Below are 56249 nucleotides of genomic sequence, written 5' to 3' on the forward strand. Positions count from 1 at the left end.
CACACGCGTGCAGACGCCACGACGCTGAGGGGAACCCTCAAGTGCGGGCGTCTTGTTCTTCTCGACCTTGTCCTGCCGGCCCTTACGGACCAGCTGCTGGATCGTAGGCACTACTTCTCCGGTTTCTGTGTGCCGATGGGTACAGCTAACCTGGAACGTCGCCGACCCACGCGGTCGGGTGTGTCGAATCCCGCAGACTCTCGCCGCAAGGCGAAAAGGGCGCAATTACGGTGGCCGGTCGCGGCTCGCCATGCGGTCTGAAGGCACGCACGAGAGCCAGGGCACACCCCAGGCACAAGGTCTGAGCGTACCTACCTCATTCGCTGTGGTCAAAACAAATGGGACCCGCCCGCCCCGGGCTGCGAGGAATGTCAAGTCCCCGTACCCTAGGTGATCTTCGAATCCGCGTTCCCATCCACGGGACGCGGACCGGCGTGGCAGGTCAGCCGGGCGGGGTGGTCCCGGGTGCGGGCCGCTGGGGCCGTCGACAGACTGGGGTCATGTCCGCGCCGCAGGAGCCCCCGTCCCCTTCGCAGGTGCCGCCTCCGCCCTCGCAGAAGCTGACGCTCTTCGACAAGGCGGCATACATCGCGGCCCCTGGGACCGTCGTCGTGGGCCTGCTCTACTACATCGGCACCACCTACACCGAGAAGTACTACGCCGAGCTCGGGGTGCCCGCGGGCGATCTGCAGCTGTCCTACCAGGCCCTGGTCGCCAGGGCGCCGGGCCCGGTCTTCCTGCCCCTGTGGTGCCTGCTGGTCGGCGGGGCGCTCGTCCTGCTGGTGCTCGGCCGCCTCGGGCACTTCCTGGCCCTGCCCGAGCACGCGGTACGGCGGCACAGGGTGATCCGCTGGCTCCTCGCCGTCGGTCTGGTCATGACGATCGTGGGCTTCCCCGTCTTCCAGACCCATCTGCTGGCCCCCCTGCCGGGAGGACCGTGGCTCGACTTCCTGTCTCCCCTGATCATCGCTCTCGGCGCCACCCTGGCCTTCTTCGCCACACAGCTGCGCCTGGGCGAGCGCAGGAGCGAGCGCGTCCGGCAGGGCGGCACCGGCGACGCACTGTGGCTGACGGGCGGTGCCGTGCTGCTCGGGCTGCTGGCGATGGGTCTGTTCCTGCAGGTGGCGCAGTGCGCGACGGTGGAGGGTCGCAGCGACGCCCAGGAGGACGCCGATGGAGGCTATCGGCAGAGCCTGAAGGTGGTGGTCCACTCGCGCTTCCCCCTCACCCACAACGCCCAGGACATCGAGTTCTACGACTGGGGCAGCACGAAGGGGCCGTACCGATTCCAGTACAGCGGCTTTCGCCTGATCGCGAAGAGCCTGAACCGCTTCTATCTGGTCTCCTCCACCTCCCACTTCGTGGACCGGATGGTGGTGGTGCTGCCCGACGACGACAACGTCTGGGTGGAGTTCCGCGGCGTATGACGCAGAGGCACGGTGCTCAGGTCGTGCCGGCACTGGACGGGGCGGTCGACGTCGGGGGCGGTGTCGGGCTGCCGGTCCCGGTGTCCGTGGTGTCGGGCAGGGGCGTCGGCGACCGGGTGGTCACGGTGTCGGTGGGCCCCGGAGTCGTGGTCGTCGCGTCGGGAGCCGGAGTCGGCGTGGTCGTCGTCGGTGTGGTCGTCGTCGGGGAGACCGGGGTCGTGGTCACGGACCCGAGCGCCTCTCCCGCGAAGGTCGCGACGATCGTCTGACCCGTCGAGATGACGGCGGTCAGCTGTCCGTGGTACGCACCCGCCTGCGACCCGTTGTGCTGGAGTTCGACCTCGCAGTGGCCTCCGGACGGCACCTCGACGTGGGTGCAGCCGTCCTGGGCGATCGTTGCCGTGCCCTGGTCCGTGGTGGCGGAGACGCTGTTGACGGTGATGGGCCGGCTCGTGGTGTTGACCAGCTCCACCTTCCCGGCAGCCGTCTTGCCCACTCCCACCGACGGCATATGGATCTGCCGGGGCTTACCACTCGAATCGCTGCCGGGGAACAGGCGGGCCAGCGTTGCCATGGCCCCGGTCCTCGGCGTGGCCGGCGTGGCCCCGTTCGTGTCCTTGCAGCCCGTCATGCCCGCCAGGGCGGCGACTACCGCCGCCACGGCGAGGCCGCGGGTGCGAGTAGACATCATGACCTCGGCACCTCCGCTACGGTCCGGCCCGCCCTTCGCCCCTCAACTTCGCACGCCGGCGCCGTCAGCCTCCCGTCGGCGCCCGGCGACACCACACGATCACTCGAATGAACGCCCGCGCACGCCGAAGGGCGGCCACCCTCGCGGGTGACCGCCCTTCGGTTCAAGCTGCTCGCTTACTGGTTGTACGGACCGTAGTCGTAGTCCTCCAGCGGAACGGCCTGGCCGGAGCCGGTGCCGAACGGCGAGTAGTCGATGTCGTCGTAGCCGACGGCCGAGTACATCGCGGCCTTGGCCTCCTCGGTCGGCTCGACCCGGATGTTGCGGTAGCGGGACAGACCCGTACCGGCCGGGATGAGCTTACCGATGATGACGTTCTCCTTGAGGCCGATCAGGGAGTCGGACTTGGCGTTGATCGCCGCGTCCGTCAGGACCCTGGTCGTCTCCTGGAAGGACGCCGCCGACAGCCAGGACTCCGTGGCCAGCGAGGCCTTGGTGATACCCATGAGCTGCGGACGACCGGAGGCCGGGTGACCGCCCTCCTGGACCACACGACGGTTCTCGGTCTCGAACTTCGAGCGCTCGACCAGCTCGCCGGGCAGCAGCTCGGCGTCGCCGGACTCGATGATCGTCACACGGCGCAGCATCTGCCGGATGATGATCTCGATGTGCTTGTCGTGGATCGACACACCCTGCGAGTTGTACACCTTCTGGACCTCGCCGACCAGGTGGACCTGGACGGCACGCTGACCCAGGATGCGCAGCACGTCGTGCGGGTTGGTGGCACCCACGGTGAGCTGCTGGCCCACCTCGACGTGCTCGCCCTCGCTGACCAGGACCTTGGCACGCTTGGAGATCGGGAACGCCGTCTCGTCGCTGCCGTCGTCCGGGGTGACGACGAGCTTCTTCGTCTTCTCGGTCTCCTCGATGCGGACGCGGCCGCTCGCCTCGGAGATCGGGGCGACACCCTTCGGGGTACGGGCCTCGAAGAGCTCGACGACACGCGGCAGACCCTGGGTGATGTCGTCACCGGCCACACCACCGGTGTGGAAGGTACGCATCGTCAGCTGGGTACCGGGCTCACCGATGGACTGGGCGGCGATGATGCCGACCGCCTCACCGATGTCGACCAGCTTGCCGGTGGCGAGCGAACGGCCGTAGCACATCGCGCAGGTGCCGACGGCGGACTCGCAGGTCAGGACCGAGCGGGTCTTGACCTCCGCGACGCCGTTCCTGACCAGCTCGTCGATGAGCACGTCGCCGAGGTCGGTACCGGCCGGGGCCAGCACCTTGCCGTCGACCACGATGTCCTCGGCGAGGCAGCGCGCGTACACGGACGTCTCGACGTTCTCCGTCTTGCGCAGGACACCGTCCTCGCCCCGCTCGGCGATCGCCAGCTTGAGGCCGCGCTCGGTGCCGCAGTCCTCCTCGCGGATGATGACGTCCTGCGAGACGTCCACCAGACGACGGGTCAGGTAACCCGAGTCGGCGGTACGCAGAGCGGTGTCCGCGAGACCCTTACGGGCACCGTGCGTGGAGATGAAGTACTCCAGCACGGACAGGCCCTCACGGAAGGACGCCTTGATCGGACGCGGAATCGTCTCGTTCTTGGCGTTCGACACCAGACCACGCATACCGGCGATCTGCCGCATCTGCATCATGTTTCCTCGGGCACCCGAGTCAACCATCATGAAGATGGGGTTCGTCTTGGGGAAGTTCTCGTTCATCGCCTCGGCGACCTCGTTGGTCGCCTTGGTCCAGATCGCGATGAGCTCCTGAGTGCGCTCTTCCTTGGTGATCAGACCGCGCTCGTACTGCTTCTGGACCTTCTCGTCCTGCGCCTCGTAGCCGCGGACGATCTCCTTCTTCGCCTCGGGAACGACGACGTCGGAGATGGCGACGGTGACACCGGAACGGGTGGCCCAGTAGAAGCCGGCCGCCTTCAGGTTGTCGAGCGTCGCCGCCACGATGACCTTGGGGTAGCGCTCGGCGAGGTCGTTGACGATCTCGGAGAGCTGCTTCTTGCCCACCGAGTAGTCGACGAACGGGTAGTCCTCGGGCAGCAGCTCGTTGAAGAGCGCACGGCCCAGGGTGGTCCGCAGGCGGAAGGTGTCACCCTGCTGCCACTCGGGCTCGCCCTCCTCGCGCACCGGCGGGGTCCAGCCGCGCGGCGGGATGGTGCCCACCGGGAAGCGGATGTCGATCGCCGACTGCAGCGCCAGCTCGCCGGCGTCGAACGCCATGATCGCCTCGGCCGTGGAGCCGAACGACCGGCCCTCGCCCTTGGTGTCACGCAGCTCGCCGTCGGTGGTGAGGAAGAACAGACCGAGGACCATGTCCTGGGTCGGCATCGTCACCGGACGGCCGTCGGCCGGCTTGAGGATGTTGTTCGAGGACAGCATCAGGATGCGGGCCTCGGCCTGCGCCTCCGCGGACAGCGGCAGGTGCACGGCCATCTGGTCACCGTCGAAGTCCGCGTTGAACGCGGTGCAGACGAGCGGGTGGATCTGGATGGCCTTGCCCTCGACCAGCTGCGGCTCGAAGGCCTGGATGCCGAGGCGGTGCAGGGTGGGCGCACGGTTCAGCAGCACCGGGTGCTCGGCGATGACCTCTTCGAGGACGTCGTACACGACCGTGCGGCCACGCTCGACCATGCGCTTGGCCGACTTGATGTTCTGCGCGTGGTTCAGGTCGACCAGGCGCTTCATCACGAACGGCTTGAACAGCTCCAGCGCCATCGCCTTCGGCAGACCGCACTGGTGCAGCTTCAGCTGCGGACCGACGACGATCACGGAACGCGCGGAGTAGTCCACACGCTTACCGAGCAGGTTCTGACGGAATCGACCCTGCTTACCCTTCAGCATGTCGCTGAGGGACTTCAGCGGGCGGTTACCGGGGCCGGTCACCGGACGGCCGCGACGACCGTTGTCGAAGAGGGCGTCAACAGCCTCCTGAAGCATGCGCTTCTCGTTGTTGACGATGATCTCCGGGGCACCGAGGTCCAGGAGCCGCTTCAGACGGTTGTTGCGGTTGATGACACGGCGGTACAGGTCGTTCAGGTCGGAGGTCGCGAAGCGGCCACCGTCCAGCTGCACCATCGGACGCAGGTCCGGCGGGATGACCGGGACGCAGTCCAGGACCATGCCCTTGGGGCTGTTGGACGTCTGCAGGAACGCGGAGACGACCTTCAGGCGCTTGAGGGCACGGGTCTTCTTCTGGCCCTTGCCGGTGCGGATGATCTCGCGGAGCCGCTCGGCCTCCTCCTCAAGGTCGAAGGACTCCAGGCGCTTCTGCAGCGCCGCGGCACCCATCGAACCGTCGAAGTACGTACCGAAGCGGTCCCGCAGCTCGCGGTAGAGCAGCTCGTCGCCCTCCAGGTCCTGGACCTTGAGGTTCTTGAACCGGTTCCACACCTCGTCGAGGCGGTCGATCTCGCGCTGCGCGCGGTCGCGCAGCTGCTTCATCTCACGCTCGGCACCCTCGCGCACCTTGCGGCGCACGTCGGCCTTGGCGCCCTCGGCCTCCAGCTCGGCCAGGTCGGTCTCAAGCTTCTTGGCGCGGCCTTCGAGGTCGGCGTCGCGGCGGTTCTCGATCTGCTGGCGCTCGACCGAGACGTGCGCCTCCAGGGAGGGCAGGTCGCGGGTACGGCGCTCCTCGTCGACGTACGTGATCATGTACGCGGCGAAGTAGATGACCTTCTCAAGGTCCTTCGGGGCCAGGTCGAGCAGGTAGCCCAGACGGCTCGGGACACCCTTGAAGTACCAGATGTGCGTGACGGGCGCGGCCAGCTCGATGTGGCCCATCCGCTCACGGCGCACCTTGGCGCGGGTGACCTCGACGCCACAGCGCTCACAGATGATGCCCTTGAAGCGGACGCGCTTGTACTTGCCGCAGTAGCACTCCCAGTCCCGGGTCGGACCGAAGATCTTCTCGCAGAAGAGTCCGTCCTTTTCGGGCTTGAGGGTGCGGTAGTTGATGGTCTCGGGCTTCTTGACCTCGCCGTGGCTCCACTGACGGATGTCGTCAGCGGTGGCCAGGCCGATCCGGAGCTCGTCGAAGAAGTTGACGTCGAGCACTATGCGTCAATCCCTCTCAGGGTCGAAAGTCTTTGGTCTGAAACGGGGGCCTGGGGGTCGGCGGGGCCCTGTGGGTGAGGGCCCCGCCGGACTCCCGTCAGACCTCTTCGACGCTGCTCGGCTCGCGCCGGGACAGGTCGATACCGAGCTCCTCCGCAGCGCGGAAGACGTCCTCGTCGGTGTCACGCATCTCGATGGACATACCGTCGCTGGACAGCACCTCCACGTTCAGGCAGAGCGACTGCATCTCCTTGATGAGCACCTTGAAGGACTCGGGGATGCCGGGCTCGGGGATGTTCTCGCCCTTGACGATGGCCTCGTAGACCTTCACGCGGCCCGTGACGTCGTCGGACTTGATGGTCAGCAGCTCCTGGAGGGCGTACGCGGCGCCGTAGGCCTCAAGGGCCCACACCTCCATCTCACCGAAGCGCTGGCCACCGAACTGCGCCTTACCACCCAGCGGCTGCTGGGTGATCATGGAGTACGGGCCGGTCGAGCGGGCGTGGAGCTTGTCGTCGACCAGGTGGTGCAGCTTCAGGATGTACATGTAGCCGACCGAGATCGGGTCCGGGAACGGCTCACCGGAGCGGCCGTCGAACAGCCGCGCCTTGCCGGACGGAAGCACCATGCGCTCGCCGTCGCGGTTCGGGATGGTGTGCTGCAGCAGACCCGCCAGCTCGTCCTCGCGGGCACCGTCGAAGACCGGGGTCGCGACGTTGGTGCGCGGGGCGACCTGGTCGGCACCGATGACCTGCAGGCGCTGGGCCCACTCGTCCGCGAGGCCGGAGACGTCCCAGCCGCGGCTGGCGAGCCAGCCGAGGTGGATCTCCAGGACCTGTCCCGGGTTCATTCGGGACGGCACACCCAGCGGGTTCAGGATGATGTCGACCGGGGTGCCGTCCTCCAGGAACGGCATGTCCTCGATCGGCAGGATCTTGGAGATGACACCCTTGTTGCCGTGGCGGCCGGCGAGCTTGTCACCGTCGGTGATCTTGCGCTTCTGCGCGACGTAGACGCGGACCAGCTGGTTCACGCCCGGCGGCAGCTCGTCGCCCTCCTCGCGGTCGAAGACGCGCACACCGATGACCTTGCCGGTCTCGCCGTGCGGCACCTTCAGCGAGGTGTCACGGACCTCACGGGCCTTCTCACCGAAGATCGCGCGCAGCAGGCGCTCCTCGGGGGTCAGCTCGGTCTCACCCTTCGGGGTCACCTTGCCGACGAGGATGTCACCGGCGATGACCTCGGCACCGATACGGATGATGCCGCGCTCGTCGAGGTCGGCGAGGACCTCCTCGGAGACGTTCGGGATGTCCCGGGTGATCTCCTCGGGGCCGAGCTTGGTGTCACGGGCGTCGACCTCGTGCTCCTCGATGTGGATCGAGGAGAGGACGTCGTCCTGCACGAGGCGCTGCGACAGGATGATCGCGTCCTCGTAGTTGTGACCCTCCCACGGCATGAACGCCACGAGCAGGTTCTTGCCGAGGGCCATCTCGCCGTTCTGGGTGGCCGGACCGTCGGCCAGCACCTGGCCGGTGATGACGCGGTCGCCCTCGTTGACGATGACCTTCTGGTTGACCGAGGTGCCCTGGTTGGACCGGGAGAACTTGGCCAGGCGGTACGTGATGTACGTGCCGTCGTCGTTGGCGGTGGTGATGTAGTCCGCGGAGACCTCCTGGACCACACCGTCCTTCTCGGCCTTGACCACGTCGCCGGCGTCGACCGCGGAGCGGTACTCCATGCCGGTGCCGACGAGCGGCGCCTCGGACTTAATCAGCGGCACGGCCTGACGCATCATGTTCGCGCCCATGAGGGCACGGTTGGCGTCGTCGTGCTCGAGGAAGGGGATCATGGCGGTCGCGACCGACACCATCTGGCGCGGCGAGACGTCCATGTAGTCCACGTCCTCGGGGCCGACGTAGTCGACCTCACCGCCACGGCGGCGGACCAGCACGCGGGCCTCGGCGAACCGCATCTCGTCGTTCAGCGGCGCGTTGGCCTGCGCGATGACGAAGCGGTCCTCCTCGTCGGCGGTCAGGTAGTCGACCTCGTCGGTGACCTGGCCGTCGACGACCTTGCGGTACGGCGTCTCGATGAAACCGAACGCGTTGACCCGGCCGTAGGAGGCGAGCGAGCCGATCAGACCGATGTTCGGGCCTTCGGGCGTCTCGATCGGGCACATGCGGCCGTAGTGCGAGGGGTGCACGTCACGGACCTCGAAGCCGGCCCGCTCACGGGAGAGACCACCCGGGCCGAGGGCGTTCAGACGACGCTTGTGCGTCAGCCCCGACAGCGGGTTGTTCTGGTCCATGAACTGGGACAGCTGGCTGGTGCCGAAGAACTCCTTGATGGAGGCGACGACCGGCCGGATGTTGATCAGGGTCTGCGGCGTGATCGCCTCGACGTCCTGCGTGGTCATGCGCTCGCGCACGACACGCTCCATACGGGCGAGACCCGTACGGACCTGGTTCTGGATCAGCTCACCGACGCTGCGGATACGGCGGTTGCCGAAGTGGTCGATGTCGTCGGTCTCGACCATGATCGTGCGACCGGTCTCGGTCACCGTCTCGGTCTCACCGGCGTGCAGCTTCACCAGGTACTTGATGGTGGCGATGACGTCCTCGGTGGTGAGCACGCCGGCGTCCAGCGGCTCGTCCGCACCGAGCTTCTTGTTCACCTTGTAGCGGCCGACCTTGGCGAGGTCGTAGCGCTTGGGGTTGAAGTAGAGGTTCTCCAGCAGCGTCTGCGCGGCCTCACGCGTGGGGGGCTCGCCCGGGCGCAGCTTGCGGTAGATGTCGAGCAGCGCGTCGTCCTGGCCCTGGGTGTGGTCCTTCTCCAGGGTGGCGCGCATGGACTCGTACTCGCCGAACTCCTCAAGGATCTGCTCGGTCGTCCAGCCGAGCGCCTTCAGGAGGACGGTCACCGACTGCTTGCGCTTGCGGTCGATGCGGACACCGACCATGTCGCGCTTGTCGATCTCCATCTCCAGCCAGGCACCCCGGGAGGGGATGATCTTGGCGGAGAAGATGTCCTTGTCGGAGGTCTTGTCGATGGAGGAGTCGAAGTAGACACCGGGGGAACGGACCAGCTGGGACACCACGACACGCTCGGTGCCGTTGATGACGAAGGTGCCCTTGTTCGTCATGAGCGGGAAGTCGCCCATGAAGACCGTCTGGGACTTGATCTCACCGGTCTCGTTGTTGGTGAACTCGGCGGTGACGAAGAGCGGGGCGGCGTACGTGAAGTCGCGCTCCTTGCACTCGTCGATGGAGTTCTTCGGCGGCTCGAAGCGGTGGTCCCGGAACGTCAGGGACATCGACCCGGAGAAGTCCTCGATCGGGGAGATCTCCTCGAAGATCTCCTCCAGACCGGACTTGGTGGGGACGTCCTGACCGTTCTCCAGAGCCTCCTCGACCCGACTCTGCCAGGCGGTGTTGCCGAGCAGCCAGTCGAAGCTCTCGGTCTGCAGCGCGAGCAGGTTCGGAACCTCGAGAGGCTCCTTGATCTTTGCAAAGGAGATGCGCAGCGGGGCGGTGCTGGCGCCGTTGTTCGTATTCGCGGTCGAGGCATTGCGCGAGGCGGCCAAGAGGGGGTCCTTCCGAGGGCTCGGACTCACTACGCGCGTGCCGGCCCCTCCCCCGCACACAGAGACAGAAACCCCAGGTCAAGGGAGCTTTTGTCATCGGTGCTCGAGTGAGGGCAGACCCCTGGTGACGGGCAGGGGACAGCTAACAGGCAGCGCAAAGGGTCAGTGTAGCCACTTGGCACACTGATGTCCAGTGCGGGTTTGTCGAGACCCTCGCTGTGCTCACCGCTCTTGTCAACGCCCTCGGCATGCCTGCCCTCAACGCACGTTGATACTGCCCTCTTCGCCGTCGATCCATGCCTCGGATTCGGATCCTTGTGACGACGCGTCCTGAGAATTGCGCGCTGCGTGCGGTTCGTCAAGGCCCCTCAGTCCAAACGAGACTGGCCGGAGACACGACGAAGATCACCATACCCCTCGCCGTCGCGAGTGCAAGGCAACCGTGGTCGGTCCTCCGGATACGCCGAAGAGCGACCACCCGGATGGATGATCGCTCTTCGGTGCGTTCGCGTTACAGCCCTACGGGGCACTTTTCACGGTGCCCCGAGACCGGGCTCGGCGCGCGTTCGAGTCCGTGCGGACCCGGAAGGTCTTACTTGACCTCGACGGAGGCGCCGGCGCCCTTGAGGGACTCGGCGGCCTTCTCCGCGGCCTCCTTGTTGACCTTCTCGAGGACCGGCTTCGGGGTGCCGTCGACGAGGTCCTTGGCCTCCTTCAGACCCAGGGAGGTCAGCTCACGCACGACCTTGATGACCTGGATCTTCTTGTCGCCGGCGCCGGTGAGGATGACGTCGAACTCGTCCTTCTCCTCCTCGGCCTCGGCCGGGGCGGCCGGGCCGGCCGGGCCGGCGACGGCGACCGCAGCGGCGGCGGTGACGTCGAACTTCTCCTCGAAGGCCTTCACGAACTCGGAGAGCTCGATGAGGGTCATCTCCTCGAACTGGGCGAGCAGGTCTTCCTGGCTGAGCTTCGCCATGATGGCGGTCCTTCCACTCAAATCGGCAGGTGCCGGATGTACTGGGTAAGGCGGGCGTACGTCGGCCCGCTGCGACCCGCGCCGTTGGTGCGGGTCAGAAAGCGAGCCGAATTACTCGGCACCGCCCTGCTCGGCCTGCTTGGCGCGCAGCGCGTCCACGGTGCGGACGAGCTTCGACGGCAGCGCCTGGAAGAGCTGAGCAGCCTGGGACTGCTTGCCCTTGAAGGCACCGGCCAGCTTGCTGAGCAGAACCTCGCGGGACTCGAGGTCCGCAAGCTTCTTGATCTCGTCGGCGGAGAGGGCCTTGCCCTCGAGAACACCGCCCTTGATGACGAGATTGGGGTTGTCCTTGGCGAAGTCACGCAGACCCTTCGCCGACTCCACCGGGTCACCGGTGACGAAGGCGACGGCCGTCGGGCCAGCGAAGAGCTGGTCCTCCAGCGTGATCCCGGCCTCCTTGGCCGCAATCTTGGTCAGCGTGTTCTTCACCACGGCGTACTGGGCGTTCTCACCGAGCGACCGGCGCAGCGTCTTGAGCTGCGCCACGGTGAGACCGCGGTACTCGGTCAGCACGGCGGCGTTGGAGCTGCGGAACTTGTCCGTCAGCTCCGCAACCGCGGCAGCCTTGTCGGGCCTCGCCATAGAGCCTCGGCCTCCTTCCGGGTGATTCGGACCGCGCGGACCCGAAGGAGGACTGGGGAAAACGAAACGCCCCGGCGCAGGCGCACGGGGCGGACTCGACCGGCCGCACACGCGCTCGGCGCGCGCACTCCGGGAGTTCTTCCACAGTCACCTGCGCGGGTCGCCCACTTTTCAGCGGATCCTTCGGCCACCGCGCCCTCGTTCGAGCGCACGGCAACGACCAGCGGTCTTTGGCTTCTGCAAGAGAGTACGCGACCGGTACGCCACCGAGCAAATCGCCCCGCGACCGGTATGGCACGGCCGCGGAGGGCCCGGACGGTGCCCTGCGGCGCTCGGCGAGCCGGGAAGGCGGACGGGTGCCCTGCGGCGCTCGGCGAGCCGGGAAGGCCTGGCGGAGTGTTCTGGTGCCGGCCGGGCCGGGAGAGCCGGGTGGAGGCCCTCCGTGGCGGTTCTGGGGGTCAGCGCTCGGGCCGGTGTGCCGGCTTGCGGACGTCCACCGTGTCCGCGGTGGCGGGCGCCCGGACCCGTACCGGGGCGCCGACGTCGTGGAAGGTGACCGTGAGGTCGAACTCGCCGTGCCGGCCGAAGCCCCGCACGCGCTGCCGGCTGACCTGGTTGCGGCCGTCGAGCCACACGTCCAGGGTCAGCTCGTCCACGCCCTGCTCGGCGTACACGTCCAGGCTCCGCCGCCGGCCCGCCCGGCCGGGGCCGTCCTGGTCCCTCAGCCGGCGACGCAGCTCGGCCACGGTGACCGTGCCGGTGTAGTGCGTGGTGCGGGTCTGCTCGACGGTCTCGGTGCCGGTGCGGTGGATGTCCTTCGCGGCCGTGAGAAAGGCGGCCTCCCGGACCGGATTGTGCCCGGCCTCGTCGCGCATGGCGGTCATGTCCACCCGCAGGCCCCCGCCCGAGCGGAACTTCGCGGTGGGCCCGAAGTCGAGCCAGTGCCTGCCGTGGGACTCGCGCACCCCTGCGGCGGACATGCTGGAGTACAGGTGACGGCCGACCAGGCGCAGTTCGAGGGTGCCCGGCTCGGCGCCGCCGAGGGTGGTGATCCGCACCCGGCCCACCGCCGGCCGGGTGCCGACCCAGCCCTCGGCCCGGATCCGCCCCTGTTCGGGCGCCCGCCCGGTGATGCTGTAGCGCAGCGAGTCGGCGGCTTCGGTCTGCCGTACGGCCCGGGCCACGGCCGCCGCCGGTCCGCCCGGCGCCCGCGTGCCGCCGATGGCCGTCGAGCAGCCGGCCGCACCGGCGAGAGCGAGGCCGAGGCCGAGGAGAGCGACGCGCGGGACGCGCGGGGACAGCCTCGACGGCCTCGTGGGCTTCCCCTGGTTCCGGGACCCGGTGTTCAGGAGCGGGTGCCCGCGCCGCCGGCGACGGTCCCGCCGGACTTCAGCAGGTCCGCGAAGTCCTTGGTGTCGCTCGCCGGGGGTGCCTCCGCGGAGACCTTCACGCCGTAGTCGCTGTAGTAGGCGGTGCTGGTCATGGTGCCGTGCGCCGTGTCGGCCCGCTCGGACTTCTTCACCAGCAGGTTCTTATCGTTGACCCAGATGTCGATGGTGTCGGTGGTGACGCCCGCCTGGTCGAGCTGCTGCTTCAGCGCCGACAGCTGGTCCTTGCTGAGGTTGCCGCTCTTGCCCGCGAGGTCCGCGACGTTCACCGTGCCCGAGTAGTGGGTCGTGCGGACGCCGGAGACCGTCTCCTCGCCGGCCTTCTTCACGTCACCGGAGGCCAGCAGCATCTTCACGGACTGGTTCGGCGTGGAGTTCTGCAGCTGGTCCTTCATGTACGAACCGGAGGCGCCGCCGAGCTTGGCGAGGTCGTCGTACGCGTACCTGACCCAGTGCTTGCCACCCGCGTGCTGGGCGTACGCGTCGCTCATGTGGGCGTAGTAGGCACCCGGCAGGTAGCGGGCCTCCATCGACGCCGTGCCGGCCTTGCGCATCAGCTCGGCCATCTGGCCGCCGGTGTAGGTGATGGTGAGGTTGCCCTTGAGACCGTCACCCCAGGTGAGGGCGCCGTTCGCGGTCATCGACATCAGGTTGCCGATGGAGGTGGTGGAGCGGACCTTGGCCGAGTCCGCCTTGTCGGTGGACTGCTCGGCGTTGCGCAGCGCGGCGATGGGGCTGATGTGGATGGCGACACCGCCCGCCGCCTTGTCGCCCTTCCCGGAACCGCAGGCGGCCACCCCGGTCAGCGCGGCCACCACCGCCACGGACAGGGATATCCGGCGCGCCGTCGTGCTCTTCATCTTGTCCTACCCCCATGCGAGTCGAGTGCCTGCACCGTAGCCCAGGCCACTGACAGCCGTGCGAAAGCTCGTACAAAGAAAGGCTCGTACAAAGAAAGGACGGACCCCGCACCTGGAAGGTTGCAGGGCCCGCCCTTACTCACGCGTACCTGACGCGGCTACCGGGGGGAGCGCATGGCTCAGACGGCGGCCGGGTCCTCCTCGACGAGGAGGTTGCGGGTGCGGTTGGAGTCGACCGGAATGCCGGGGCCCATCGTGGTGCTGATGGCGGCCTTCTTGATGTAGCGACCCTTGGCGGCGGACGGCTTCAGACGGAGGATCTCCTCCAGCGCGGCGCCGTAGTTCTCCACCAGCTTGGTGTCGTCGAAGGACACCTTGCCGATGATGAAGTGCAGGTTCGAGTGCTTGTCGACGCGGAACTCGATCTTGCCGCCCTTGATCTCGGTCACGGCCTTGGCGGTGTCCGGGGTCACGGTGCCGGTCTTCGGGTTCGGCATCAGACCACGCGGGCCGAGGACGCGGCCGAGACGGCCGACCTTGCCCATGAGGTCCGGGGTGGCGACGACGGCGTCGAAGTCCAGACGGCCCTTCGCCACCTCGTCGATCAGCTCGTCGGCGCCGACGATGTCGGCGCCCGCGGCACGCGCGGCCTCGGCACGGTCACCGGTCGCGAAGACCAGGACCCGGGCGGTCTTACCGGTGCCGTGCGGAAGGTTCACGGTGCCACGGACCATCTGGTCGGCCTTGCGCGGGTCGACACCCAGACGGAAGGCGACCTCGACGGTGGAGTCGAACTTGGTCGTGGAGGTCTCCTTGGCGAGACGGACGGCCTCGAGCGGGGCGTACAGCTTCTCCCGGTCGACCTTGGCGTCCGCAGCGCGGAGAGCCTTGCTGCGCTTGCTCACAACTTGCTCCTGTGTGTTCTGAAAGGAGTCGTGGTCCCTGGGCCGAGCAGGCCCTGCCACGTGCGACCGGCTATGGCCGCATGACTACTGGGGTGGGGTTCAGCCCTCGACCGTGACGCCCATGGAGCGCGCGGTACCGGCGATGATCTTCGCCGCCGCGTCCAGGTCGTTCGCGTTCAGGTCGGGCATCTTGGTCTGGGCGATCTCGCGGACCTGCGCCTCGGTGATCTTGGCGACCTTGGTCTTGTGCGGCTCGCCGGAGCCCTTCTCGATGCCCGCGGCCTTGAGGATCATCTTCGCGGCCGGCGGCGTCTTGGTGATGAAGGTGAAGGAACGGTCCTCGTAGACCGTGATCTCCACCGGGATGACCCAACCGCGCTGCGACTCGGTCGCGGCGTTGTAGGCCTTGCAGAACTCCATGATGTTGACACCGTGCTGACCCAGCGCGGGGCCGACCGGCGGAGCCGGGTTGGCGGCACCGGCCTGGATCTGGAGCTTGATGAGCCCCGTGACCTTCTTCTTCTTGGGAGGCATAGCTCTCCGGGTCCTTTCATTCGGGTCCATGCCCGCGCAAGGATCGCGACCTGACGCAGGCATACCGCACAACGATAACGGGTATAGATGCGCGGCTAAAAACCGTGCAGGTCAGGCGGACCGTGACGGCCTGCCTGACCTGCGCGGAAGTACGAAGTCCAATAAAGGACTAGTTCTTCTGGATCTGGTCGAAGGAGAGCTCGACCGGCGTCTCGCGGCCGAAGATCTCCACCAGGCCCTTGACCTTCTTCGAGTCGGGGTTGATCTCGTTGATGGTCGCCTGCAGCGTGGCGAACGGACCGTCGGTGACGGTGACCGAGTCGCCGACCTCGAAGTCCAGCACCTGGACCTCGACCTTGCGCTGCGGAGCGGGCTTGCCCTCGGCCTCCGCGGCCTCGCGGGCGGCCTTCTCCTCGGCCTCCGGGGCGAGCATCTTGACGATCTCGTCCAGGGTCAGCGGGTACGGGTCGTAGGCGTTGCCGACGAAGCCGGTGACACCCGGGGTGTTGCGGACGACGCCCCAGGACTCGTTGGTCAGGTCCATGCGGACCAGGACGTAACCCGGCAGCTTGTTCTGCTTGATCGTCTTGCGGTCGCCGTTCTTGATCTGGACGACCTCTTCCTGCGGCACCTCGGCCTGGAAGATGTAGTCCTCGACGTTCAGCGAGACGGCGCGCTGCTCCAGGTTGGTCTTCACGCGGTTCTCGTAGCCGGCGTAGGTGTGGATGACGTACCACTCGCCGGGCAGGGTGCGCAGTTCCTCGCGCAGGGCCTGGACGGGGTCGACGGGCTCGGCCGGCTCCTCCTCGGCAGCCTCGGCGGCGGCCTCCTCGCCGGCGTCCTCGGCGTCCTCGTCCTCTTCGTCCTCGACGTGCAGGGCCGCCTCTTCGGCCGGCTCCCCCGCCTCGGCCTCGGCAGCCTCGAACTCGTCCTGCTCGTCCGCGCCCTCGACGATGTCGAGCTCGTCGTCCACCATCTCGGCAGCGGTCCCGCGAGGCTCGATGGCTTCGTCGTTCAGGTTCGGGTCAGACACGATGGCTGCTTCTTCCTGGATACATAGGGGTGGAACATGCGAAAACGGGCGCCGGTGCCACGGCGCCCTTCGCTCTTGGCTCAGCCGAAGACGTACTTGGCCGCGTGGTTGAGCCCATAGTCAATCACGGTCACCAGCGCAATCATGATGGCGACGAAGAAGATCACCACAGTGGTGTACGACGTCAGCTGGTTACGGCTCGGCCAGACGACCTTGCGGAGCTCCGCGATGATCTGGCGGTAGAAGGTGGCCAGGCGCTTCAGCGGGCCCTTCTTGGCGCGCTTACCGCCCTTGCGGGCCTTCTTCTTGGACTCCGGCAGCTCGTCCTGGGCGTCAGGCGTGTCGATGGAGCCCACGGCGTCCGTCATTCGTCCTCACCTGGTCCCGGGTCGTGGCCGTGCCGCGCCCGGTTTCTGAGCCGCACGGCGGTGCATTGCTGTACGTACATGCGCACACATCCTGGCGGTGTGTGTAGCAGGGCCGGAGGGACTTGAACCCCCAACCGCCGGTTTTGGAGACCGGTGCTCTACCAATTGAGCTACGACCCTTTGTGTGTCCCCCAACGTACCGCATCCAACCGGGTGCGCGGTGTGCACCGGGTGCGGTGGCGGCTGCTGAAGGCCAACGAGGTGAGAGTGTACGTGGTCCGCGGCCCGGCGTCGAACAGAAAGGGCCCGTCCAGGGCCACATGACCAAAGATCGTCCTGGCCGGCGCCCGGATTCGGACCCGTGTTCACGCCTCGACCCGATGCTGTTCAGTCCGTGAAACCCGCATGCCGCCGACATTTCCGGTCTGGAACGATGGGCCTCATGAGCGCTGCAACCCCACCCACCGAGCGCCGGGTCTCCGCCCGAGTCGGCGCGATCTCCGAGTCCGCCACCCTCGCCGTGGACGCCAAGGCCAAGGCCCTGAAGGCCGCCGGGCGTCCGGTGATCGGCTTCGGCGCCGGTGAACCCGACTTCCCGACGCCGGACTACATCGTCGAGGCGGCCGTCGAGGCCTGCAAGAACCCCAAGTACCACCGCTACACCCCGGCCGGCGGCCTGCCCGAGCTGAAGGCCGCGATCGCCGCGAAGACGCTGCGCGACTCCGGCTGGGAGCCCGACGTCTCCCAGATCCTCATCACCAACGGCGGCAAGCAGGCCATCTACGAGGCGTTCGCCGCGATCCTCGACCCGGGCGACGAGGTCATCGTCCCGGCGCCGTACTGGACGACGTACCCGGAGTCGATCCGCCTCGCGGGCGGCGTCCCGGTGGAGGTCGTGGCCGACGAGACCACCGGCTACCGCGTCAGCGTGGAGCAGCTGGAGGCGGCGCGCACGGAGAAGACGAAGGTCGTCCTCTTCGTCTCCCCGTCCAACCCGACGGGCGCCGTGTACTCCGAGGCCGAGTCCGAGGCGATCGGCCGCTGGGCCGTCGAGCACGGCCTGTGGGTGCTCACCGACGAGATCTACGAGCACCTGGTCTACGGCGACGCCGCCGCCGTCTCCCTGCCGGCGCTGCTGCCCGAGCTGCGCGACAAGTGCATCGTGGTCAACGGCGTGGCGAAGACGTACGCCATGACCGGCTGGCGCGTGGGCTGGGTCATCGGCCCGAAGGACGTCGTCAAGGCCGCGACGAACCTGCAGTCGCACGCCACCTCGAACGTCTCCAACGTCGCCCAGGTGGCCGCCCTGGCCGCCGTCTCGGGTGACCTCGACGCCGTGGCGAAGATGCGCGAGGCCTTCGACCGGCGCCGCAGGACCATCGTGCGGATGCTCAACGAGATCGACGGCGTGCTCTGCCCGGAGCCCGAGGGCGCCTTCTACGCCTACCCCTCGGTCAAGGCGCTGCTCGGCAAGGAGATCCGCGGCAAGCGCCCGCAGGACACGGTCGAGCTGGCCGCGCTGATCCTGGAAGAGGCCGAGGTCGCGGTCGTCCCGGGTGAGGCCTTCGGCACGCCGGGCTATCTGCGGCTTTCGTACGCGCTGGGCGACGAGGACCTCGTCGAGGGCGTGAGCCGCATCCAGAAGCTGCTGGCGGAGGCGCGGGACTGAGCGCTCCCGTTCCGGACAGGAGCACCTGGGGACGTCCCCGGGTGCTCCTGTTCGTTTGTGCGGGCAAGAGCCCGTACGGGGAAACGGCTACCGGTACGCAGGTGACGTACGGCAGGATCTGGGGATGGAGCGTGTACGTGAACTCTCTGAGCTGCCGAAAGCCCATCTGCACCTGCACTTCACCGGTTCGATGCGGCCGGGCACCGTCCTGGAACTGGCCGACAAACACGGCGTACGCCTGCCCGACACCCTGACCGAAGCGCTGACCAGTGGGGAACCGCCGAAGCTGCGGGCCACGGACGAGCGCGGCTGGTTCCGTTTCCAGCGGCTGTACGACGCGGCGCGCTCCTGCCTGCGCGAACCGGAGGACATCCAGCGCCTGGTCCGGGAGGCGGCCGAGGAGGACCTGAAGGACGGCTCGGGCTGGCTGGAGATCCAGGTGGACCCGACGTCGTACGCGCCCCGGCTGGGCGGTCTGATCCCGGCGCTGGAGATCATCCTGGACGCGGTGGAGACGACGTCCCGCGAGACCGGGCTCGGCATGCGGGTCCTGGTGGCCGCCAACCGCATGAAGCACCCGCTGGACGCCCGCACGCTGGCCCGCCTCGCGGTGCGCTACGCGGACCGGGGCGTGGTCGGTTTCGGGCTCTCCAACGACGAGCGGCGCGGCATGGCCCGGGACTTCGACCGGGCCTTCCACATCGCGCGCGAGGGCGGCCTGCTGTCGGCCCCGCACGGCGGCGAGCTGACCGGCCCCGCCTCGGTGCGCGACTGCCTGGACGACCTGCACGCCACCCGCATCGGGCACGGCGTGCGCGCGGCGGAGGACCCCCGGCTGCTGAAACGGCTGGCGGACCGGGGCGTGACCTGCGAGGTGTGCCCGGCGTCGAACGTGGCGCTCGGCGTGTACGAGAAGCCCGAGGACGTGCCGCTGCGGACGTTCTTCGAAACCGGCGTCCCGATGGCGCTCGGCGCCGACGACCCGCTGCTGTTCGGCTCCCGGCTCGCCGCCCAGTACGAGATCGCCCGCGAGGCCCACGGCTTCTCGGACGCCGAACTCGCCGAGCTGGCACGCCAGTCGGTGCGGGGCTCGGCCGCCCCCGAGGACGTCAAGACGCGGCTGCTGGCCGGCGTGGACGACTGGTTGCGCCCGGCGTGAGGTTCATGCGGGGGCGGGCGCGACGGAGACCGCGCCCAGCAGCGTCCTGACGAGCCGCGCGGCGAAGTCGTCGACCGGTGGCCGCTGCCCCGGCTCGGCCGCGTCGTAGGCGAACGCGCGCTGCGCGCAGGCGCCCAGCAGCAGGGAGGCGGCGGCGAAGGTGTCGGCGTCGGCGCGGACGCGGCCGGCGGCCTGTTCGGCGCGGAGGTAGGCGTCCAGGTCCTGGATGGGCTGGTGCGGCCCGGAGCCGAGCTTGCGCAGCGCCTCGTAGTGGCGCTCCTTGAGCTGGGTCTCGGCGTACAGGGACGCGGCGATCGGGAAGCTCTGCTCGTAGAAGAGGGCGGCCCGGCGGGCGATCTCGGTGAGGTTGCCCTCCAGGGTGCCCCGCCCCGGTTCGGCGGCGAGGCTGCCGAGCAGCGGGGTGAGCCGGGGAAGCCGCTCGGTGAGCACCCGGACGAACAGCTCTTCCTTGCTGTCGAAGTACTTGTAGAGGGCCGCCTCGGAGCAGCCGGCCGCGCGGGCGATCTCCTTGGTGGTGGCGCGGGCGAGTCCGACGGTGAGCATGAGCTCGTGGGCGGCGTCGAGGATGCGGACACGCGCCGGCTTCGGCTCCATGGGGGTCCAATCGGGCTTGACGAGTGGGTAAGTACTTACCCACTCTAGGTGGGAGCAGGAGTGAGTGAATACTCACCCACCTAGACGCAGTACGGGGAGCACCCATGAACCTCACCGTTTTCGGCGCCACCGGCGGCATCGGCCGGGAGATCGTCCGTCAGGCGCTCGGCGCCGGTCACCAGGTCACCGCCGTGGTCCGTGATCCGGCCCGGCTGGACGTCACGGGGGACGCCCTGCGGGTGGTCCGCGCCGACCTGACCGACCCCGAGGAGCTGCGCGCCACTGTCAGGGGCCGGGGCGCGGTCCTCTCCGGCCTGGGCGCCCGCAGCCGCAAGGACGCCGGGGTCGCCACCCGGCTGACCCGTACGATCCTGCACGCGATGGAGGCCGAGGGGGTACGGCGGCTGCTCGTGGTCAGCGCCGGCCCGGTCGGCCCCGCTCCCGCCGACGACGGCCCGCTGGACCGGGCCGCTCGCGGCCTGGTGTCGGCGATCCTCAAGGACGTCTACGCCGACCTGCGCGAGATGGAGGCCGAACTGGCCCGCAGCGGCACGGACTGGACGTCCGTACGGCCGCCGCGCCTGCAGGACAAGCCGCTCACCGGCCACTACCGCAGCGTCGTCGGGGGCTTCCCGCCCAGGGGCCGCTTCATCGCACGCGCGGACGTGGCCCACGCCATGCTGGCGATGGTCGACGACCAGGGCGCGGTGAAGCAGGGGGTGGGGGTGGCGTACTAGGCCGTGGTGGCCCTCCCGGGGGCTGCGCGCGGGACCGCGGTCCTACAGGCTGACGCCGACCGTCACCGGCTCGTTGACGAGCGTGATCCCGAAGGCCTCGCGCACCCCGGCGACCACCTCGCGGGCCAGCGCCAGCAGGTCCTCGGTGGTGGCCTCGCCCCGGTTGGTGAGGGCGAGGGTGTGCTTGGTGGAGATGCGGGCCGGCCCGGTGCCGTACCCCTTGGTGAAACCGGCCTTGTCGATCAGCCAGGCCGCGGACGTCTTCGTACGGCCCTCCCCCGCCGGGTAGGCGGGCGGCTCGACACCGTCGTCCAGCCGCTCACGCACGCGCGCGTGGAACGCGGCGAACTGCTCGTCGGTGAGGATCGGGTTGGTGAAGAAGGACCCGGCGGACCAGGTGTCGTGGTCCTCGGGATCGAGCACCATGCCCTTGCCGGCGCGCAGCTTGAGCACCGTCTCACGGGCGTCGGCCAGCGGCACCCGGTCGCCCTGCCCGACGCCGAGCGCACGGGCCGTCTCGGCGTACCTGACGGGTGCCGACAGCCCGGCCGCGTCCTCCAGCTCGAAGCGGACGCGCAGCACGACATAGCGCTCGGGGTCGGCCTTGAAGCGGCTGTGACGGTACGAGAAGGCGCACTCCTCGTTCGTCAGCGTGACGGTCTCGCCGGCGCGCCGGTCGTAGGCGATGACCTCGGTGATGGTGGAGGAGACCTCCTGGCCGTAGGCGCCCACGTTCTGGATCGGCGTGGCACCCGCGGATCCGGGGATGCCGGCCAGGCACTCGATACCGGCGAGCCCGGCCTCGACCGTGCGGGCGACGGCGTCCGTCCACACCTCGCCGGCCGCCAGCTCCAGCGTCGTACCGCGCAGCTCGACACCGCGCGTGGCGATGCGCAGGGCGGTGCCGTCGAAACCCTTGTCGCCGATGACCAGGTTCGATCCGCCGCCGATGACCAGCAGCGGCGTCCCGCTGTCGTCGGCCTCGCGGACGGCGGCGATCACCTCGGCGTCGGTCACCGCGGTGACCAGGCGCGTCGCGGGACCGCCCAGCCGGAAGGTGGTCAGCGGGGCAAGGGGGGCGTCGTGGAGTACCTGCACGGGCCCAAGACTACGAGACGCCTGCGCCCGGGCGGACGGGCCCGGTCGGCCGCCCGGGCACGCCTGCTCGCCGGACCGGGCACACGTGCACGCGCGCGTGGCCCCTTTTCGAAGGCCACGCGCGCGTGCACGTGCACTGCCAGCCGGTGGTCCACGTGAGCCGCCGCTCCGCCTCCTCCCAGCTCACGGGCAGCCGGTCGCTGGAGCTCTGCCATGTGGCGAGGTCTTGGGCGGGGCGGCGGGTTCAGCGGACGGTGGTCTCCAGGGCGGCGTTCTCCACGTCGGCGTTCTCCACGTCGGCGGCCTCCGGGGCCCCGGACTCCGGGGCTGTCGCGGATGCCTGGCCGTCCACCGCGGCGAGCCGGGCGGCACTTCGGCGGGCCGGGATCACCAGGGCCGCCACCGCGGCCAGGGCGACCACCGCCGAGCCGGTGACCAGGGCGGGCCGCAGGCCGTCCACGAAGCTCTGCGCGCTCTCGTAGCCACCCCGCGCGGAGAAGATCGACGACATCACGGCGATGCCGAGCGCGCCGCCCACCTCGCGCAGCGCGTTGTTCGCGCCGGAGGCGATGCCCTGCTCCTGCGGGCGGACGCTGGACATCACCAGGTTGGCGGCCGGCGCGAAGTACAGGGCCATCCCGATGCCGCTGATGACGAGGGCGGGCAGCTGGGCGGCGTAGGAGGCGTGCGCGGTGGCCACCGCGGCCATGTAACCGAGACCGACGGCCTGCAGGAACAGACCCGCGGCCACGACCGGGCGGCCGCCGACGCGGTCCGAGAGGATCCCCGCGACGGGCGCGACGAGCATCGGCATGCCGGTCCACGGCAGCATCCTGAGGCCCGCCTCGGTGGGCGAGTAGCCGAGCACGCCCTGCATGTACTGGCTGAGCAGGAAGATCGAGCCGAACATGCCCAGGAACATCAGCAGGCTCGCCGCGTTGATGCCGGCGAAGGCACGGGACCGGAACAGCCTCATCGGCAGCATGGGGCTGGCCGCCCGCGCGCTGTACAGGACGAACCCGGTCAGCAGCGCGCCGCCGGCGGACAGCGCGGTCAGGACCAGGGTGTCGGTCCAGCCGTCGGAGGGCCCGCGGACCAGGCCGTAGACGATGCCGAAGAGCCCACCGCTGGCGAGCAGGGTGCCGGGGACGTCGAGCCGGGCGCCGGCGCCGTAGGACTCGGCGAGGCGCAGGCGGGCGAGCGGCAGCGTGACCAGGCCGAGCGGGACGTTCAGCCAGAAGATCCAGTGCCAGGAGACATGTTCGGTGAGGCTGCCGCCGATGAGCGGCCCGGAGGCGACGGCGAGGCCGTTGACGGCGCCCCAGATGCCGTACATCATCCCGCGCTTGGCGGCGGGCACGGCCGCGGTCAGCAGGGTCAGCGTGAGCGGCATCATCACGGCCGCGCCGACGCCCTGGACCGCGCGGGCGGCGATCAGGGAGCCGATGCCGGGCGCCATGGCCGCGGCGGCGGAGGCGCCGGTGAACACGGTGAGGCCGGCGATGAACAGCCGGCGGCGCCCGAAGCGGTCGCCGAGCGCCGCGCCGAACATCAGCAGGACGGCGAAGGTGAGCGTGTAGGCGCTCACGGTCCATTCGAGGTCGCCCAGCGCGCCGCCGAGGTCCTTGCGGATGGAGGGCAGGGCGGTGGTGACGACGAGGTTGTCGAGGGCCGCCATGAATCCGGCGACGCTGGTGATCACCAGGGCCCACGCGGCCCCTCCGCGCGATGCGCCCTGCGCGGTCTGCTGTGACATCTCTCCCCCTAGAGAGCGAACGAGTTAGTTATTGCTGACTAACTTTCCTGGGCGCGAAAGAGGCGGGCCACCCGCCTCGTCCCGCTACTTCTCCAGCCGGCCCGTGACCCGGGCCGACGGATACATCCCCTGCCAGACCCGGTGTTCGGGCGGAAACCCCATGGCCGTGAGGGTGTTGATGAGCATCCCGTAGGCCAGGAAGGTCGTGGTCTCGCCGTCATCCGCGCCGAGCGGCAGGTGGACCGTGTCCCAGAGCTTCATCCAGGCCGTCCGCACGGCCTCTCCGAACTCGTGGTCACCCTCCGCTTCGGCGGCCGCGACAGCGATGTACGTCTGCATCTGCATCTGGAGCTTCTCGGGCTGCTCCGTGATCATCCGCACATAGGCGTTCGCCATGGCGTGCAGGGCCTGCTCACCCTCCAGCCCCTCGGCCGCCTCCTCGAAGACCCGGCAGGTGTCCTCCACGCACCGGAACGACGCGGCGGCGAAGATCGCCTTCTTGCCCGCGAAGAGCCGGAAGAGATACGGCTGCGAGACGCCCACGCGGGCCGCGATGGCCTCGGTGGACGTGCCGTAGTACCCCTTCCGCGCGAACTCCGTGATCGCCGCGCGAACGACGCTCTCACGCCGCTCCTCTGCACTCATCCTGGGCATGCGGCTAAGTTAGTACTCAATCACTAACTTAGCAAGCGGCCCGTGCGGGGCCCGCTTTCCGCGGACGCGTAAGGGGCGCCCCTCCAGGGAGGACGCCCCTTACATCGCCGCTGTGGTCTTCACCACTGTGGGTCATCACCGCTGTGGGTCATCACCGCTGTGGGTCATCACCGCTGCGGGCGCCGTCAGGCCAGACGCACGACCGCCCGGGACATGCCCAGCACCTTCTGGCCGCCGCTGGTCGCCGTGAGGTCCACCCGCACCGCGTTGTCGTCCAGCTTGGCCGCCACCTTGCCGCTGACCTCGATCAGGGCCCCCTGGTCGTCGTTCGGCACGACGACCGGCTTGGTGAAGCGGACGCCGTACTCCACGACCGCGCCCGGGTCACCGACCCAGTCCGTGACCACGCGGATCGCCTCGGCCATGGTGAACATGCCGTGCGCGATGACGTCCGGCAGGCCCACCTCCTTGGCGAACTTCTCGTTCCAGTGGATCGGGTTGAAGTCCCCGGAGGCGCCCGCGTAGCGCACGAGGGTGGCCCGGGTCACGGGAAAGGTCTGCGCCGACAGCTCGGTGCCGACCTCGACGTCCGCGTACGTGATCTTCGCCGTCATCAGGTCCTCACGCCTCCTCGGCCGCGCGGGCCACCAGCTTGGTCCAGGCGGTCACGACGTGCTCGCCCGCCTCGTCGTACACCTCACCGCGGATGTCCAGGATGTCGTTGCCCGCGAGGGACTTGATCCCCTCGATGGTGGAGGTGACCGAGAGCCGGTCACCGGCGCGCACCGGGCGGTTGTAGGCGAACTTCTGGTCGCCGTGCACGACGCGGCTGTAGTCGAGGCCGAGCTGCGGGTCCTCGACGACCTGCGCCGCGGCCCGGAAGGTGATGGAGAAGACGAAGGTCGGCGGGGCGATCACATCGGGATGTCCGTACGCCTTCGCGGCCTCGGGGTCGGTGTAGACCGGGTTGGTCTCGCCCACCGCCTCGGCGAACTCGCGGATCTTCTCCCGGCCCACCTCGTAGGCCGCGGTGGGCGGGTAGGTCCGTCCTACGAAGGACTGGTCGAGCGCCATGGCCCGGCACCTCCTGATGTCTGCTGTGATGGCCCCAAATTAGCCGGAAACCAGCTGGGGAACGTGCGGGTGGGACGGACGGGCAACCGGCGGGTCGACGCGCAACTGTCTACGAGGCGCGCGGGCCGATGAGCCGCTGAACCCCGTCGGCCCTACGAGTCGTGAACCCCGTCGGCCCTCCGAGTCGGTGAGCCGCACCGGCCCTATGAGTCGGTGACCCGCGTCGGCTCACGAGCCGGTGAACCGGGTGATCCGGCGCCGCTCTTGAAACGACGCGAGGCCGCCCCCTCGGAAGGGGACGGCCTCGCGTACGAGCCTGTTTATCGCGTCTCGCGGTGCGCGGTGTGCGCGTTGCAACGCGGGCAGTGCTTCTTCATCTCAAGACGGTCCGGGTTGTTACGCCGGTTCTTCTTGGTGATGTAGTTCCGCTCCTTGCACTCCACGCAGGCCAGCGTGATCTTCGGGCGGACGTCGGTGGCAGCCACGTGAGTGCTCCTAAGACGAACGGATGGACTGATTCAACGCAAGAAAGAGTAGCCGATCGAAGGACCGACCCCGCAATCGGCTACTGTCTGTAGCGGTGACCGGACTTGAACCGGTGACACAGCGATTATGAGCCGCTTGCTCTACCGACTGAGCTACACCGCTGCGATGCGATCGGAACCCGCCTTTCGACGGGAACCTCTCACACCAGAGCCCCAAAACGGAATCGAACCGTTGACCTTCTCCTTACCATGGAGACGCTCTGCCGACTGAGCTATTGGGGCGAGCGATGAAGACATTACACGGTCCGCCGCCGTTCACCCAAATCCGTATCCGGCCGCCCATCACGGCCCGCATCCCAGCCCTCGCAGCGGCCTCGTGAGTCGCGTGGACGGGGGCCCGCCGGGACGGATCCCGCGGCCACGCGCGGGTGCCGCACGTGTGCCACACGCATGCCGCACGTGACTGCCGGGGGCGGACCACGCCGGTACGACTATTGCGCCCCTGCGCGTCCCGCGCGGCTCGCCACCCTAGGCTCGACTCACTCTGCGTGATCATGGGGTTACCGGCCCCTGAATCCTCACGCGGGTCCGTCCGAGCCCCCGGCCCCGAACCTGGAGCGCGATGCCCGACAGCCAGCCGCAGCCCCACCCACCGTCGAACTCCTCGGGATCCTCCGGCCAGTCCGACGTCGCCGCCCTGCTGCTGTGCGGGGCCCGGCTCACCGACGGCCGGACCGTGGACGTGCGGCTGGGCGGCGGGCGCATCGAGGCGGTGGGCACGGCCGGCAGCCTCGCGCCCGGCCCGGCCCGCACAGGCGCCACCCGCGTGGACCTGAACGGGTACCTGCTCCTCCCGGCCCCGGCCGAGCCCCACGCGCACAGTGACACCGCGCTGTCCGCCGAGCACCCCGGGCCGGTGTCGTACGCCCCCGAGGACGTCCAGCGCCGGGCGACGGAGGCGGCTCTGCTGCAGCTCGGGCACGGGGCGACGGCGGCACGCGCGCACGTGCGCGTGGGTGATGTCCAGGGCCTCGGCGCACTGGGTGCCGTCCTGCAGGCGCGGCGCTCGCTGCGCGGGCTGGCGGAGCTGGCGACGGTGGCCATGCCGCGGCTGCTGACCGGGGTGGCCGGGGCCGACGGGCTGGCGATGCTGCGTGACGCGGTCAAGATGGGCGCCTCCGTGGTGGGCGGCTGCCCCGACCTGGACCCCGATCCCACGGGCTATGTGGAGACGGTCCTTGAGGTGGCCTCCGAGCACGGCTGCCCGGTGGATTTGCACACGGACGCCTCCGACCCGGCCCGCCTGTCCCGGCTCGCGGCCATGGCGGGGGGCTTGCGCCCCGGCGTGACGATCGGGCCGTGCGCCGGTCTCATGCGCCTTCCCGCCGAGGCCGCCTCACGCGCCGCCGACCAGCTCGCGGCGGCCGGCGTGACGGTCGTGTGCCTGCCCCAGGGCGGCTGCGGCGGCGCCGACCGGCGGGGCGTCGCTCCGCTCCGGCTGCTGCGCGCGGCCGGGGTGCGGGTGGCGGCCGGCAGTGGTGCCCTGCGCGACCTGTCGAACCCCGTCGGCCGCGGTGACCCGCTGGAGGCGGCGTACCTCCTCGCCTCCGCCCACGGCCTGCGCCCGCAGGACGCCTACGACGCCGTGAGCGTCTCGGCGCGCACGGCGCTGGGGCTGCCAGAGGTCCGCGTGGAGGCCGGCTTCCCCGCCGAGCTCCTGGCCGTGCGCGGCGACCGCCTGGCCGGCGCCCTGTCCCTGGCCTACAGCCGGATCGTGGTGCACCGGGGGCGGGTGGTGGCCCGCACGAGTGCGGTGCGCGAGTACTGCAACTCGGCGGCCGCGGCGGAACTCGGGCTGCCACGGCAGGGGCGCGGTGAGCTGTCATGAGGCGGCCGGGCCGACCTGAGAGCTGCCGGGGCGGCCCGGGAGGCAGCTGATGTCTTCTGGGCGGCCCGGGAGCCGGCTGATGCGTCTCGGGCGAGCCGGAAGCCGGCTGTTGCCCCCGGGCGGGCCGGAAGTCGGCTGCTACCCCCCGGGCGGGCCGGAAGCCGGCTGATGCGTCTCGGGCGGGCCGGAAGCCGGCTGTTGCCTCTCGGGCGGCCCGAGAGCCGGCTGGAGGGGCCTGGGCCTTCTCGGCCAGTCCTGAGGCAGCTGGGTCGACCTGAGGTCGCCGGTCGCCACGCGGTATCCCAGCCGCGCCGCCTGAGGTTGCTCGGGTAGCCACGAGGTACGTGAGCGGGCCCGGCGCCGCTCGGATTGCCACGAGGTATCTCCGAGACGGGCCCAGCACTGCTCGGACTGCCGCGAGGCACCTCCGAGCCGGCCTGACGCTCCTCTGGCTGCCACGAGGCGGCCTCCGAGACGGGCCTGGCGCTTCTCGGGCTGCCACGAGGTGCAGGAGCGGCCCTGGCGCTGCTCGGCTGCCACGACGTAGCCGGCCCGCCTTGCCCCCCGGCGGGCCGTCGTGGCGTTGCTGGTGCGGGTGTTGGCGGCCTGAGGGAGCGCGGATCATGCGCGCGCCGGGCAGGGGCGTGTGGCGCCAGGCGCGCGATGGCGGGCGTGCGCCCGGCGCGCTCCGGCCGTGCCGGTTAACTCGTGCGGCGGATGCGCCCCTCCCGGCGTACGGTCGGAATCATGCGCATTGTCATCGCTGGTGGTCATGGTCAGATCGCGCTGCGGTTGGAGCGTCTGCTCTCCGCGCGCGGAGACGAGGTCGCGGGGATCATCCGCAAGAGGGAGCAGGGCGACGATCTGCGGGCGGCCGGTGCCGAACCGGTCCTGCTCGACCTGGAGTCCGTCTCGGTCGAAGAGGTCGCGGCGCACCTGCAGGGCGCCGACGCGGCGGTCTTCGCGGCGGGCGCGGGCCCCGGCAGCGGCACGGAACGCAAGCAGACGGTGGACAGGGGCGCGGCGGTGCTGTTCGCGGACGCGGCCGTCCGCGCGGGCGTACGCCGTTTTCTGGTGGTGTCCTCGATGGGCGCGGATCCCGCGCACCAGGGCGAGGACGTCTTCGACGCGTACCTGCGCGCCAAGGGCGAGGCGGACGCGTACATCACCCGCCAGGAGGCCCTGGACTGGACGATCCTGCGCCCCGGTTCGCTGACGGACGACGCGGGCACGGGTCTGGTCCGTCTGGAGGCGAACACCGGGCGCGGCGCGATCCCGAGGGACGATGTCGCGGCCGTTCTCGCGGAGTTGGTGGACACCCCGGCGACGACCGGCCTGACGCTGGAGCTGATCAGCGGATCGACACCGGTGTCGGTCGCGGTGAAGTCGGTGGCGGGGAACTGAGACCGCTCTCCGCCCCTCGAAACGACCGAACCCGCCACCCCGGCCTCGCCTGCTGCCCGCTGTCGCCCCGTCAGGCTCCGTAAGCCGGCTCCCGGCTCCCCCGGCTCCGATCCGCACTCAGAACAGCGTCAGCTGCCCGGGAAACTCCGGTACCGCGTAACCGTCCAACGTCGGCTGGACGGCGTCTGGTTGCGCCTGCCGCCGGGATCCGGTGCAGGAGACGAGCTCCCCGCTCTGCCGCGCCCCGGACGGGTCGTGCCGCGCGAAGCGGCCGGCGACGACGGCGATGTCACGGCGGCACACGGGACAGGTTCTGCGTGGGGAGGACATGCCGTCAGTGTGCCCGCGGCGGCGCGCTGGCGACACCGGCGTCAGGTGCGGGTCTCGGCTTCCCAGCGGTCGGGTCCGACCCCGCGCCAGTCGATCAGCGGCGAGTCGGCCACCTGCTCCGGCTCGATCTCCAGCCCCGCCCGGCGCAGGAACTCCACCAGGTCCCGCACGCTGTGCGCCAGGCCGAGAATCTCGCCGTCGACCCGGACCCGGCGCCCGCCGGTCGGGGACGGCAGGTGCACGATGATGGGTCGTTTCCCGGCCATGGCTCCAGCATCGTCCGGACCGCCCGGGGCCGCACCCGGACCGGTCATTCCAGAAGCCCCAGCGCGGTGTCGGGCCGGCACAGCGGGCACGCGGGGACACCTCCTTCGGTGAGGGCCCGTACCGCCTGGTCGCGCCCGACTCCCTTGCTGCGTCCGCCGGCGCTCGTACAGCCACCGAGGTGGACGTACACGGCGCTGCTGCCGTTGAGACCGCGCTCGATCAGCCACTCGGGCGCGGCCTGCCGGGACGCGAGGCGGCGGCGCCGCTCGGCCTCCCTGCGTTCCTCGTCCGCGATCCACCGGTCCATCAGCGCAAGCTGCCTCGCGGCCTGGTGTTCGACGACGCGGCGGGCGAAACGCAGCATGTCGAGACGCGTCAGCGGACGGTCTTCGTTCACGCGTTCGATTCTAGTGAAGAGACCGCGGAGTGCGACCAGCGGATGCGACTGTCCCGTGCCACTGGATCTTGAGCGTTCGCCATCGGACTTTGACGGACGCGAGTTTGTGTCATCGGATCGTCACCGTTCCGTCACAAGTAGTCGCCCCACGGAACCCTGCCGCTCTCCCGCCCCATCTGCACTCACGTACCACGACCACGCGTACCGCGGGGCAACAACCGACCACCGAAACCCGCGGACGAGACGACTCAGGGGGAACGACAGCATGCGGCACAGCAACGGCATTCGCAGGGCGGCTCTGGCGACGACGGCGGTCACGGCCGTCGCGGCGGCGGTGACCGGCATCCTGCCCGGCACCGCCATGGCGGCGAGCACCACCACCTCCACCCCGCCGCCCGCCTGCTCGGCCTCCGCCCTCCAGGTCAGCGCCTGGCAGGCCGCCCACCGGCCCGTCGGGACCGGGACCGGGGCGGCGGTCGTGCAGTTCACCAACGCCTCCGAGAGGACGTGCGTCCTGAAGGGCCATCCGACGACGGTCGCGGGCGCCGGCAACGGCTCCCCCACCCACAACACCCCGCTCAAGATCACCACCACCGGCAGGGCGGCCACCGTGACGGTCCGGCCGCACGGCAAGGCGTGGGTGAAGCTGACCTTCGTCCAGGTCCAGGGGGAGGCCGACGGCTACTGCGTCTCGGGCAAGACCCCGAAGGCGTTTCCGACGATGGTCATCGGGCTGCCGCACTCCGGGAAGCACCAGGTCGCCCTGAACGACGGGTGGTGGGCCGAGTGCGACAACAAGGTGACCGTCACCCCGGTCTCGGCGGTCAAGCCTTCCTGACCTGCACGTTTACGAGGTACGGCACATAAGTACAAATCAGCGGCTCAGCGCACCTTCGGTGCGCTGAGTCGCTGACCTGCGGTGATCAAACTCCGATGACACAAACTCGCGTCCGTCAAAGTCCGATGGCGAACGGTCAAGATCCAGTGGCACGGGACAGCGACCAGGGCCCCGACACGACGAGAGCCCCGTGACCTGATCTTGCAGGTCACGGGGCTCTCGTTCCCGTGTGGCGGCGCCAGGATTCGAACCTGGGAAGGCGAAGCCGGCAGATTTACAGCGGGCTGGTTTCACACTCCCTGAGCAGGTCTTTTAGCAGCTCCTAAACCTATCGGGGGACACCTGGGGGAAACTGCCTCTCAAAGGTCTCCGGAAAGGGCCGCCCTAGGAGCACGGCCGTGTCAGGCGCTCAGGCGCGGCGCCATGCTTCGAAGAATCGCTCGCGGTCCTGTGACGTTTCGAACTCCCGTCGGCTGGCCAGCGCGACGCGCCATGCACTCATCTCAGCATCTCGGAGCCACAGCTCTCCCCCGTAACCGCCACTGACTCCAATGGTGCCGTTGTCGAGGGCTGAGCCGATGACCTCTGCTACGGCGATGCGCTGAGAGGGCCCTAGCTCTGCCAGGAAGCTCAGGAGGCGGGAGGCGATGCCGCCCTCATTACCGTCATGCATGCGATCGAAGAAGGGGCCGCCCATGTTGGCAGGGTGGATGTTCCAGGCTGCGCTGCCCCCGACGTCGCGGATGCGCTCCCAGAAGCTCTTCCCTTCCGCGGTTCCCGGCAACGGAAGCGCTGCGAACAGGTCGATCAAGTGACCGTTGGCAGCGTGACTGTAGGCGGTGTCGCAGGTTGCAGCAGCGGCGATTCGGGCGACATGGCTGACAGTGAGGACACCGCCCTCGGGCCAGTCGAGCGGGGCATTGAGCTTTTCGGTGAGGTGCTGCTCTAGTTCGTCGGGCTCATCAGGCTGTTCGCTGGCGATACGCCGGTTCACGATCACGCTAACCCCCTGCGGTGCGGTCCGAAAGTCGGACCTGTCAGCATGCCAGCGCCGGGGATCTTCGACGTGGGGGATTCAAGACGAACTGGCCCCTACCCTGGCTACTAGGGCAGGCACTGACAACCTCGCGCCGCGATGGCGTGCCCTTGGAGCAGTGTCAGGGCCAGTTGAGCCGAGCGTCGTCTCGCTGGCGAGGTTGGTCCGCAGGCGGGTCGACCGTATAGCCGAGCTCGCGCAGCACTTCCGCTGCCGCCTCAGCCCACCGCGCCCTGCTCAAGGCGCGGGACGCCTGCGGCGTCGTAGACATCCCGCCCGGGCGCGAACAGGGCGTCACCGGCTTGACCACCCGGGGCGACTGTCCCTCTCCTCGACGAGGATCTCGCCCTTAGTCACGTAGCCGAAGAGCGGCCCGGGGTGCCAGTGCGTCGGTACACCGGGGTCACGAGGCGCCAGAGTGATCCGGACGGTGCTCGTGGCACTCGATCCGCTTGTTGCGCAGCAAGCGATGTCGGCCCCGATCGACCTCCCGAAATAGACGTCGACGCAGGGCTGGCCTGTTGTCGGACGTTCGTAACGTGTTGGTCGCCGTTGGTCACTCGTCCACGGCCCGGCCGAATTTCGATCTTGGCCCCGAGCAGCATGATTCCCACTGATTGTGCATCGAGTGCCGTCAGTCTCCTCTAGGCTCAGCGCATGGGATGGCAACAGGCCATGTGCTGGGGAGCGTTCGGCGGTTTCGCGATGGAGGCGCTTGACTTCGTGAGAGCCGTTCGCTGGCATCGAACGCTTCCTTGGAAAGTGGAGTCATCTTCTGTAGGTCCCGGGCCGGCTATCCCAACGCCCCGCAGGGAAGTAAGACCTGGGGAGGAAAACCTCCCCGCTCCGGGGGTTGCGGCGTACAGCGTGGCTGCACTGCTCCGCGTCGTCGTAGGCGGAGGCGTAGCGGCCGCCGTCGCTGCGAGCCCACCACATGCGGTGACACCGTGGATTGCGATGATCGTAGGGGCCGGAGCCCTTACAGTCCTTGAGAAGATCACGTCTCTTGTTCCACTCGTAGCACAGCTGGGTAGGGATGCAGTGATCGGAATGGTTGAACAACAGAGGGCACAACAAACACAGGTGCCCCAGCAGCCCCTATCGACTGGAAATTCACAGCCTAACCAGAACGCACCGGGGGCATCCAATCCGACCGATACACCTGCGAGCCCTGGGGGTGCCGTGTGATGGTCGCCGCCGAATCGTTCGGCGGGCGGGTGCTCGCAGTGCTGTCACGCCGGGCACCAGCCTTCCGTCCGCCAGATCTGCCTACAGGCCACGACGGACCCACAATGGGCGAAGGGTGCGATGATTCTCTCGATACACCCTCTTTCGTGCAGGCGCTATTGGAACGCGGCTACGCCCTGGATCGACGCTTCGATCTCAAACTTTCGAGCATCGAGAATGATGCAGAGAGGCTCGCCCTGCGTGATATCTATGGGAGTGTCCAAGAGGAGCTAATTCGGGGGAATACCGCCTTGACCATGGCGAGAAGCTACGCTTTGCGTGGAGAGCTGAGTTTCCGCCAGAGGAAAATCACGAAATGGATTGACCAAGCCAGCACATGTATGATTGCTATTGGCGGCCTATTTCTGTCCCCTGATGTCGGTCAGGGTGGTTGGGTCCACCCTTACGCTGGAGGGACAGCCATCCGGCTTTCCGAAAATCTCGAAATTCTGTCCTCGACCGTCTCTGCCATTCCACTTCGCAAGGCGCGAGTCCAGCTTCCCGCGGTGGCCGGAGTGATTGACGCCGTGCATGTTTCCATCTCCAGGGCATTCCGCAAGATCAGCAAAGCCAGGGACGACTTCACGGGGTCCGATCTAAGTGACGCCAACCTTGAAAGCGTCAATTTGACGGGACTCAGGTGGAGCGACTCCACTATCTGGCCCCCCGGTTGGGAAGAGCGTGTACGCCGATCGTCGGAAGAAAAGGAACCCGGGGTCTACGTCATCAATTCGAGCGGCAGTGGACAACCTTCCCGCACGCTCGGAGTGTGACAGCGAAGGTGTCTTCACTGACAAATTTGCCCGACGGCATCAGTTCAGGGGCCCGGACACTGTGTCCAGGCACCTGATCCCTTCATGACCCATGCTGTTGCAGCCTAAGTAACGGTCATCCAACCACCGACCGAGCCGCCCAGAGTGCTAGAAAAGCGGGACATGCCAAACGGTCAGTGTCTAGCCTTGACTCATGGAGAACCCCCAGTCGCCCACTAGGGCCGTCGGCTTTGACGCGATCGCTCCGGATACAGATCCACTCCGCCCGAGGAGCCATGCTTGGGAGGCGTACTCGGATTTGGCGCTTGCTGACTGGTACCGACTCCTGAGCCGGGATCCGGAGGAGGACGAAGTTCAGGTCTTCCTTGAGCTGCATCCATCAATGATTCCGGGCGGTAGTGGTGATATTGGCCCTGGTGGACACCACGGGTCGGACATGGGGGCAGTATTTCGACGGCCAAAGCTAATTGGCAGCGGAAGGACCTTCGAACCAGACTTCATGTGGGTCACGAGATCGTCAGGCCTTATCACGCCGATTCTCATCGAGATTGAGAAACCGTCAAAGCGTTGGTTCCGGAGAGACGGGCGCCCCACTAGTGAGTTCACGGAGGCCCACGATCAGCTAAATGACTGGCGCTCTTGGTTCGCCCGCGAGGGCAACCAGACCCTCTTTCGCGATAAGTTCCTTTTTCTTGGGGACAAGTACAAGGATCGACCGCTGGAGCCGCAGTACGTCTTGATCTCGGTCGAGAATCTGAATTTAAGCGGGGTGGTGGTCACATGAACCCCGACGAGCTGCGCTACAAAAGAGATCAGCAGCGAGCGAGAGATGAATCATTCATGACGTTCGATGCTTTGCGTCCTCGTTATGATCACCGTACCTCGATGACGTTGACAATGACGGCCTATGGGCCAGAGCTTCACGCGTTTTCTCCGGTGTACGGTACGAGCGCCTTTATCGGAGAAGGGGCGCTTCTTCTTGGAGATCCGCAAGCTGCCCTTTCTCGATCGGTCATGATGACTGATGAGCGGCGCGCCTACCTGATCAAGCGGTGGGCTTACTGGCAGGAAGATGAGCGCCGGAGAAGTGACGACCCTGACCGCATCGTGGCCCGCAGCTTGGGAACGGAGTAGACGCATCTTCGCACCGGCTCGAAGACGGTGAAAGTGCAACGAACGGGGCACTCGCGACCCGATCGCGTCACTGAGGCGGAGGGCGCCGACGCATGCAGGCGACGCATGCAGGAAAGGTCAAGACACGGCACACGAAAGCCCTGGCCGGGTTTCGTGTGACTGCGTCCCTGTTGCGTGGCCACGGGGCCCTTGGCGTCGAGGCGAGGGGGTGACGTGAGGAGCGGAAGTGCCAGACGCCAGCCCGCGCGGAACCTACGTTGCATTGCTGTGGCTGCCCTCGCGCTAATGACCATGAAGGACCGTCCCCACGAGCATGGGTGCAGCACACGATGAGTTCCAGTCAGGCTCATAGGGTCCTCGCGGCACACCGACGGCGCGTGCTCGCGTAGTGTCGCCGTGTGCTGGCTTTCTTTGGCCTGGACAACACCTCGATCGTTCTCAGCGCCGGCCTTGAGGAGTGGGCTCGAACTTTCGTGCGCTCGCGTCGGCTGCCCCGGGCCGCCGACCACGTAGCGCCTAGTCGAGGACGCCCAACTCGATGTCCGGTCGGCAGTGCGGACAGGCCGCTACAGCCTCGTTGAGCGCCCGCAACGCGGTCGACCGGTCCACGCCCTTACTCCGCCCGCCGGCGTTCCAACAGCCCCCGGCATGCACATACGCGGGGGCCGCGTCCCGATTCAGGCCGAGTTCCAGCAGCCAGTCGGGCGCCGGTGGGCGGGCCTGCTCACCCTGCCGCTGTTCCCGCTCGCGACGTTCCTCGTCGGCGATCCACCGGCGGGTGCGCGCGAGGTCGCGTTCCTGTACTCGCTCAAGGAAGCGGAGCAGCACGAGACGCGAAGAGGCAGGGTCGTCCACATGTTCGATTCTAGGCAGTACGCTACCCAGCAGCGCCCCAAGGGCGGTCGGCGGTAAGGAGGAGAATGCGGGACGACCTGCAGATCCTCACGGCTCTCGGCATCGACCCCGTCGCCCCGGATCCGGCACCCGATGGGCTGCGCCACTACTCCGTTGCCCGCGACCGCATCCACCCGCCGGGCCGCCATCGGCGCTCGGCTTGCGGCGCACCCGCCGTCGCCACCTGTCGACGATCGATCCCCGGCCTGGGCCTGCGATGGCAGGACTCGTCCCGCGACTGCATGGCGCCTTCATGCCTCCTCTGAGCCCGTGGCCCACGTCGCAGGGGAAGCGGGAAGGAGCCCAGTCACCGCCCTTGGGGCGTTCGGTCGGCGGCGTATCCGGAACGTGCGCAGCGCCTGCAGGAACTCCGCCGCCTTCTGCCGGTGATCGTTTTTGCCGCCGCCGTAATCGGCACCCATTCACCCTCGGGCCCGCAACGGTCTGACCAGGCACTACGCCGCGCCAGGAGTGCTGCGGCACGCTCGGCGTCAGCGATAGATCTGCATACGCCACGTTTCGCCACCCTCGCGAGCGCGTTAGCTGCACGTTTGTATTCGCCACCCCCGAAACGCCACCGATCGCGGTGATCATTCGCCAGGGAAATGTCGACAAAATGGCACCCGTGAGATCTTGATCTCTTGTGGGGTGCTGATGACTTGCGGTTACCTCGTGTAGGAGCAGGCACGGGAAGCAGCCTCCCGGCGCTCCGAGCTCCCGCGCATGCAGAAGGCCTGGCTTGGGATGCACCCCCAAACCAGGCCCCGTGCGCGGGACAGAGTGGGTCCGGCCGCCTAGCCGTCGGCCGGGCTCACTCACCCAACCAGTCGTCCGGCTCACCACTAGTGCGTCACAACAGGTGTTGCACGCATCCCGCGATGGCAGTCACCGCACTAAGAGTCACCACCGCTAACTCCACCCAATCCCGCTTGCGGCGTCGGCGGCGTTTCCTCTGTTTGGGTCGCACCATCTCCTCGGCTCCCGTCTGTTGTCGCTCTCGACCGGGTTGAGTCGCCAACCCGGCCGGACCCCACCCAGGACGAACGGGGCGTCTAGGCATGACAGAGCCGATTCCCTGGCAACCTATCGTGCGCTTTGGCGCGAACGAGGCCTGAGCGCTTAATCGCCACGGTTCGCCAGGAGTAGCCAGATGGAGAGCCAGGAGGGACGGGTGGAGGGCCGCACGTGTGTGCGGATTGGCGTAACGCCGCTGCGCAGCTGGCTGCCCATCGGCACCTCTCCCTGTTGGCGCTTGCGCGGATTCGTGGCCCTCCTGAGATGGGGTACCAGACGCGTCTGTGCCAAGCTGGTATTTGGAAACCACCCTAGGGAAGTGAGGAGCTTGATGGCGGAGACCGCCAGGGAGATCGCCGACGAACTGCGGGAACGCATTCGTTCAGGTGGCCTGCGTCCCGGCGCGCGGCTTCCCGGTGAGCCTGCCCTCGTGAAGCAGTACGGGGTGGCCAAGGAGACGGCGCGGCGAGCCCTCACGCTACTCGTGTCCGAAGGGCTGGCGGTCCGGCGGAAGGGGAGCGGCACCTACGTCAGGGAGTTCCAGCCGATTCGGCGGGTGGCAAACAAGCGGCTTTCCCAGGAGGGGTGGGGCGCCGGCCGATCCATCTGGAGCGCCGATATCGGCGACCGGCCGATGACAGTCGTTGCGCTTCGGGTCTATGAAGCCCCAGCTCCGGACGACGTGGCGCGCATCCTGGAGTTGGAGGAGGGCGCGGCCGTTGTGGTCCGCGATCGGCTGTTCGCCGTCGAAGGTGAGCCGGTTCAGGCTGCTGTTTCGTACCTACCGGCCGACCTCGTGCGAGCGTCTCCCATCACTCAGGAGGACACGGGGCCCGGTGGAACGTACGCGCGCCTGGCCGAACTCGGCGCCAAACCCGTCCACTTCGTTGAAGAACTCCGGTCACGCATGCCCAGCCAGGAAGAGACCGAACGTCTGCACCTGACCGAGGGGACGCCAGTGGTGGAGATCTACCGCACCGCCCTGACCGAGGACGGAAAGCCGGTCGAAGTGAACCGGATGCTGTTGGATGCCGGGGTCTACGTCATGGAGTACCACATCACCGGCTGACGCTGATCGAACCAGCCCTGGAGGGGCCCGCTCACCGCGGGCCCCTCTTTTCGTGCCCCATTGACCTCCCTAGGGAGGAGCCCTATAAATGTCCCTAGGGAGGTTCGTGACCCCGGGCTCTGGAAGGGGCTTAGCCGGCATGCACGGACGTCCGCTCGGTTCGGGATAACTCGCTTCCGCAGGGGCCCTGAGCTGGTCGTTCCTTGAGAACTGAACAGTGATCGTGCGGGGCTGACGCGGGAGCGGCGGTCACGGCAGGTGCCCAGGGCGAGGGTCCGGGGGCAAACCGCCGTGATGAACGTCGTTCTCCTCCCTATGCGCTTGGCAGGCGCCACCCGGTCTGGGGTGTGGAGAAGTGCAGCGGGGCCCCAACGCACGTGGCGGTAAGAGTGAGACCGCCCCCGTGGCGACCGGGTGATGTCGTCGGCGGCACGCCACCCTGCACCGATTCGTGCAGGCCGCCTGCTGGCGTCAGAGCAGCGACGATGACGCACCCGACTTTCCCGGCTCGGGGCCGGTGCGCTGCGGCAACGGTGCATCGGTGAAGCCGTGTCCCTGCGATCTGCAGGAGGTCGGTGTGACCCGACGACATACCCGAGGCGCCGCCGAGACCGGACCGGCCAGCGTCGCCTGAGCAGCTTGCCGGTCCGTCTTTCTGGCTTCGCAGTGCCTCATGCTGCGGCCGGCTGCCTCTCCCGCCCGTACGGGCCGCCTTGCGCGGGCCCCGGACGGACGGGAGCGCGGGGAGCTGGATGTTCCGACTCCAACGGCGCGCGGCTCCCGGGGGTGCCTCCCCGGGAGCCGCTATTTGGGCCGTTCCACGCTTCGAGAGGAACACGACCCATGAAGATTCTCTCCCTTTCCGTGTCGTCCGCGATCGATGCGGATGAGCTGGACCGTGAGCCGACGGCAGCGGAGCTGTGCGCGATCGTCGCTGAGACGCCTCTGATTGAGGCGGAGGTGGAGTTGCTGGATGTGCGGATTGCGCTGATGGACCGCACGCCGAGTGAGCTGGACAAGCGGCGGCTGCGCAAGGCGCTGCACCGTGTGCTGACGGCGCGGGCGGCGCTGGCCAACCGTGCGGTCTCGGGGGAGGCGGCATGAGCGAGGGGCTGCTACTGGACGGCCTGTCGGTGCCGCTGCGGGCGCTGCGCCTGCTGGCAGTGGACTTCGGGCACTTGCCGGCACCGGTGCTGGAGGTGACCGACATCTTCCCGAACCGGCTCAAGCTGCGCTTCCACGACGACTTGGGGACGTTCGAGTCGTGGCGTGCGGCGCTGGGCATCGCTCCCGACGCCGTGACCCACGGCACGCAGAACGGCGGCGGCACGCGCGTCCTCCAGGCGTCCGTCGAGTACGCGGGCGCCACGCTGGAGCTGGTGGCCTTCGGACAGATTCCCGCCCCGGGGTCGGACGGGGGTGCCGCGTGATCCGCATTGTCACCGCGGCGCGGCTGCGTCGCATGAGCGCGGAAACCGAGCAGGCCCGCACTCGTGCCCGTGAGGTGCACGGGCAGGCGGACGCCGCATGGGCCCGGCACATCCGCGAGTTGTGGGACCTGACGACGCGCGCTGAGACGGCGGAGAGTGACGCCGGAATCCAGCGTGACCACGTCTTCGAACTCGTGGCTGACCTCGAACGGGCGAAGGACACCTCCTCCGAGGTGGGCGAGATCCTCGCCAACGCCGTGAAAGAGCTGTCCGCCGCACAGCAGGAACTGCTGCTGAAGGACATCGAGATCCGCCGACTGCGCGCGGAGTTGCAGGCCGGGCCGGTGGAGGGGCAGACGCTGACAGTGCTGCTCCACCACGGTGAGCCGCACACCATCTACGCCTCGCGCGAGGACGCTCACGCCGACACCGCCACCCACGGGATGCCGGCGGATGCCGTGTGGCAGCGCTGTGATGAACGCCCGGCGGCCGCGTTCACGTGGCGCTGTGAGGCGTTCATCTACAACCCCGCATCCAACGGTTTCCGCCGCGCTCGCATGCCTGCGGCGAGGCCGGGTCAGGGGGCGGCATGAACAGCGTTCAGACCCGTTCAGCAGAACGCGCCCTGTCGTTGGGCACGTGGCTGATCGTGTGCGGGGCGATGCTCTACTCGATCCTCACCGTGACGCCGCTGATGGCGAAGCACACGGCCGATCAGTGGGCTTGGACGGCGCCGATCCTGCCGCTGGTGGTGGATGCCGCGGTGGTCATCGTGGTCAAGCTTGATGACGTGCTGGCCCGTCTGGGTGGGCACGGCGGAGCATGGCCCATCACGCTGCGGTGGATGACCGGGCTGATGACCCTGGCGCTGAACACAGCGGACTGCGCGTTGAGGAAAGACCTGGTGGGCGTGGCTGTCCACGCGGTGGCGCCGCTGCTGCTGATCGTCACCGCAGAGACTTCGCTGGCCTACCGGCGGGCGATCGCCGCGGCGGTGGCACGGCTGGAGAAGGAGCGGCGGGCCGAGCGCGAGGCGGCCGAGCGGGCGGCCTACGAGCGGGAGGAGGCCGCCCGCCGGCAGGCTCGCCAGGAGCGCGAGCACGCCGCGCAGTTGGCCCGTGAACAGCGTGAACATGAGGCCGTTTTGGCCCGTGAAGCCGCGGAGCGGGAGGAGCGGCGCTGGCTGCAGGAGCAGGAGCAGCGGGCCGCCCGCGAGATCGCGGAGCGCGAGGGCCGTGAACGCCGTGAACGCGAGCGTGAACAGCGCGAGCGGGAGCGTGAACGCACCGAGCGAGAAGCCGCCGAACGCCGCGCCCGTGAGAGCGCGGAGCGGGCGGAGCGTGAACGCCGTGAACAGGCCGCGCGTGAAGAGCGGGCCGAGCGTGAACGCGCTGCGCTGCTGCAGCGGGGCCCGGCCACGAGCAAGCTCCCGGAGGACGAAGCTCGCCAGATCGTGGCCGCCGCGTTCACCGCGGAACTGTCGGTGCGGTGCGCGGCAGAGCTGTGCGGCTGGTCGGTCGGCTGGGTCTCCGCCCGCTACGCCGAGCACCGCGACCCGGCCGCGGGCGGGGCTGAGCTTGCTATCGCGAGCCGTTGATGGCGGCGATCCCTGTCTATCGCTGGCGGCTCGCTCCTGAGGGGCTGGCTACCCGCCGCCAGCTGCGCGCGAAGGGGCTTCGGCCGGGCGGGCAGGATGTGGCCGCCCAGTTGGAGCGTCCGCGGCGCCGCCGGGGGCCGCTGGTCGCCTACCTCTACTCGATTGAGCACGCCAAGCCGGTCCGGCCGATGACGCCTGCGAAGCGGGCCGCCCTGGCCAAGGCGAACGCTGCGCGCCGTACCTGCCCGCAGTGCCGGCGGGATGCCGGATACGTCATCCCGCCCTCGCTCGGTGCGTGCGTGAGCTGCGCGTACCCCGAAGAACAGCGCGCCGCGTAAGCCCTGTTGGCAGGCCCGGCCGACTCTTCCACGACCCCAGCCGGGCCCTACTCCGCAAAGGAGTGCACGCAGTATGACGGAACTCAGCACTGAGCCGGTAGCAACCGAGGCTCTGACACACGAACCTCTCCTGTCCGCCCCGACCCCGACAGAACAGCCCACTGTTACGGCCGAGGTGGAGCACACCCCCGGTGGCTGGCCGGTCGTACCCCTCGCCCTGACCGGCACGAACACCACCGTGGGCACGGTCGCGGCCGCCTCCCTGGCCGGCGGCCCGGTCGCCGCCATCATCGCCGCAACCGGCGTCCTCATCCTGGGCACCTTCGCTACGACCCGTTCCCGCAACCCGAGCCCCCGACGTGAAGCGCGGCGGACGGCAGCACGCGCCGCCGGCCGGGCCGCCGGAAGGGCTGCAGCGCAGCGCACAGCGCCCCGAAGGCAGGGTGCCGGAACGGGCCGCGCCGGTGGCCGCCCAAACGCCTCCCGTACGAGCGGTGCGGGTGCCCGTGCCGGGCGAGTGCCCGGCCAGCACCGCCGTGGCCCCGGATCCCCGGCGCGCAACGGCACCGCCGCCGCGGGCCAGAAGCCCCGCCACCGCACCGGACACGGAGCGTCCGGCCGTGCGGCGGGCGCGGTCGGCCGGGGACTTGGCCGGGTGGGGCAGGTCAGGAAGCTCCGTGCGGCGCAGCAGGCCGCGGCCGGCACGCGTGCGAGCAAGCGGGCGCAGACCACTGCGGCACGTCGTGCGGTTGCCGATGCTCGCCGTAATCCCCGCGCTGCAGGTCAGACCGGCGCCACTCGCCATCCCGCCGGCCGCGGTGGTGCGGGCCGCCGCCTGCTCGCGGGCGCCACTCGCCGGGCGCGTGCGGGGAGGGATGCGGCGATCACCCGCAACCGGGCGAGGCGGGACGCCCGTGCCGGGGCCGCGGTCGACACGCAGCGTGCCGCGGTGCGTAGGGCGCCGGCGCGCAGGGCGGCCCGGCGGGCGCTGCGGCGTTCTGCGGCCCGGTTCCACGGCCGCCGCCTGCTCGCGGCCCTGCTCGCCTTCCCGATCGGGCTGTTGGGCTGTCTGACCACCTGGATCGGGCGCAGGCTCAACATCCCGTGGCTGATCCACCCCGGCCGCCGCCTCTACCGGCGCCTCGTGCAAACGGCCGCCGAACAGCGCGCCGAGCAGGACGAATCAACCCGCCAGCAGCTGCAGGAGCAGGAAGCCGCGGCCGATGCGGAGGCCTGCGAGGACGGCACCGACGGTATCGCCGACCGCGTTCAGCGGCCGGCCGCCGACATCCCCACCAGCACCACACCCGAGGTGAGTGAAGGAGAGCACGTGTCCGGTTTCCGGTTCGAAGAGGCCGCCGGTGAGATGGAGCAGGCCGCCAACTCCTACGAGCCCGACGACTGCATGGAGATCCTCACCATGGTCGAGGGGCTCCCGGCCGCGCTGACCAGCGTGGCGAACGTGATGAGGACCCTGGCCGAGCGCTCCGACAGCGAGTTCCCGCTGGAGAAGGAGATCGCCGACCAGTTCAACGACATCTTCGGTGCCCTGATGAGCGCGGTCGCGGTCGCCGAGGACATGGGCCCGCTGTTCCGGCAGGTCCACGCCCAGGACATCGCCCGCCATGAGGACCCCCGCAACGGCACCGAGGCCGAGAAGGGCTGGAACGTCTGACCATGGCCACCACCGCCACGAAGCAGCAGCCGAGTGGCCCGGTGCTGGACTGGAGTGCCGGTCACGGACCCGTGACCGGCGCTCTGTCCGCCACCACCGGAGCCTTCGCCGTCGCCGCCACCGGCGCCGCCACCGCCATGCCCCCCGGCTGGGCCCTCATGGTCGGCACGGCCGGGGCCCTCGGCCACACCATCGCCGGCCTGCGCGTCCGCAACGCCGGCCGCACCCTGGCCACCCGCGCCGCCTCCTGGCTCATCGGCGCAGGCTGGACCACCTGGGCCATGACCCACGGCCCCCTGACCTGGGCCGCCCTCGGATCCCTGGCCACCGTCGGCGTCGGCATCGGCGCCGCCGCCCGCTCGGTTGCCCTATATGAGGAGGCGCGGGAGGAAGAGGCGATCGCCGCAGAACAGCGAGCCATCGCGCGGGAGCTGTCCGCGGAGCGACGGGCGATCGCCGAACAGTGGGTGGAGCGGATCCAGCGGATCTGCTCCATCGCCGTGCGCGTGCTCGCGGTGGAGATGTGGCCTACCGGCACCGGCTACTCCCTGGATTTGGAGCCCCAGGGTGGCATCACCTACGACCGCGTCGCCCAGTACTCCGTAGCCCTGTCCGCGGACGCGAAACTGCCGCACGGCTGCACCGCCACCGCCTCCGCCGGCATCCACCAGGGCCGGGTCATCCTGGACGTGACCACGGTCAACGTCCTCAGCGAGGACTGCCCCTACCCCGACGACTACGGGCCCCTGTCGGTGCTGACCGGCCTGCCGTGGGGGGTGCGCACCAACGCGGACGTCGTCCCTGTCTACCTGCGTGAGCAGTGCGCGCTGGTCGTCGGCCCGACCGGTTCGGGTAAGACGAACCTGGTGCACACGATCCTGGCCGGCTTCGCGCGCGCTCAGGACGTGCTCACCTGGGTGATCGACCTCAACGCCGGATCCGCCGGCCTGCCCTGGGTGCTCCCGGCGTTGAACGGGGAGCTCCAGCGGGAGGACGGCCTGCCGGTCCGGCCCGGCATCGACTGGCTGGCCGCCTCGTACGACGAGGCCATGTTGATGCTCGATGCCGCGCTCGCCATCGGCCTGCACCGCAAGCGCGCGTATCAGGACCTGCTGGCCAAGGCGAACACCGACCTGCTTCCGGTCAGCGCGAGGATTCCGCAGATCATGCTGGTGATCGATGAGGGCGCGGAGATCCTGGTCAGCACCGACCGGGAGATGAAGCAGCTGGCGAAGAAGATCCTGGAGGTGATCCGCATGCTGCGCGCCATGGGTATCCGCACGGTGCTGACCGCCCTTGGCGCCACGGGCAGCGTGCTGGGCAACCTCATGATCCGCCGGGAGGCCAAGGTCCGCGTCGCGCTGACCGGTGGTGAGACCGAGGGCATGGACCTGGGCAAGATGTTCCCCGGCCGCCGCGGCCTGCGCGTCGAGCAGGCCCCCTACAAGGGATCGGGGTTCATGGGCACACCGGAGTCGCCGGCCGCGCTGTTCAAGGCCTGGCGGATCCTGCCCAACCAGATCCGGGACATCACCGCAGCAACATCCGACCTACATCCCTGCCTGGACGACATCTCCGCCAGGGCCGCAGGGCCCGCCTACGCCCGCCGCTGGGACGCCGAACGGACCGCATGGATGCGCGACCTCACCCCCGACGACCCCACCGACCCCGGCCCCGAGCCATCGGGATCCGCTGGGGGCGGGTTGAACCTGTCCGCGCTGCGTGGTCCGCGGGTGGAGCAGGCGTCGCCGGAGGATGAGATGCTGCGCCGCTTCCGGGAGCAGATCGACGCCCAGTTCGCCACCGCCCCCGACCCGAACACACCTGTGGAGCAGGTGCAGCCGGCCGCAGGGCAGGGGCTGAACCTGTCCGCACTGCGCGGCGAGCAGGACAGCCCCGCCCAGCAAGCCGCACTGGCCGTGCTGCTCGCGGCCGGCCCGGAGGGCACCGGCGCCTCCGCCATCGCCCGGGCGCTCGCCGACGAGTACGGCACCAACCGGCAGACGGTCGCCGGCTGGCTCAAGACCTGGGTCGAGGAAGGTACCGCCGTGCGCGTCGGCGAGGGCACCAAAGCCCGGTACGTCCACCACCGCCACGCACCCGAGTAGCTCGACCAGGGCTGATCGCTTGTCGCCTGTCGCCCCCCGAAACCAAAACCGCCCGCGGCCGTTTAGGAGGCCCCAAAGCGGCTTGTGACCTGCAAGGCGACAAGCGACAAGACAAGACAAGCGACAAGCCGCACGACAAGCCAGACGACAAGCAGCGCGACAAGACAAGGCACGGGCAGCACCCCGCACCGCGGGTGCTGCCCGCCATGTTCTCTGGGAGGCCCCTCGTGATCGTCACCCTGTCCGCCGTCGCCCTCTTCGGGGTGCTGGCCCTCCTCCTTCTGCGCGGCCGGCACGTCGGCCCGTTCAGCGCCCTCGTGCTCTTCCTGTTCGGCTTCTTCACCGCCGGCACCGGCGCCGCCGGCCCCGTCCGCGCCATATGCCAGGCCCTCGCCGAAGCCGCCCGCCACCTCAACTGACCCCGGCAGGAGCCCCCCTATGCCCGACCACGACCCGCCCGCCGCCTGGCCCCCGCGCATGAGCGACGCCGAGGCCACCGCCGAGGCCCGCCGGATCATCGCCGACGCCTACGGGGCCGTGCCGCAGATGCCGACCGCCTACCGCGACCGGACCCCGCTGCCCGCCTACGGCAGCACGCCCCCGGTCCTGCAGCCGGACCGGCGGATCGTCCCCGCGTGGGCCGCCGGGATGGCTGTCGCCGGAATCGGTACCGGCGCCGCGTTCGTCGGGGTCGGCTGCGGCATCTGGCTCGCCTGCCAGGGATTCGCCGCCGTGACCCTCACCAGCGTCCTGTTCGTCACGCTCCCGATCGCCGCCGTGGCCGCACTCGCCGCCGCCATCGGCTCTGCCGTGCGCTCGGTCAAGGCCACTCGCACCGAAACCCATCACTACTACTCCGGCCCGGTCCGGCAGGAGACCAACACCATCACCGCGCCGGCGTACGGGCTGATCGCCCGCAGCCGCAACGAACTCCATCGCTGAACAGGAGAGGAACCCCATGTCGTTCGGAGAGACCCCGATCACCCTCGTCGGCAACCTGACCGACGAGCCGGAACTGAAGTTCACCGAGGGCGGCGCCGCGCTGGCGAAGTTCACCATCGCCGTCACGCCGCGCAGCTTCGACCGCAACACGAACCAGTGGAAGGACGGCACCACCGCCTTCTACCGGTGCGCCGCCTGGCGCACCCTCGCCGAACACGTCGCCGAGTCCCTGCGCAAGGGCTCGCGCGTGGTCGCCACGGGCCGGATGCGGCAGCACGACTGGACCAACGACCAGGGCGAGAAGCGCTCCATGCTCGCCGTCGAAGTCGACGACATCGGCGCCTCCGTCCGCTTCACCACCGTCCAGATCAACGGCAAGCGCACGAACAGTGCTGCCACGTCCGGCGACCCGTGGAACACCGGGGACAACCGCCCCGAGCCGGGCGACGAGCCCCCGTTCTAGCTGCACCGAGGGCGGCCACCGCACCTTGCGGGGCCGCCCTCGCAACCAGCGTCGCTGCCCGCCGGTTAGGCGATGGGCCAGCCCACGAATCCATCATCACTCTGGTAGACCAGCGCGATCTCCTGCTCCGCGAGGAGCTCTTGAACGTCGGGGGTAGGAGCGCTGGGCAGCAACACGGCCACACGGAGAGTCTTGCGCTCGGGAACGTGGCGGCGGTAGTCGGCAAGCTGGCCAATGGCCATGCGTACATTGGCCCGGGTCGTGAGCCCCTTGGCCTCATACAGGACGTGGTCGGTCGCGTCGTACACGTCCGGGGTGAGTACGTTGGGCTCGCCCTTCACAGTGAACTGGAAGCTGTGGGTCTTGTGCTCCGCTGCGGCCAGGTGTGCCAGGAATGCCTTCACCAACTCGCCCTCGCGGCGCAGGATCTTGCGCTGTCCCGCGGGAATGTCCGCGATCGTTTCCGCGGTGCTGTGTTGCTCGGTGTTCTTGACCTTCGCTCCGCTCTGCGTCGGCAACGTGACGGGCTCCGGCACCTCTACCGCGGGCTCGGTGATCTCGTAGCCCGACGTTGCGGCGGCCGGCTGGCGGTCCGCCTCGGTCCATGCCGGCGTCGTTCCCGGAGCAGGTCGGAACCGAAAGACCAGCACATCGCGCATCACGCCGTTCTGGCCCGGAGCGCGCCGTACGTCGTACGGCTTGACCGTGTCCAGCACCATCTGACCGATGTAGCGCTGCCGCATCGCTCCGCCGCCCGGCACCTTGCCGTGCGCGACGAACAGATGAACCTCCCGACCCTTTTCCGCATGCGTGAGCAGTGACCCGTTGCGGCCAGATGGCTTCTGGTTCCCGTTAGCGCCAGCACCGGTGTACAGGTACAGCGGCCCGAACTCGTCGTCCTCTGCGCGTCCATCGAAGGTGTACCCGTACTCCTCACCCGCGGACGGATCGGAGAACACGAACACGATGCCGGCCTCATCGGCCGGCTCGATGCCCTGGAAGGTCCCGCAGTGGTAGGCCTCCTTGATCGCATCGCGCGTCGTCCACTCACCCGGCGGCACAAGATCAAAGGTCGTCGTCATGCCGCGACCTTATTCACTCCCACTGACACCCTGTCGCCCTTTTTCCCTGGGTGGCAGGCGAAAGGGCGACCCCAACTCTCGCCAAAGACTCCGGGGCCGCCCCTTGTCCAACCCGCCGTATCAGACCTGTTGGAGGTCTCCCAGCATGACGCAACCCACCCACATCCGGCGAGTACCGGCCTTACAGCCGGCTTCGCCCCCCATCGAGCCGATGACCGTGGCCCTAGAAAACCTGCACCTGCTCGCCGCCGCCCTGCTCGCTGCGGAACGCGGCTGGCCCGTCATCCCCCTGCAGCCCGGCACCAAACGGCCCGCTGGACACCCCGAACGCACCTGTCCCCTCACCGGGCGTTGCGCGGGCGGGCACCGCACCCCGGAGCAGCGGGCCACCACCGACCCGGAACTGATCCAGATGGCGTGGGCGAACCGCCCCTACAACGTCGGCATCGCCACCGGCCCGGCCGGCCTGCTCGTCATCGACCTGGACGTGCCCAAGCCGCAAGAGCAGGAAGGAGCGCCTGACGGCGCCACTTCCTTCAAGGCGCTCTGCGAGCGCGCCGGCCAGCCCTACCCGCTCACCTACCAGGTGCGGACCCCCAGCGGGGGGCGGCACCTGTACTTCACCACCCCGCCCGGTGTGCGGCTGAAGTGCAGCGTCAAGCGACTCGCTCCCCGCATCGACACCCGCGCGTGGGGCGGATACGTCGTCGCCCCCGGCAGCACCACCCCCGACGGCGCCTACGAGGTAGCCGAAGTGGCCCCCGTCGCCTCACTGCCCGCCTGGCTCGCTGCCCTGCTCACCGAACCGGCCAAACCCGCCGCCCCGCCCGTGCCTTCACGGGTGTGGGACGGCACCAAGGCCGCCCGCACCGCGCTGGACCGCGAATGCGCCGTCATCCGGGCCGCTAACGAGGGCGGGCCGAACGGCCGCAACAACACGCTGCACAAGAGCGCATGCAAGGTGGCCCGGTTCATCGCCTGGGGACACATCTCCCGCCACACGGTCGAAGAAGCAATCCAGGCGGCGGGAGAGTCCACGGGGCTGCCGGCCGCCGAGTGCCGCGCGACCATCCGTAGCGCCATGGAGTGGATCCTCGCTCACGCCACCCCGCGGGAGGCCGTATGACCACCGCCGCCCGCTCCCCCCTCCTGGATTGCCCCTCTCCGGGCCCCTACGGGCCGCAGGACGCCCCGCCCGCCTGGCCTGGACCGGGCGGGGGCGGCCGAAGGAAGGCCGCCCGTCAGGGCGTCCTTTCAGCACTTCTCACCGCGCACCGCGCCCCACGCCAGCCCCACAACCCCGAAGGGCGGAACGCCGCATGACCCCCGCCAACCCGCCCTCGCCGTCGATCGATGGGGCCGGCCTGCTCGATGAGGTGGAAGCGTTCCACCGGCGCTTCAACGTCTTCCCCACCGAACACGCCTACGTCGCCGTCACCCTGTGGGACGCCCACGCCCACCTCATCGAGTGCTTCGAGACCACGCCTCGAATCGCTTTCCTCTCCCCGGAACCGGGGTCGGGCAAGTCCCGTGCGCTGGAGATCGTGGAACTCCTCACCCCCCGACCGGTCGCCACGGTGTCCGCCTCAGCGAACGCCCTGTACCGGCTGGTGGACTCAGCCGCCGGTCTGCCCACCGTCCTCTTCGACGAGGTGGACACCATCTTTGGACCCAAGGCCGGCGCGGACGAGGCACTACGCGGCTTCCTAAACGCCGGCTACCGGCGGACCACGGGTGCTCTGCGGTGCGTCGGGGAGGGCTCCAACCAGAACGCGCAAATCTTCAATTCCTACTGCGCCGTCGCCATGGCGGGACTCGGCTCCCTGCCGGACACCGTCCTGACCCGCTCCGTCATCGTGCGCATGCGCAAGCGCGCCCCCAACGAGAAGGTCGAGCCCTACCGGCAGCGCATCCACGAGAAGCAGGGCCACGCCCTGCGTGACCGGCTCGCTAAATGGGCCGACACCGTGCGCGAGCAGGTCGCCGACGCGTGGCCCGAGATGCCCGAAGGCGTCACCGACCGGCCGGCCGACGTGTGGGAACCCCTACTCGCCGTCGCCGACGCGGTCGGCGGCCACTGGCCCGCACGAGCCCGCGCCGCCTGCCTGGAACTGGTCAACGCCGCCCATGACAACGACGAAGCCTCCCTCGGGGTACGACTGCTGACCGACCTGCGCGACAAGGTGTTCCGCGGCGAGGACCGCATGCCCACCGCCGCCATCCTCGAATGCCTGCTCGCCATGGACGACGCCCCATGGGGCGACCTGGACGACAAGCCGATCAACTCCCGGACCCTCGCCCGGATGCTCGGTCAGTACGTCACCGCGGCAGTCAAGCCGATCAAGCCGCGCAGCATCCGCACCGCGTCCGGCTTCCCCAAGGGCTACTACGCGGAAGACCTCGCGGACGCCTGGTCGCGGTACTGCCCCCCACCCCCCGAGGGATCCGCCACGTCCGCCACGTCCGCCACACCGCAGGTCAGCGGGGGTGAATCCGTGGCGGATACCGCCACACCCATCCGCCACACGATCGAGCAAAGCGCCACACAGCCCACGCTCGCCGGATAGACGACCCGGCCCGTTGAGCGCCGCCGCGCCATCCGGGTGTGGCGGCGCCTATCCGCCACAAATCTGCCATCCGCCACACGATCAAGGCTCTGACCTGCGATGTGGCGGCGTGGCGGACGTGGCGGATACCTCAGAGGAGAGACCCCAGAGGAGTTACTGCCTTGGCTGGCACCGACAAGCTCAAGCTCCGCGAAGTCCTCGAAGAGATCGACATGAGCCGCGCCGCCTTCTACCGGATGCGTGCCCGCGGCAAGGCCCCCAAGCTCATCAAGTTGCCCAACGGCCAAATCCGTTGCCGTCGAAGTGACCTGGATGCCTGGTGGGCGGAACACGAGACCGCAGCCTGAGTTTCACCCCCACGAGACAACGAGGGGCCCGCTGGCAGCGGGCCCCTCTGGAGTTTGCATGTCACTGACCTACGACGTTCGCCTGTACTCCATCGAGATCCGCAAGGACCGCCCCAAGCCATACCGCGTCCGCTGGCTGGTTGGGGCGAACAAGCACTCCAAGAGCTACACCCTCAAGGTTCAGGCGGAGGGACGCCGCTCGGAACTCATGTCCGCCATCCGACGCGGCGATCAGTTCGACGAGGAGACCGGGCTTCCCGTCTCCGAGCTGCGGGCGAAGCAAGGCTCCATCACCTGGTACGAGCACTGCCGTGCGTACGTTGATCGTAAGTGGGCGCTGGCCCCGGCGAAGTCGCGGAAGAACTATGCGGATGCGCTGGCCACCATCACGCCGGCGCTCGTGAAGACGAGGACGGGCATGCCCGATGCCGCGCTCATGCGGCGCGCGCTCTACGGCTGGGCGTTCAACCGGAACCGCTGGAACGAGACCCCACCGGACGACATTGCCCGCGCCCTGGCCTGGATCGGCACGCATTCGATGCCGGTGTCTGCACTGGAAGACCCCGCAACGGTACGTCTCGCCCTTGACGCCCTGGCCCTGCGGATGGACGGCCAGTCGGCGTCACCGCGCACCGCAAAGCGCAAGCGGGCGTGTCTGAGCGATGTTCTCGGACTGGCGGTGGAAGAGCAGTACTTCTCTCTCCCAGTCAATCCACTCACGGCTGTGAAGTGGACCGCCCCGAAGTCCGTGGAGGAGGTGGACCCCGAAAGCGTTGCGAACCCCCGCCAGGTCCGCGCGCTCCTGGCCGGGGTGCGTGAGCAGGGGCCCCGTGGACGTCACCTGGAAGCGTTCTTCGGGTGCCTGTACTACGCAGCCATGCGGCCCGCCGAAGCGGCCGGACTGCGCGCGAGCCAGTGTCACCTCCCTGAGACCGGGTGGGGCATGCTCACCCTGCGACAGGGCATTGTTCGGGCCGGCCGGAGCTGGACGGACGACGGGGCGGCGCACGAGACCCGCCACCTGAAGGCCCGGGCCAAAAAGGACTCTCGGCCGGTGCCCATCCCGCCGCACTTCGTGCGCATGCTGCGGGAGCACATCGCCACGCAGGGCACGGCGCCCGACGGCCGGCTCTTCCGGACCAACCGCAACGGCCTACTACAGGAGACCGGCTATGGGGAGGTGTGGGCCAGGGCCCGCCGAGACCGGCTGAGCGAGGCGGAGACGGCCTCACTGCTGGCCCGCCGCCCCTACGACCTTCGACACGCCGGGGTGTCCTTCTGGCTCAGTTCTGGGGTGGACGCGATGGAGTGCGCCCGTCGTGCCGGGCACAGCATCGCGGTGCTGCACAAGGTCTACGCCAAGGTGCTCGACCAGACGCGCAAGCGGGCGAACAGCCGAATCGATGCCGCGCTCCGCGAGTGGAACGAACCGGAGTGATCATCCTCTCCCCCGGGGGACACCTGGGGGACACGCACTGACTGACGTCGGGATACGGGCGGTACGGGGTGAGACACGGCCGTACTTCGTCCACGGCGAATCGAACGGGGACCGCCAACGAGAAACCCCCTCTGATCAGGTACTTAGCCTGATCAGAGGGGGTTTCCCTCAACGTGGCGGCGCCAGGATTCGAACCTGGGAAGGCGAAGCCACACCGCCGGGGTTGGACACCAGGTCAAACCACTCTTCGGCGGTGCTCCCTGGCGACGACGTAAACAATACCCGATACACGGGGGTGCTTCGCCACCCGGTTGATCTCCACCCCTCGGCTCGCGGGGTGGCTAGGCTGGTGCGGATGCGGCCCGGCCTCACGCCGGGCCCGGCGGCCGCCGCCGCGCACGCCGGCACGCACCCGATACGCACCCCGATACAAGGAGCCACAGGACATGGCCGACTCCAGTTTCGACATCGTCTCGAAGGTCGAGCGGCAGGAGGTCGACAACGCCCTCAACCAGGCCGCCAAGGAGATCTCGCAGCGCTACGACTTCAAGGGCGTGGGTGCCTCGATCTCGTGGTCCGGTGAGAAGATCCTCATGGAGGCGAACTCCGAGGACCGGGTGAAGGCTGTCCTCGACGTCTTCCAGTCCAAGCTGATCAAGCGTGGTATCTCGCTGAAGGCGCTGGACGCGGGCGAGCCCCAGCTGTCCGGCAAGGAGTACAAGATCTTCGCGTCGATCGAGGAGGGCATCTCCCAGGAGAACGCGAAGAAGGTGGCGAAGATCATCCGCGACGAGGGCCCGAAGGGCGTGAAGGCCCAGGTCCAGGGCGACGAGCTGCGCGTCTCCTCCAAGAGCCGGGACGATCTGCAGGCCGTGATCACGCTGCTGAAGGGCCAGGACTTCGACTTCGCGCTGCAGTTCGTGAACTACCGGTAGGAGACCGGCAGGACACCGGCAAAGGGCGGGAATAACAGAGGAAGGGTGGGCACCCCCGAGCGGTGCCCACCCTTTCCGCTGCCATGGGCGCGCTCAGTCGCGGGAATTGCCGAACAGGACGCGGTAGACGATCAGCAGCACCAGGGAGCCGCCGATGGCCGCGGCCCAGGTGGCGCCATCGTAGAAGCTCTTGGTGATCGGATGGTGCAGCCAACGGGCGGAGATCCAGCCGCCGATGAACGCGCCCGCGATACCGATGAGGGTCGTGCCGATGAAGCCGCCGGGGTCGCGGCCCGGCAGGAGGACCTTGGCGATGGCTCCGGCCAGCAGTCCCAGGATGATCCAAGCGATGATGCCCATACCGTGAACCTGCCCTTCCGCGCTGTGTCCGCGCTGTCCGGCTGCTGAGGATCCGGTGCGGACCCGCTGTCCACGCGCGCGTGTTCGTGCCGTGTCGATGAAGAGGACGTCACAGGGCCACCGCACGGTTGCCGCGCTCAGTAGGGTGCGACGCATGACACCTACCGGCGCCGAGCTGCGACGCACCCTGGGAGTACGGGACGCCGTGGTCGTCGGCCTCGGCTCGATGGTCGGAGCCGGTGTCTTCTCGGCCCTGGGGCCCGCCGCTCGCGCGGCCGGCTCGGGGCTGCTGCCCGGGCTGGCTCTCGCCGCCCTGGTGGCCTACTGCAACGCCCTGTCCTCGGCGCGTCTCGCCGCCCGCTATCCGGCCTCCGGCGGCACGTACGTCTACGGGCGGGAACGGCTGGGCGCCTTCTGGGGGTATCTCGCGGGCTGGGCGTTCGTGGTCGGCAAGACGGCGTCCTGTGCGGCCATGGCGCTCACCGTCGGCGCGTACGTGTGGCCGGGACAGGCGCATGCGGTGGCGGTCGCGGCCGTGGTGGCCCTGACGGCCGTGAACTACGGCGGCGTCCAGAAGTCGGCGTGGCTGACGCGCGTGATCGTGGCCGTGGTGCTGGCCGTTCTCACGACCGTGGTGATCGTGTGCGTGGCCTCCGGGCGCGCCGACGCCGGACGGCTGGACATCGGGCTGTCGTCGGGCGTCGGCGGGGTGCTCCAGGCGGCGGGGCTGCTGTTCTTCGCGTTCGCCGGGTACGCGCGCATCGCCACCCTCGGTGAGGAGGTACGGGACCCGGCGCGCACGATTCCGCGCGCGATCCCGCTGGCCCTGGGGATCGCACTGGTGGTGTACGCGTGCGTGGCCGTCGCGGCGCTCGGTGTCCTCGGCGCGGGCGGGCTCGGGCACGCGGTGGCACCGCTTTCCGACGCGGTGCGGGCGGCCGGCGCGCCGGGCCTCGCTCCCGTGGTGCGGGCCGGGGCGGCGGTGGCGGCGCTCGGCTCGCTGCTCGCGCTGATCCTGGGCGTGTCCCGGACGACGCTGGCCATGGCCCGGGACGGGCATCTGCCGACGGCGCTGGCGGCCGTGCACCCGCGCTTCCGGGTACCGCACCGTGCCGAGCTGGCCGTGGGCACGGTGGTCGCCGTACTGGCCGCGACGGTGGACGTGCGCGGCGCGATCGGCTTCTCCTCCTTCGGGGTGCTCGCCTACTACGCCGTCGCCAACGCGTCCGCGTGGACCCTGGCCCCGGGTCCGTCGAACCGTGTGGTGCCCGTGGTGGGCCTGCTGGGCTGCGCCACGCTGGCGTTCGCACTGCCCGCCGTCTCGGTGGCCGTGGGGGCGGGCGTACTGGCGGTGGGCGTGGCGGCCTACGGGGTACGGCGGTGGAGGCGGCCGCGCGGCGTGTGACGCGGCGAGGGACGCCGCGGGTGGGCCCCACGGGCGCGGCGAGGACGCGGCGCCGGTGACGTGCTGTCAGCGCGGCCGCTGTCGCGCACGCATCCGGTGCGTGGCCCGCGCCGAGCCGTTCCGGCCCGCTCCGGCCTGCGTCGGCCGGCTCAGCGGGCCGCGAACGGCTCGTCCGTGGGGACGATTTCGCGGCCCAGCGGCAGCAGGGAGACCGGGATCAGCTTGAAGTTGGCGATGCCGAACGGGATGCCGATGATCGTGAGGCACAGGGCGATACCGGTGACGATGTGCGCGAGGGCCAGCCACCAGCCGGCCAGGATCAGCCACAGGACGTTGCCGATGCAGGAGGGGGCGCCCGCGTCGCGGCGCTCGACCGTGGTGTACCCGAAGGGCCACAGGGCGTAGACGCCGATACGGAACGCGGCTACGCCGAAGGGGATTCCGATGATCGTGATGCAGAGCAGGACGCCGGCGAAGATGTAGCCGAGGAACAGCCAGAAGCCGCTCAGGATGAGCCAGATGATGTTCAGGATGGTCTTCACTGGTAACGACCTGCCATCTTTTCGAGCCGGGCGATGCGGTCCGCCATCGGCGGGTGCGTGGAGAACATCTTGGTCAGTCCCTGGCCTGCGCGGAAGGGGTTCGCGATCATCATGTGGCTGGCGGTCTCGATCCGCGGCTCGGGCGGCAGCGGCAGCTGCTGGGTGCCGACCTCCAGCTTGCGCAGGGCGCCGGCGAGGGCCAGCGGGTCACCGGTGAGCTGGGCGCCGGAGGCGTCCGCCTCGTACTCGCGGGAGCGGCTGACGGCCAGCTGGATGAGAGTGGCGGCGAGCGGGCCCAGAATCATGATCAGGAGCATGCCGAGCAGGCCGGGGCCGTCGTCGTCGTCCGAGCGGCCGACGGGGATGAGCCACGCGAAGTTCACCAGGAACATGATCACCGAGGCGAGTGCGCCGGCCACCGAGGAGATGAGGATGTCCCGGTTGTAGACATGGCTCAGCTCGTGGCCGATGACACCGCGCAGCTCGCGCTCGTCCAGCAGGCGCAGGATGCCCTCGGTGCAGCACACGGCCGCGTTGCGAGGATTGCGGCCGGTCGCGAAGGCGTTGGGGGCCTCCGTCGGGGAGATGTAGAGCCGGGGCATGGGCTGGCGGGCCTGCGTGGACAGCTCGCGCACCATCCGGTACAGCGCAGGGGCCTCGAACTCGCTGACCGGGCGGGCGCGCATCGCACGAAGCGCCAGCTTGTCGCTGTTCCAGTACGCGTACGCGTTCGTACCGAGTGCGACCAGGACGGCGACGATCAGGCCGGTGCGGCCGAAGAAGCTGCCGATGACGATGATGAGGGCCGACAGCCCCCCGAGGAGTACTGCGGTCCTGAGCCCGTTGTGCCGGCGGTGCACCGTACGCCCTCCAATTCGTGCAGCAGGGAACCCTTCGGTCCAGTGGATCCTCCTGTACTGCTCAACGCCAGGCGGGAGGCACGAGTTCCCAGGTGCGAGCGTTGCCCTGCCTCGGCCGTACGGGTGAGGCGGCCACCGTCGGCACGCGCGCGTGACGGG

At 69.2% G+C, this 56249-nt stretch carries 55 protein-coding genes and 3 tRNA genes (1 of these 58 running past the window's edge); 27 read left to right on the forward strand and 31 right to left on the reverse strand.

Annotated features, from left to right (window positions below; all coding sequences use genetic code 11):
• A protein-coding gene (gene rpsL, locus IE244_RS08155; protein WP_003948652.1) for a 30S ribosomal protein S12 crosses the window boundary here: on the reverse strand, positions 1-111 show its start. The gene continues 261 nt to the left of window position 1, outside the view; 111 of the gene's 372 nt are visible here — the first part of the coding sequence; its start codon is at positions 109-111; the stop codon falls past the left edge of the window.
• Positions 112-500: 389 nt separating this feature from the next.
• Here rpsL and IE244_RS08160 point away from each other — a divergent pair, with 389 nt between their 5' ends.
• Positions 501-1427, forward strand: a complete 927-nt coding sequence (locus IE244_RS08160) for a hypothetical protein (protein WP_191871956.1) — start codon at positions 501-503, stop codon at positions 1425-1427.
• 16 nt (positions 1428-1443) lie between these two features.
• Here the strand turns inward: IE244_RS08160 and IE244_RS08165 are convergent, their stop codons facing one another.
• From IE244_RS08165 to IE244_RS08220, 12 genes are all read right to left on the reverse strand, one after another.
• Complete coding sequence (locus IE244_RS08165; RefSeq protein ID WP_191871958.1) at positions 1444-2115, reverse strand: hypothetical protein; 672 nt, start codon at positions 2113-2115, stop codon at positions 1444-1446.
• Between the two features lie 179 nt (positions 2116-2294).
• Positions 2295-6194 carry a DNA-directed RNA polymerase subunit beta' gene (locus tag IE244_RS08170; RefSeq protein WP_191871960.1) on the reverse strand — a complete coding sequence of 1300 codons (3900 nt, stop codon included), beginning with the start codon at positions 6192-6194 and terminating at the stop codon, positions 2295-2297.
• 97 nt (positions 6195-6291) lie between these two features.
• Positions 6292-9777: a DNA-directed RNA polymerase subunit beta gene (gene rpoB / locus IE244_RS08175; RefSeq protein ID WP_191871962.1), complete on the reverse strand. Its 3486-nt coding sequence runs from the start codon at positions 9775-9777 to the stop codon at positions 6292-6294.
• Positions 9778-10369: 592 nt separating this feature from the next.
• Positions 10370-10753, reverse strand: a complete 384-nt coding sequence (gene rplL, locus IE244_RS08180; RefSeq protein ID WP_191871964.1) for a 50S ribosomal protein L7/L12 — start codon at positions 10751-10753, stop codon at positions 10370-10372.
• A gap of 111 nt (positions 10754-10864) precedes the next feature.
• On the reverse strand, positions 10865-11395 hold the full coding sequence (rplJ, locus tag IE244_RS08185; protein ID WP_069779227.1) for a 50S ribosomal protein L10: 531 nt from the start codon (positions 11393-11395) through the stop codon (positions 10865-10867).
• Positions 11396-11853: 458 nt separating this feature from the next.
• Positions 11854-12744, reverse strand: coding sequence for an SCO4651 family lipoprotein (locus IE244_RS08190; protein ID WP_506005165.1), 891 nt, complete (start codon positions 12742-12744; stop codon positions 11854-11856).
• Positions 12741-13643, reverse strand: a complete 903-nt coding sequence (locus IE244_RS08195) for an SCO4651 family lipoprotein (protein ID WP_191871968.1) — start codon at positions 13641-13643, stop codon at positions 12741-12743. Before IE244_RS08195 ends, IE244_RS08190 begins: the two co-directional genes overlap by 4 nt.
• A 179-nt stretch (positions 13644-13822) precedes the next feature.
• A complete protein-coding gene (gene rplA, locus IE244_RS08200; protein ID WP_191871970.1) occupies positions 13823-14548 on the reverse strand; it encodes a 50S ribosomal protein L1 in 726 nt (241 codons plus the stop codon).
• Positions 14549-14647: 99 nt separating this feature from the next.
• On the reverse strand, positions 14648-15082 hold the full coding sequence (gene rplK, locus IE244_RS08205) for a 50S ribosomal protein L11 (protein WP_030345386.1): 435 nt from the start codon (positions 15080-15082) through the stop codon (positions 14648-14650).
• A gap of 169 nt (positions 15083-15251) precedes the next feature.
• Entirely contained in the window at positions 15252-16115 is an 864-nt protein-coding gene (gene nusG / locus IE244_RS08210; RefSeq protein ID WP_191871972.1) for a transcription termination/antitermination protein NusG, read from the reverse strand.
• An 80-nt stretch (positions 16116-16195) separates the two neighbouring features.
• Complete coding sequence (secE, locus tag IE244_RS08215; RefSeq protein WP_031167031.1) at positions 16196-16483, reverse strand: preprotein translocase subunit SecE; 288 nt, start codon at positions 16481-16483, stop codon at positions 16196-16198.
• A 107-nt stretch (positions 16484-16590) separates the two neighbouring features.
• Positions 16591-16663 (reverse strand) — tRNA-Trp (locus tag IE244_RS08220).
• Between the two features lie 262 nt (positions 16664-16925).
• Between IE244_RS08220 and IE244_RS08225 the strand changes: the two genes are divergently transcribed.
• On the forward strand, positions 16926-18152 hold the full coding sequence (locus IE244_RS08225; protein WP_191871974.1) for a pyridoxal phosphate-dependent aminotransferase: 1227 nt from the start codon (positions 16926-16928) through the stop codon (positions 18150-18152).
• Positions 18153-18276: 124 nt separating this feature from the next.
• Entirely contained in the window at positions 18277-19311 is a 1035-nt protein-coding gene (locus IE244_RS08230) for an adenosine deaminase (protein ID WP_191871976.1), read from the forward strand.
• Positions 19312-19314: 3 nt separating this feature from the next.
• Here IE244_RS08230 and IE244_RS08235 read toward each other — a convergent pair whose 3' ends face one another.
• Complete coding sequence (locus IE244_RS08235; protein ID WP_191871978.1) at positions 19315-19926, reverse strand: TetR/AcrR family transcriptional regulator; 612 nt, start codon at positions 19924-19926, stop codon at positions 19315-19317.
• Between the two features lie 104 nt (positions 19927-20030).
• Between IE244_RS08235 and IE244_RS08240 the strand changes: the two genes are divergently transcribed.
• The gene (locus IE244_RS08240) at positions 20031-20663 is read left to right on the forward strand and encodes an NAD(P)-dependent oxidoreductase (protein WP_191871980.1); all 633 of its coding nucleotides are present in this window, start codon (positions 20031-20033) and stop codon (positions 20661-20663) included.
• A 42-nt stretch (positions 20664-20705) separates the two neighbouring features.
• On the opposite strand, the gene IE244_RS08245 is transcribed toward IE244_RS08240, so the two are convergent.
• From IE244_RS08245 to IE244_RS08280, 8 genes are all read right to left on the reverse strand, one after another.
• The gene (locus IE244_RS08245) at positions 20706-21761 is read right to left on the reverse strand and encodes a UDP-N-acetylmuramate dehydrogenase (protein WP_191871983.1); all 1056 of its coding nucleotides are present in this window, start codon (positions 21759-21761) and stop codon (positions 20706-20708) included.
• A gap of 244 nt (positions 21762-22005) precedes the next feature.
• Positions 22006-23517 (reverse strand): MFS transporter, encoded by a 1512-nt coding sequence (locus IE244_RS08250; protein WP_191871985.1) that lies wholly within the window; start codon positions 23515-23517, stop codon positions 22006-22008.
• Positions 23518-23601: 84 nt separating this feature from the next.
• Entirely contained in the window at positions 23602-24171 is a 570-nt protein-coding gene (locus tag IE244_RS08255; RefSeq protein ID WP_191871987.1) for a TetR/AcrR family transcriptional regulator, read from the reverse strand.
• Positions 24172-24356: 185 nt separating this feature from the next.
• On the reverse strand, positions 24357-24785 hold the full coding sequence (locus IE244_RS08260) for a MaoC family dehydratase (protein ID WP_191871989.1): 429 nt from the start codon (positions 24783-24785) through the stop codon (positions 24357-24359).
• A 7-nt stretch (positions 24786-24792) separates the two neighbouring features.
• Positions 24793-25245 (reverse strand): MaoC family dehydratase N-terminal domain-containing protein, encoded by a 453-nt coding sequence (locus IE244_RS08265; protein WP_031167014.1) that lies wholly within the window; start codon positions 25243-25245, stop codon positions 24793-24795.
• Between the two features lie 320 nt (positions 25246-25565).
• Positions 25566-25730: a 50S ribosomal protein L33 gene (gene rpmG, locus IE244_RS08270; RefSeq protein WP_003948671.1), complete on the reverse strand. Its 165-nt coding sequence runs from the start codon at positions 25728-25730 to the stop codon at positions 25566-25568.
• A 90-nt stretch (positions 25731-25820) separates the two neighbouring features.
• A tRNA-Met gene (locus tag IE244_RS08275) sits at positions 25821-25893 on the reverse strand.
• A gap of 46 nt (positions 25894-25939) precedes the next feature.
• A tRNA-Thr gene (locus IE244_RS08280) sits at positions 25940-26012 on the reverse strand.
• Positions 26013-26352: 340 nt separating this feature from the next.
• Between IE244_RS08280 and IE244_RS08285 the strand changes: the two genes are divergently transcribed.
• Both IE244_RS08285 and IE244_RS08290 read left to right on the forward strand, forming a co-directional pair.
• Positions 26353-27618, forward strand: a complete 1266-nt coding sequence (locus IE244_RS08285) for an amidohydrolase family protein (RefSeq protein WP_191871991.1) — start codon at positions 26353-26355, stop codon at positions 27616-27618.
• Positions 27619-28365: 747 nt separating this feature from the next.
• A complete protein-coding gene (locus tag IE244_RS08290; RefSeq protein ID WP_191871993.1) occupies positions 28366-29022 on the forward strand; it encodes an SDR family oxidoreductase in 657 nt (218 codons plus the stop codon).
• Between the two features lie 117 nt (positions 29023-29139).
• Here the strand turns inward: IE244_RS08290 and IE244_RS08295 are convergent, their stop codons facing one another.
• From IE244_RS08295 to IE244_RS08305, 3 genes are read right to left on the reverse strand one after another with little or no spacing between them, the layout of a single operon-like run.
• Complete coding sequence (locus tag IE244_RS08295; RefSeq protein ID WP_191871995.1) at positions 29140-29352, reverse strand: hypothetical protein; 213 nt, start codon at positions 29350-29352, stop codon at positions 29140-29142.
• Positions 29353-29393: 41 nt separating this feature from the next.
• On the reverse strand, positions 29394-29618 hold the full coding sequence (locus tag IE244_RS08300; protein WP_031167006.1) for a hypothetical protein: 225 nt from the start codon (positions 29616-29618) through the stop codon (positions 29394-29396).
• A gap of 44 nt (positions 29619-29662) precedes the next feature.
• Complete coding sequence (locus IE244_RS08305) at positions 29663-30016, reverse strand: DUF6233 domain-containing protein (RefSeq protein WP_191871997.1); 354 nt, start codon at positions 30014-30016, stop codon at positions 29663-29665.
• 265 nt (positions 30017-30281) lie between these two features.
• On the opposite strand from IE244_RS08305, the gene IE244_RS08310 reads away from it, so the two are divergent.
• The gene (locus IE244_RS08310) at positions 30282-30854 is read left to right on the forward strand and encodes a DUF4232 domain-containing protein (RefSeq protein WP_191871999.1); all 573 of its coding nucleotides are present in this window, start codon (positions 30282-30284) and stop codon (positions 30852-30854) included.
• A gap of 409 nt (positions 30855-31263) precedes the next feature.
• Here IE244_RS08310 and IE244_RS08315 read toward each other — a convergent pair whose 3' ends face one another.
• On the reverse strand, positions 31264-31854 hold the full coding sequence (locus tag IE244_RS08315) for a hypothetical protein (protein ID WP_191872001.1): 591 nt from the start codon (positions 31852-31854) through the stop codon (positions 31264-31266).
• Between the two features lie 1223 nt (positions 31855-33077).
• Between IE244_RS08315 and IE244_RS08320 the strand changes: the two genes are divergently transcribed.
• The 3 genes from IE244_RS08320 (at position 33078) to IE244_RS08330 (ending at position 35024) form a co-directional block, all read left to right on the forward strand.
• A complete protein-coding gene (locus tag IE244_RS08320) occupies positions 33078-33890 on the forward strand; it encodes a hypothetical protein (RefSeq protein WP_191872003.1) in 813 nt (270 codons plus the stop codon).
• A gap of 193 nt (positions 33891-34083) precedes the next feature.
• Positions 34084-34674 (forward strand): Shedu anti-phage system protein SduA domain-containing protein, encoded by a 591-nt coding sequence (locus IE244_RS08325; protein WP_191872005.1) that lies wholly within the window; start codon positions 34084-34086, stop codon positions 34672-34674.
• Positions 34671-35024 carry a hypothetical protein gene (locus IE244_RS08330; protein ID WP_191872007.1) on the forward strand — a complete coding sequence of 118 codons (354 nt, stop codon included), beginning with the start codon at positions 34671-34673 and terminating at the stop codon, positions 35022-35024. Before IE244_RS08325 ends, IE244_RS08330 begins: the two co-directional genes overlap by 4 nt.
• Before the next feature lie 516 nt (positions 35025-35540).
• Here IE244_RS08330 and IE244_RS08335 read toward each other — a convergent pair.
• Complete coding sequence (locus tag IE244_RS08335; protein WP_191872009.1) at positions 35541-35879, reverse strand: DUF6233 domain-containing protein; 339 nt, start codon at positions 35877-35879, stop codon at positions 35541-35543.
• Between the two features lie 1384 nt (positions 35880-37263).
• Between IE244_RS08335 and IE244_RS08340 the strand changes: the two genes are divergently transcribed.
• From IE244_RS08340 to ssb, 11 genes are all read left to right on the forward strand, one after another.
• The gene (locus IE244_RS08340) at positions 37264-38001 is read left to right on the forward strand and encodes a GntR family transcriptional regulator (protein WP_191872011.1); all 738 of its coding nucleotides are present in this window, start codon (positions 37264-37266) and stop codon (positions 37999-38001) included.
• Positions 38002-38844: 843 nt separating this feature from the next.
• The gene (locus tag IE244_RS08345) at positions 38845-39105 is read left to right on the forward strand and encodes a DUF6284 family protein (RefSeq protein WP_191872013.1); all 261 of its coding nucleotides are present in this window, start codon (positions 38845-38847) and stop codon (positions 39103-39105) included.
• On the forward strand, positions 39102-39431 hold the full coding sequence (locus tag IE244_RS08350; protein ID WP_191872015.1) for a hypothetical protein: 330 nt from the start codon (positions 39102-39104) through the stop codon (positions 39429-39431). Before IE244_RS08345 ends, IE244_RS08350 begins: the two co-directional genes overlap by 4 nt.
• A gap of 32 nt (positions 39432-39463) precedes the next feature.
• A complete protein-coding gene (locus tag IE244_RS08355) occupies positions 39464-40024 on the forward strand; it encodes a hypothetical protein (protein WP_229854001.1) in 561 nt (186 codons plus the stop codon).
• Complete coding sequence (locus IE244_RS08360) at positions 40021-41028, forward strand: DUF2637 domain-containing protein (protein ID WP_191872019.1); 1008 nt, start codon at positions 40021-40023, stop codon at positions 41026-41028. Before IE244_RS08355 ends, IE244_RS08360 begins: the two co-directional genes overlap by 4 nt.
• Positions 41028-41366 carry an RRQRL motif-containing zinc-binding protein gene (locus IE244_RS08365; protein WP_191872167.1) on the forward strand — a complete coding sequence of 113 codons (339 nt, stop codon included), beginning with the start codon at positions 41028-41030 and terminating at the stop codon, positions 41364-41366. The genes IE244_RS08360 and IE244_RS08365 overlap by 1 nt, the downstream gene beginning before the upstream one ends.
• Before the next feature lie 949 nt (positions 41367-42315).
• Positions 42316-43041, forward strand: a complete 726-nt coding sequence (locus tag IE244_RS08370) for a hypothetical protein (RefSeq protein ID WP_229854002.1) — start codon at positions 42316-42318, stop codon at positions 43039-43041.
• A gap of 2 nt (positions 43042-43043) precedes the next feature.
• Positions 43044-45149, forward strand: coding sequence for a hypothetical protein (locus tag IE244_RS08375; protein ID WP_191872021.1), 2106 nt, complete (start codon positions 43044-43046; stop codon positions 45147-45149).
• A gap of 227 nt (positions 45150-45376) precedes the next feature.
• Positions 45377-45568, forward strand: a complete 192-nt coding sequence (locus IE244_RS08380; RefSeq protein ID WP_191872023.1) for a hypothetical protein — start codon at positions 45377-45379, stop codon at positions 45566-45568.
• 19 nt (positions 45569-45587) lie between these two features.
• The gene (locus IE244_RS08385; protein ID WP_191872025.1) at positions 45588-46091 is read left to right on the forward strand and encodes a hypothetical protein; all 504 of its coding nucleotides are present in this window, start codon (positions 45588-45590) and stop codon (positions 46089-46091) included.
• Positions 46092-46107: 16 nt separating this feature from the next.
• Entirely contained in the window at positions 46108-46554 is a 447-nt protein-coding gene (ssb, locus tag IE244_RS08390) for a single-stranded DNA-binding protein (protein ID WP_191872027.1), read from the forward strand.
• Between the two features lie 65 nt (positions 46555-46619).
• On the opposite strand, the gene IE244_RS08395 is transcribed toward ssb, so the two are convergent.
• Positions 46620-47636 (reverse strand): SRA domain-containing endonuclease, encoded by a 1017-nt coding sequence (locus IE244_RS08395; protein WP_191872028.1) that lies wholly within the window; start codon positions 47634-47636, stop codon positions 46620-46622.
• A gap of 211 nt (positions 47637-47847) precedes the next feature.
• Between IE244_RS08395 and IE244_RS08400 the strand changes: the two genes are divergently transcribed.
• The 5 genes from IE244_RS08400 (at position 47848) to IE244_RS08420 (ending at position 52923) form a co-directional block, all read left to right on the forward strand.
• The gene (locus IE244_RS08400) at positions 47848-48762 is read left to right on the forward strand and encodes a bifunctional DNA primase/polymerase (RefSeq protein ID WP_191872030.1); all 915 of its coding nucleotides are present in this window, start codon (positions 47848-47850) and stop codon (positions 48760-48762) included.
• Between the two features lie 193 nt (positions 48763-48955).
• Positions 48956-50203 carry a DUF3631 domain-containing protein gene (locus IE244_RS08405; RefSeq protein WP_191872032.1) on the forward strand — a complete coding sequence of 416 codons (1248 nt, stop codon included), beginning with the start codon at positions 48956-48958 and terminating at the stop codon, positions 50201-50203.
• Between the two features lie 161 nt (positions 50204-50364).
• Positions 50365-50550, forward strand: a complete 186-nt coding sequence (locus tag IE244_RS08410) for a helix-turn-helix transcriptional regulator (protein ID WP_191872034.1) — start codon at positions 50365-50367, stop codon at positions 50548-50550.
• Positions 50551-50608: 58 nt separating this feature from the next.
• Positions 50609-51988, forward strand: coding sequence for a tyrosine-type recombinase/integrase (locus IE244_RS08415; protein WP_191872036.1), 1380 nt, complete (start codon positions 50609-50611; stop codon positions 51986-51988).
• A 446-nt stretch (positions 51989-52434) separates the two neighbouring features.
• Positions 52435-52923, forward strand: coding sequence for a YajQ family cyclic di-GMP-binding protein (locus IE244_RS08420; RefSeq protein WP_191872037.1), 489 nt, complete (start codon positions 52435-52437; stop codon positions 52921-52923).
• 93 nt (positions 52924-53016) lie between these two features.
• On the opposite strand, the gene IE244_RS08425 is transcribed toward IE244_RS08420, so the two are convergent.
• A complete protein-coding gene (locus IE244_RS08425; RefSeq protein WP_031167000.1) occupies positions 53017-53283 on the reverse strand; it encodes a GlsB/YeaQ/YmgE family stress response membrane protein in 267 nt (88 codons plus the stop codon).
• A gap of 154 nt (positions 53284-53437) precedes the next feature.
• Between IE244_RS08425 and IE244_RS08430 the strand changes: the two genes are divergently transcribed.
• Positions 53438-54688, forward strand: a complete 1251-nt coding sequence (locus tag IE244_RS08430; protein ID WP_191872039.1) for an APC family permease — start codon at positions 53438-53440, stop codon at positions 54686-54688.
• Positions 54689-54837: 149 nt separating this feature from the next.
• Here the strand turns inward: IE244_RS08430 and IE244_RS08435 are convergent, their stop codons facing one another.
• On the reverse strand, positions 54838-55230 hold the full coding sequence (locus tag IE244_RS08435; RefSeq protein ID WP_191872041.1) for a YccF domain-containing protein: 393 nt from the start codon (positions 55228-55230) through the stop codon (positions 54838-54840).
• Positions 55227-56090 carry a zinc metalloprotease HtpX gene (gene htpX, locus IE244_RS08440; protein WP_191872043.1) on the reverse strand — a complete coding sequence of 288 codons (864 nt, stop codon included), beginning with the start codon at positions 56088-56090 and terminating at the stop codon, positions 55227-55229. Before htpX ends, IE244_RS08435 begins: the two co-directional genes overlap by 4 nt.
• Between the last annotated feature and the right edge of the window lie 159 nt (positions 56091-56249).

The sequence above is a fragment of the Streptomyces filipinensis genome, from assembly GCF_014649495.1.
GTDB lineage: Bacteria > Actinomycetota > Actinomycetes > Streptomycetales > Streptomycetaceae > Streptomyces > Streptomyces filipinensis.

What these genes read in the sequence shown, in the direction of transcription:
- IE244_RS08160 (WP_191871956.1), top strand. Translation starts at nt 501, where the DNA reads ATGTCCGCGCCGCAGGAGCCCCCGTCCCCTTCGCAGGTGCCGCCTCCG.
- IE244_RS08165 (WP_191871958.1), bottom strand. Translation starts at nt 2,115, where the DNA reads ATGTCTACTCGCACCCGCGGCCTCGCCGTGGCGGCGGTAGTCGCCGCC.
- rplL (WP_191871964.1), bottom strand. Translation starts at nt 10,753, where the DNA reads ATGGCGAAGCTCAGCCAGGAAGACCTGCTCGCCCAGTTCGAGGAGATG.
- rplJ (WP_069779227.1), bottom strand. Translation starts at nt 11,395, where the DNA reads ATGGCGAGGCCCGACAAGGCTGCCGCGGTTGCGGAGCTGACGGACAAG.
- IE244_RS08195 (WP_191871968.1), bottom strand. Translation starts at nt 13,643, where the DNA reads ATGAAGAGCACGACGGCGCGCCGGATATCCCTGTCCGTGGCGGTGGTG.
- rplK (WP_030345386.1), bottom strand. Translation starts at nt 15,082, where the DNA reads ATGCCTCCCAAGAAGAAGAAGGTCACGGGGCTCATCAAGCTCCAGATC.
- secE (WP_031167031.1), bottom strand. Translation starts at nt 16,483, where the DNA reads ATGACGGACGCCGTGGGCTCCATCGACACGCCTGACGCCCAGGACGAG.
- IE244_RS08225 (WP_191871974.1), top strand. Translation starts at nt 16,926, where the DNA reads ATGAGCGCTGCAACCCCACCCACCGAGCGCCGGGTCTCCGCCCGAGTC.
- IE244_RS08230 (WP_191871976.1), top strand. Translation starts at nt 18,277, where the DNA reads ATGGAGCGTGTACGTGAACTCTCTGAGCTGCCGAAAGCCCATCTGCAC.
- IE244_RS08235 (WP_191871978.1), bottom strand. Translation starts at nt 19,926, where the DNA reads ATGGAGCCGAAGCCGGCGCGTGTCCGCATCCTCGACGCCGCCCACGAG.
- IE244_RS08240 (WP_191871980.1), top strand. Translation starts at nt 20,031, where the DNA reads ATGAACCTCACCGTTTTCGGCGCCACCGGCGGCATCGGCCGGGAGATC.
- IE244_RS08250 (WP_191871985.1), bottom strand. Translation starts at nt 23,517, where the DNA reads ATGTCACAGCAGACCGCGCAGGGCGCATCGCGCGGAGGGGCCGCGTGG.
- IE244_RS08255 (WP_191871987.1), bottom strand. Translation starts at nt 24,171, where the DNA reads ATGCCCAGGATGAGTGCAGAGGAGCGGCGTGAGAGCGTCGTTCGCGCG.
- IE244_RS08260 (WP_191871989.1), bottom strand. Translation starts at nt 24,785, where the DNA reads ATGACGGCGAAGATCACGTACGCGGACGTCGAGGTCGGCACCGAGCTG.
- IE244_RS08265 (WP_031167014.1), bottom strand. Translation starts at nt 25,245, where the DNA reads ATGGCGCTCGACCAGTCCTTCGTAGGACGGACCTACCCGCCCACCGCG.
- IE244_RS08285 (WP_191871991.1), top strand. Translation starts at nt 26,353, where the DNA reads ATGCCCGACAGCCAGCCGCAGCCCCACCCACCGTCGAACTCCTCGGGA.
- IE244_RS08290 (WP_191871993.1), top strand. Translation starts at nt 28,366, where the DNA reads ATGCGCATTGTCATCGCTGGTGGTCATGGTCAGATCGCGCTGCGGTTG.
- IE244_RS08295 (WP_191871995.1), bottom strand. Translation starts at nt 29,352, where the DNA reads ATGTCCTCCCCACGCAGAACCTGTCCCGTGTGCCGCCGTGACATCGCC.
- IE244_RS08300 (WP_031167006.1), bottom strand. Translation starts at nt 29,618, where the DNA reads ATGGCCGGGAAACGACCCATCATCGTGCACCTGCCGTCCCCGACCGGC.
- IE244_RS08310 (WP_191871999.1), top strand. Translation starts at nt 30,282, where the DNA reads ATGCGGCACAGCAACGGCATTCGCAGGGCGGCTCTGGCGACGACGGCG.
- IE244_RS08320 (WP_191872003.1), top strand. Translation starts at nt 33,078, where the DNA reads ATGGTCGCCGCCGAATCGTTCGGCGGGCGGGTGCTCGCAGTGCTGTCA.
- IE244_RS08325 (WP_191872005.1), top strand. Translation starts at nt 34,084, where the DNA reads ATGGAGAACCCCCAGTCGCCCACTAGGGCCGTCGGCTTTGACGCGATC.
- IE244_RS08330 (WP_191872007.1), top strand. Translation starts at nt 34,671, where the DNA reads ATGAACCCCGACGAGCTGCGCTACAAAAGAGATCAGCAGCGAGCGAGA.
- IE244_RS08340 (WP_191872011.1), top strand. Translation starts at nt 37,264, where the DNA reads ATGGCGGAGACCGCCAGGGAGATCGCCGACGAACTGCGGGAACGCATT.
- IE244_RS08345 (WP_191872013.1), top strand. Translation starts at nt 38,845, where the DNA reads ATGAAGATTCTCTCCCTTTCCGTGTCGTCCGCGATCGATGCGGATGAG.
- IE244_RS08350 (WP_191872015.1), top strand. Translation starts at nt 39,102, where the DNA reads ATGAGCGAGGGGCTGCTACTGGACGGCCTGTCGGTGCCGCTGCGGGCG.
- IE244_RS08355 (WP_229854001.1), top strand. Translation starts at nt 39,464, where the DNA reads ATGAGCGCGGAAACCGAGCAGGCCCGCACTCGTGCCCGTGAGGTGCAC.
- IE244_RS08360 (WP_191872019.1), top strand. Translation starts at nt 40,021, where the DNA reads ATGAACAGCGTTCAGACCCGTTCAGCAGAACGCGCCCTGTCGTTGGGC.
- IE244_RS08365 (WP_191872167.1), top strand. Translation starts at nt 41,028, where the DNA reads ATGGCGGCGATCCCTGTCTATCGCTGGCGGCTCGCTCCTGAGGGGCTG.
- IE244_RS08375 (WP_191872021.1), top strand. Translation starts at nt 43,044, where the DNA reads ATGGCCACCACCGCCACGAAGCAGCAGCCGAGTGGCCCGGTGCTGGAC.
- IE244_RS08385 (WP_191872025.1), top strand. Translation starts at nt 45,588, where the DNA reads ATGCCCGACCACGACCCGCCCGCCGCCTGGCCCCCGCGCATGAGCGAC.
- ssb (WP_191872027.1), top strand. Translation starts at nt 46,108, where the DNA reads ATGTCGTTCGGAGAGACCCCGATCACCCTCGTCGGCAACCTGACCGAC.
- IE244_RS08395 (WP_191872028.1), bottom strand. Translation starts at nt 47,636, where the DNA reads ATGACGACGACCTTTGATCTTGTGCCGCCGGGTGAGTGGACGACGCGC.
- IE244_RS08400 (WP_191872030.1), top strand. Translation starts at nt 47,848, where the DNA reads ATGACCGTGGCCCTAGAAAACCTGCACCTGCTCGCCGCCGCCCTGCTC.
- IE244_RS08405 (WP_191872032.1), top strand. Translation starts at nt 48,956, where the DNA reads ATGACCCCCGCCAACCCGCCCTCGCCGTCGATCGATGGGGCCGGCCTG.
- IE244_RS08415 (WP_191872036.1), top strand. Translation starts at nt 50,609, where the DNA reads ATGTCACTGACCTACGACGTTCGCCTGTACTCCATCGAGATCCGCAAG.
- IE244_RS08420 (WP_191872037.1), top strand. Translation starts at nt 52,435, where the DNA reads ATGGCCGACTCCAGTTTCGACATCGTCTCGAAGGTCGAGCGGCAGGAG.
- IE244_RS08425 (WP_031167000.1), bottom strand. Translation starts at nt 53,283, where the DNA reads ATGGGCATCATCGCTTGGATCATCCTGGGACTGCTGGCCGGAGCCATC.
- IE244_RS08430 (WP_191872039.1), top strand. Translation starts at nt 53,438, where the DNA reads ATGACACCTACCGGCGCCGAGCTGCGACGCACCCTGGGAGTACGGGAC.